Annotated in this window: 50 protein-coding genes and 1 tRNA gene (2 of these 51 cut by a window edge); 12 read left to right on the top strand and 39 right to left on the bottom strand. The window is 63.9% G+C overall.

Annotated elements, in window-relative coordinates; genetic code table 11:
• A protein-coding gene (locus OYT13_RS08895) for a microcin C ABC transporter permease YejB (RefSeq protein ID WP_017234711.1) crosses the window boundary here: on the bottom strand, positions 1 to 781 show its 5' portion. 275 nt of this gene lie to the left of the window's left edge; only the first 781 of its 1,056 coding nucleotides appear in the window; the start codon lies at positions 779 to 781; the stop codon falls past the left edge of the window.
• 41 nt (positions 782 to 822) lie between these two features.
• Positions 823 to 2,847 (bottom strand): extracellular solute-binding protein, encoded by a 2,025-nt coding sequence (locus tag OYT13_RS08890; RefSeq protein WP_369751595.1) that lies wholly within the window; start codon positions 2,845 to 2,847, stop codon positions 823 to 825.
• 224 nt (positions 2,848 to 3,071) lie between these two features.
• Between OYT13_RS08890 and OYT13_RS08885 the strand changes: the two genes are divergently transcribed.
• Positions 3,072 to 3,920, top strand: coding sequence for an aspartyl/asparaginyl beta-hydroxylase domain-containing protein (locus OYT13_RS08885; protein WP_254440954.1), 849 nt, complete (start codon positions 3,072 to 3,074; stop codon positions 3,918 to 3,920).
• 60 nt (positions 3,921 to 3,980) lie between these two features.
• On the opposite strand, the gene OYT13_RS08880 is transcribed toward OYT13_RS08885, so the two are convergent.
• The 8 genes from OYT13_RS08880 to cysS all read right to left on the bottom strand — a co-directional run bounded on the left by OYT13_RS08880 (position 3,981) and on the right by cysS (position 12,896).
• Positions 3,981 to 5,213 carry an MFS transporter gene (locus tag OYT13_RS08880; RefSeq protein WP_150563017.1) on the bottom strand — a complete coding sequence of 411 codons (1,233 nt, stop codon included), beginning with the start codon at positions 5,211 to 5,213 and terminating at the stop codon, positions 3,981 to 3,983.
• Positions 5,214 to 5,346: 133 nt separating this feature from the next.
• Entirely contained in the window at positions 5,347 to 5,688 is a 342-nt protein-coding gene (locus OYT13_RS08875; protein WP_017234707.1) for an FKBP-type peptidyl-prolyl cis-trans isomerase, read from the bottom strand.
• 121 nt (positions 5,689 to 5,809) lie between these two features.
• A tRNA-Ser gene (locus OYT13_RS08870) sits at positions 5,810 to 5,903 on the bottom strand.
• Positions 5,904 to 6,126: 223 nt separating this feature from the next.
• Positions 6,127 to 7,377 carry an aspartate kinase gene (locus tag OYT13_RS08865; protein WP_268567604.1) on the bottom strand — a complete coding sequence of 417 codons (1,251 nt, stop codon included), beginning with the start codon at positions 7,375 to 7,377 and terminating at the stop codon, positions 6,127 to 6,129.
• A gap of 197 nt (positions 7,378 to 7,574) precedes the next feature.
• Positions 7,575 to 9,089, bottom strand: coding sequence for a tRNA lysidine(34) synthetase TilS (gene tilS / locus OYT13_RS08860; RefSeq protein ID WP_268567603.1), 1,515 nt, complete (start codon positions 9,087 to 9,089; stop codon positions 7,575 to 7,577).
• 49 nt (positions 9,090 to 9,138) lie between these two features.
• Complete coding sequence (locus OYT13_RS08855; protein ID WP_017234704.1) at positions 9,139 to 10,107, bottom strand: acetyl-CoA carboxylase carboxyltransferase subunit alpha; 969 nt, start codon at positions 10,105 to 10,107, stop codon at positions 9,139 to 9,141.
• A gap of 155 nt (positions 10,108 to 10,262) precedes the next feature.
• Positions 10,263 to 11,138 carry a DNA-3-methyladenine glycosylase family protein gene (locus tag OYT13_RS08850; RefSeq protein WP_026132099.1) on the bottom strand — a complete coding sequence of 292 codons (876 nt, stop codon included), beginning with the start codon at positions 11,136 to 11,138 and terminating at the stop codon, positions 10,263 to 10,265.
• A gap of 354 nt (positions 11,139 to 11,492) precedes the next feature.
• The gene (gene cysS / locus OYT13_RS08845) at positions 11,493 to 12,896 is read right to left on the bottom strand and encodes a cysteine--tRNA ligase (RefSeq protein ID WP_017234702.1); all 1,404 of its coding nucleotides are present in this window, start codon (positions 12,894 to 12,896) and stop codon (positions 11,493 to 11,495) included.
• Between the two features lie 270 nt (positions 12,897 to 13,166).
• On the opposite strand from cysS, the gene OYT13_RS08840 reads away from it, so the two are divergent.
• The 4 genes from OYT13_RS08840 (at position 13,167) to OYT13_RS08825 (ending at position 15,943) form a co-directional block, all read left to right on the top strand.
• Positions 13,167 to 13,871 (top strand): tetratricopeptide repeat protein, encoded by a 705-nt coding sequence (locus tag OYT13_RS08840; RefSeq protein WP_261938756.1) that lies wholly within the window; start codon positions 13,167 to 13,169, stop codon positions 13,869 to 13,871.
• Positions 13,872 to 13,942: 71 nt separating this feature from the next.
• A complete protein-coding gene (locus OYT13_RS08835; protein WP_026132098.1) occupies positions 13,943 to 14,521 on the top strand; it encodes a peptidylprolyl isomerase in 579 nt (192 codons plus the stop codon).
• 44 nt (positions 14,522 to 14,565) lie between these two features.
• The gene (locus OYT13_RS08830; RefSeq protein ID WP_017234700.1) at positions 14,566 to 15,060 is read left to right on the top strand and encodes a peptidylprolyl isomerase; all 495 of its coding nucleotides are present in this window, start codon (positions 14,566 to 14,568) and stop codon (positions 15,058 to 15,060) included.
• A gap of 64 nt (positions 15,061 to 15,124) precedes the next feature.
• Positions 15,125 to 15,943: a UDP-2,3-diacylglucosamine diphosphatase gene (locus OYT13_RS08825; RefSeq protein WP_017234699.1), complete on the top strand. Its 819-nt coding sequence runs from the start codon at positions 15,125 to 15,127 to the stop codon at positions 15,941 to 15,943.
• Between the two features lie 83 nt (positions 15,944 to 16,026).
• Here the strand turns inward: OYT13_RS08825 and cysE are convergent, their stop codons facing one another.
• Both cysE and OYT13_RS08815 read right to left on the bottom strand, forming a co-directional pair.
• Positions 16,027 to 16,806 (bottom strand): serine O-acetyltransferase, encoded by a 780-nt coding sequence (gene cysE / locus OYT13_RS08820; RefSeq protein WP_268567602.1) that lies wholly within the window; start codon positions 16,804 to 16,806, stop codon positions 16,027 to 16,029.
• A 147-nt stretch (positions 16,807 to 16,953) separates the two neighbouring features.
• Positions 16,954 to 17,772 carry an RNA methyltransferase gene (locus OYT13_RS08815; protein WP_268567601.1) on the bottom strand — a complete coding sequence of 273 codons (819 nt, stop codon included), beginning with the start codon at positions 17,770 to 17,772 and terminating at the stop codon, positions 16,954 to 16,956.
• A gap of 432 nt (positions 17,773 to 18,204) precedes the next feature.
• On the opposite strand from OYT13_RS08815, the gene OYT13_RS08810 reads away from it, so the two are divergent.
• Positions 18,205 to 19,071, top strand: a complete 867-nt coding sequence (locus OYT13_RS08810; RefSeq protein ID WP_017234696.1) for an inositol monophosphatase family protein — start codon at positions 18,205 to 18,207, stop codon at positions 19,069 to 19,071.
• Between the two features lie 131 nt (positions 19,072 to 19,202).
• On the opposite strand, the gene gltX is transcribed toward OYT13_RS08810, so the two are convergent.
• Complete coding sequence (gene gltX / locus OYT13_RS08805; protein WP_150563115.1) at positions 19,203 to 20,597, bottom strand: glutamate--tRNA ligase; 1,395 nt, start codon at positions 20,595 to 20,597, stop codon at positions 19,203 to 19,205.
• Between the two features lie 220 nt (positions 20,598 to 20,817).
• On the opposite strand from gltX, the gene OYT13_RS08800 reads away from it, so the two are divergent.
• Both OYT13_RS08800 and OYT13_RS08795 read left to right on the top strand, forming a co-directional pair.
• The gene (locus OYT13_RS08800) at positions 20,818 to 21,594 is read left to right on the top strand and encodes an AraC family transcriptional regulator (RefSeq protein WP_017234694.1); all 777 of its coding nucleotides are present in this window, start codon (positions 20,818 to 20,820) and stop codon (positions 21,592 to 21,594) included.
• 228 nt (positions 21,595 to 21,822) lie between these two features.
• Complete coding sequence (locus OYT13_RS08795; protein WP_268567600.1) at positions 21,823 to 23,487, top strand: phosphoethanolamine transferase; 1,665 nt, start codon at positions 21,823 to 21,825, stop codon at positions 23,485 to 23,487.
• Between the two features lie 66 nt (positions 23,488 to 23,553).
• On the opposite strand, the gene OYT13_RS08790 is transcribed toward OYT13_RS08795, so the two are convergent.
• The 26 genes from OYT13_RS08790 to OYT13_RS08665 form a co-directional block, all read right to left on the bottom strand.
• Entirely contained in the window at positions 23,554 to 24,987 is a 1,434-nt protein-coding gene (locus OYT13_RS08790; RefSeq protein ID WP_026132096.1) for an NAD-dependent succinate-semialdehyde dehydrogenase, read from the bottom strand.
• A gap of 236 nt (positions 24,988 to 25,223) precedes the next feature.
• Positions 25,224 to 26,294, bottom strand: coding sequence for a histidinol-phosphate transaminase (gene hisC / locus OYT13_RS08785; RefSeq protein ID WP_268567599.1), 1,071 nt, complete (start codon positions 26,292 to 26,294; stop codon positions 25,224 to 25,226).
• A 14-nt stretch (positions 26,295 to 26,308) separates the two neighbouring features.
• Positions 26,309 to 27,496 carry an O-succinylhomoserine sulfhydrylase gene (locus OYT13_RS08780; protein WP_130025622.1) on the bottom strand — a complete coding sequence of 396 codons (1,188 nt, stop codon included), beginning with the start codon at positions 27,494 to 27,496 and terminating at the stop codon, positions 26,309 to 26,311.
• A 225-nt stretch (positions 27,497 to 27,721) separates the two neighbouring features.
• Positions 27,722 to 29,242, bottom strand: coding sequence for an amidophosphoribosyltransferase (purF, locus tag OYT13_RS08775; protein ID WP_017234689.1), 1,521 nt, complete (start codon positions 29,240 to 29,242; stop codon positions 27,722 to 27,724).
• Between the two features lie 55 nt (positions 29,243 to 29,297).
• Positions 29,298 to 30,179, bottom strand: coding sequence for a CvpA family protein (locus OYT13_RS08770; RefSeq protein WP_261938759.1), 882 nt, complete (start codon positions 30,177 to 30,179; stop codon positions 29,298 to 29,300).
• A 1-nt stretch (position 30,180) separates the two neighbouring features.
• The gene (locus OYT13_RS08765) at positions 30,181 to 31,206 is read right to left on the bottom strand and encodes an SPOR domain-containing protein (RefSeq protein ID WP_268567598.1); all 1,026 of its coding nucleotides are present in this window, start codon (positions 31,204 to 31,206) and stop codon (positions 30,181 to 30,183) included.
• Between the two features lie 45 nt (positions 31,207 to 31,251).
• Positions 31,252 to 32,550 carry a bifunctional tetrahydrofolate synthase/dihydrofolate synthase gene (gene folC, locus OYT13_RS08760; RefSeq protein ID WP_268567597.1) on the bottom strand — a complete coding sequence of 433 codons (1,299 nt, stop codon included), beginning with the start codon at positions 32,548 to 32,550 and terminating at the stop codon, positions 31,252 to 31,254.
• A gap of 189 nt (positions 32,551 to 32,739) precedes the next feature.
• Positions 32,740 to 33,615 carry an acetyl-CoA carboxylase, carboxyltransferase subunit beta gene (gene accD, locus OYT13_RS08755; protein ID WP_017234685.1) on the bottom strand — a complete coding sequence of 292 codons (876 nt, stop codon included), beginning with the start codon at positions 33,613 to 33,615 and terminating at the stop codon, positions 32,740 to 32,742.
• Between the two features lie 129 nt (positions 33,616 to 33,744).
• Positions 33,745 to 34,569 (bottom strand): tryptophan synthase subunit alpha, encoded by an 825-nt coding sequence (gene trpA / locus OYT13_RS08750; RefSeq protein ID WP_017234684.1) that lies wholly within the window; start codon positions 34,567 to 34,569, stop codon positions 33,745 to 33,747.
• On the bottom strand, positions 34,523 to 35,395 hold the full coding sequence (locus OYT13_RS08745) for a DNA-methyltransferase (protein ID WP_051060234.1): 873 nt from the start codon (positions 35,393 to 35,395) through the stop codon (positions 34,523 to 34,525). The genes trpA and OYT13_RS08745 overlap by 47 nt, the downstream gene beginning before the upstream one ends.
• Before the next feature lie 171 nt (positions 35,396 to 35,566).
• Positions 35,567 to 36,769 carry a tryptophan synthase subunit beta gene (gene trpB / locus OYT13_RS08740; RefSeq protein WP_017234682.1) on the bottom strand — a complete coding sequence of 401 codons (1,203 nt, stop codon included), beginning with the start codon at positions 36,767 to 36,769 and terminating at the stop codon, positions 35,567 to 35,569.
• Between the two features lie 57 nt (positions 36,770 to 36,826).
• A complete protein-coding gene (locus OYT13_RS08735; RefSeq protein WP_039830481.1) occupies positions 36,827 to 37,483 on the bottom strand; it encodes a phosphoribosylanthranilate isomerase in 657 nt (218 codons plus the stop codon).
• Entirely contained in the window at positions 37,480 to 38,280 is an 801-nt protein-coding gene (gene truA / locus OYT13_RS08730; protein WP_017234680.1) for a tRNA pseudouridine(38-40) synthase TruA, read from the bottom strand. The genes OYT13_RS08735 and truA overlap by 4 nt, the downstream gene beginning before the upstream one ends.
• Before the next feature lie 97 nt (positions 38,281 to 38,377).
• A complete protein-coding gene (locus OYT13_RS08725; protein ID WP_268567596.1) occupies positions 38,378 to 41,422 on the bottom strand; it encodes a FimV/HubP family polar landmark protein in 3,045 nt (1,014 codons plus the stop codon).
• Positions 41,423 to 41,547: 125 nt separating this feature from the next.
• Positions 41,548 to 42,678 carry an aspartate-semialdehyde dehydrogenase gene (gene asd / locus OYT13_RS08720; RefSeq protein ID WP_083902239.1) on the bottom strand — a complete coding sequence of 377 codons (1,131 nt, stop codon included), beginning with the start codon at positions 42,676 to 42,678 and terminating at the stop codon, positions 41,548 to 41,550.
• A 60-nt stretch (positions 42,679 to 42,738) separates the two neighbouring features.
• Positions 42,739 to 43,806 (bottom strand): 3-isopropylmalate dehydrogenase, encoded by a 1,068-nt coding sequence (leuB, locus tag OYT13_RS08715; RefSeq protein WP_017233063.1) that lies wholly within the window; start codon positions 43,804 to 43,806, stop codon positions 42,739 to 42,741.
• Between the two features lie 24 nt (positions 43,807 to 43,830).
• Positions 43,831 to 44,481, bottom strand: a complete 651-nt coding sequence (gene leuD, locus OYT13_RS08710; protein ID WP_026131785.1) for a 3-isopropylmalate dehydratase small subunit — start codon at positions 44,479 to 44,481, stop codon at positions 43,831 to 43,833.
• A 121-nt stretch (positions 44,482 to 44,602) separates the two neighbouring features.
• Complete coding sequence (locus OYT13_RS08705) at positions 44,603 to 44,731, bottom strand: entericidin A/B family lipoprotein (RefSeq protein WP_017233060.1); 129 nt, start codon at positions 44,729 to 44,731, stop codon at positions 44,603 to 44,605.
• 55 nt (positions 44,732 to 44,786) lie between these two features.
• Positions 44,787 to 46,196, bottom strand: coding sequence for a 3-isopropylmalate dehydratase large subunit (leuC, locus tag OYT13_RS08700; protein WP_150563034.1), 1,410 nt, complete (start codon positions 46,194 to 46,196; stop codon positions 44,787 to 44,789).
• Positions 46,197 to 46,477: 281 nt separating this feature from the next.
• Complete coding sequence (gene gltA / locus OYT13_RS08695) at positions 46,478 to 47,779, bottom strand: citrate synthase (RefSeq protein WP_026131784.1); 1,302 nt, start codon at positions 47,777 to 47,779, stop codon at positions 46,478 to 46,480.
• A gap of 29 nt (positions 47,780 to 47,808) precedes the next feature.
• Complete coding sequence (locus OYT13_RS08690; RefSeq protein WP_150563035.1) at positions 47,809 to 48,081, bottom strand: FAD assembly factor SdhE; 273 nt, start codon at positions 48,079 to 48,081, stop codon at positions 47,809 to 47,811.
• Positions 48,082 to 48,091: 10 nt separating this feature from the next.
• Positions 48,092 to 48,796, bottom strand: a complete 705-nt coding sequence (locus OYT13_RS08685) for a succinate dehydrogenase iron-sulfur subunit (protein WP_026131782.1) — start codon at positions 48,794 to 48,796, stop codon at positions 48,092 to 48,094.
• 12 nt (positions 48,797 to 48,808) lie between these two features.
• A complete protein-coding gene (gene sdhA / locus OYT13_RS08680; RefSeq protein ID WP_017233055.1) occupies positions 48,809 to 50,584 on the bottom strand; it encodes a succinate dehydrogenase flavoprotein subunit in 1,776 nt (591 codons plus the stop codon).
• 3 nt (positions 50,585 to 50,587) lie between these two features.
• Complete coding sequence (gene sdhD / locus OYT13_RS08675; RefSeq protein WP_017233054.1) at positions 50,588 to 50,953, bottom strand: succinate dehydrogenase, hydrophobic membrane anchor protein; 366 nt, start codon at positions 50,951 to 50,953, stop codon at positions 50,588 to 50,590.
• A 1-nt stretch (position 50,954) separates the two neighbouring features.
• Positions 50,955 to 51,368, bottom strand: coding sequence for a succinate dehydrogenase, cytochrome b556 subunit (gene sdhC, locus OYT13_RS08670; protein ID WP_026131781.1), 414 nt, complete (start codon positions 51,366 to 51,368; stop codon positions 50,955 to 50,957).
• 190 nt (positions 51,369 to 51,558) lie between these two features.
• On the bottom strand, positions 51,559 to 52,401 hold the full coding sequence (locus tag OYT13_RS08665; protein ID WP_017233052.1) for a UTRA domain-containing protein: 843 nt from the start codon (positions 52,399 to 52,401) through the stop codon (positions 51,559 to 51,561).
• 340 nt (positions 52,402 to 52,741) lie between these two features.
• Here OYT13_RS08665 and OYT13_RS08660 point away from each other — a divergent pair, with 340 nt between their 5' ends.
• From OYT13_RS08660 to acnA, 4 genes are all read left to right on the top strand, one after another.
• On the top strand, positions 52,742 to 53,725 hold the full coding sequence (locus OYT13_RS08660; protein ID WP_026131780.1) for a malate dehydrogenase: 984 nt from the start codon (positions 52,742 to 52,744) through the stop codon (positions 53,723 to 53,725).
• A gap of 346 nt (positions 53,726 to 54,071) precedes the next feature.
• Positions 54,072 to 54,254 carry a hypothetical protein gene (locus OYT13_RS08655; protein ID WP_261938762.1) on the top strand — a complete coding sequence of 61 codons (183 nt, stop codon included), beginning with the start codon at positions 54,072 to 54,074 and terminating at the stop codon, positions 54,252 to 54,254.
• A 43-nt stretch (positions 54,255 to 54,297) separates the two neighbouring features.
• Positions 54,298 to 54,795, top strand: a complete 498-nt coding sequence (locus OYT13_RS08650; protein WP_017233049.1) for a hypothetical protein — start codon at positions 54,298 to 54,300, stop codon at positions 54,793 to 54,795.
• 210 nt (positions 54,796 to 55,005) lie between these two features.
• On the top strand, positions 55,006 to 57,671 hold the 5' portion of the coding sequence (gene acnA, locus OYT13_RS08645; RefSeq protein ID WP_261938763.1) for an aconitate hydratase AcnA. It continues 43 nt past the right edge of the window; only the first 2,666 of its 2,709 coding nucleotides appear in the window; its start codon is at positions 55,006 to 55,008; the stop codon falls past the right edge of the window.

Below are 57,671 nucleotides of genomic sequence, written 5' to 3'. Positions count from 1 at the left end.
TGAACAGCACCTTGCGCTCGGAGAGTCCCTTGGCGCGCGCGGTGAGCACGTACTGGCGGCGAATTTCGTCGAGGAACGCGTTCTTCGTGAGCATCGTGACGACCGCGAAACTCCCCACGACCGACGCCGTCACCGGCAGCGTGATGTGCCACAGGTAGTCGGTGATCTTCGCCGGCCACGATAAATCGCTCCAATTATCGGAGACGAGTTCGCGCAACGGGAACAACTGCCAGAACGTGCCGCCGCCGAAGAGCACCAGCAGCAACACCCCGAGCACGAAGCCCGGGATCGCGTAGCCGACGAGCACCACCAGACTCGTGAGCGTGTCGAATCGGGAACCGTTACGCACCGCCTTGGCGATACCCAACGGCACCGATATCAGGTATGTGAGGAAAAACGTCCACAGGCCCAGGGAGATCGATACGGGCAACTTCGAGACGATCAGCGACCACACGCTCTGGTGATGGAAGTAACTCTGGCCGAGATCGAATTTCGCGAAGCGCTTGAGCATGAGCCAGTAACGCTGCGCCGGCGTCTTGTCGAACCCGTACAACGCCTTGATCTGGGCCAGTTGTTGCGGGTCGATGCCGCGCCGTCCGCGATAGTCGCTCGCGGCGCCGCCACCGCTCGCTTCCCCGCCGCCACCGCGTCCCTTGAGTTCGAGCATGACCTGCTCGACCGGACCACCGGGCACAAATTGGATGACCACGAAGGTCAGCGTGATCACACCGAGCAGCGTCGGGATCATGATCAGCAGGCGTTTGAGAATGTAGGACCACATGGTTGGGGGCAGCTCCTGTCGGTTCCTGACTCGGTGACGTGCTATCGGGACGCGGCGGACGCCGGAGATGGCGCAGCGGACATCGACGCCCCGGGCGTCGCCGCCTGCGCCTGCGTCTGCCCCACACGCGAATCCCACCACGTCGACACGAGCCAGCCTTCGGCGGTGTAGTACTTCGGCAACCTGTCCGGGAAGTGCAGATACTGCTTGTAGGCCATGCGGTGCGTCGACGAGAACCAGTGCGGCACGATGTAGTAGCCATGCATCAGCACGCGGTCGAGCGCGCGCGCCGCGGCCACGAGGTCGTCGTAGGTATGCGCACGCACGAGATCGGCCATGAGCGCATCGACGGCCGGATCTTTCAGACCGATGGCGTTATCGGAGCCTTCCACGTCGGCCGAGTGGCTGCCAAAGCGGTCGAGCAATTCGGTGCCGGGAATCTGCGAGTCGGGATAGCGCAGCGAAATCATGTCGAAGTCGAACGCCTCCAGACGCTTCTGATACAACGCGAAGTCGCTCGTGCGAAAGTTCAGCGTAATACCCAGCTTGGCGAGGTTGCGTGCGTAAGCCGAGGCGACCGGCCCCATCGCACCGCCATCATCTAGAAACTCGAAGACGAACGGCTCGCCTTTCGCGTTACGCAGTGCACCGTCGCGATAGGTCCAGCCAGCCTGCGCCAACAGCTCGCGCGCCTGGCGCAGGTTCTCACGCAGACTGGCGGGCGGGGTCGTCGTCGGCTGCACGACCATTGGCCCGAACACGGCCGGATCGAGCGATTTGCGCAGCGGTTCGAGCAGCTTGCGCTCCGCCTCGCTCGGCAGGCCGCGTGCGGCGAGATCGCTGTTGGTGAAATAGCTGTCGATGCGCTGATACTGGTTGTAGAACAGCTGACGGTTAAGCCACTGATAATCGAGCGCAAGATCCAGCGCCCGGCGCACGCGCACATCGCGAAATTTGTCGCGTCGCAGGTTCAGGATGAAGCCTTGCATGCCCGCCGTGTTGTGATGCGCGAACTCACGCTTGATCAGTTCGCCATCGCGAAAGCGCTTCCCCACATAGCTGCGCACCCAGCTTCTCGCACGGTATTCGGTAATGGCGTCGAACTCGCCCGCCTTGAAGCCTTCGAGCCGCACGATGTCGTCGGAGTACAGCTTGTAGACGATGCGCTCGAAGTTATAGGTGCCGCGTCGCACGGGCAACGCGTTGCCCCAGTACTCAGGGTTGCGCCGGAAGGTGATGCGCCTTCCGCCGTCATACGACTCGATGAGATACGGACCACTGGCGATGGGCGTCTCGAACGTCAGCGCGTCGAAGGCCTTGCGCTTGCCGTTCGCGCCGGCCCCCCACTTGGGCGAAAACACCGGCACCGTTGCCACGAGCAGCGGCAGGTCGGGACTCACGCGACGGAAGTCGAAGCGCACACGACGCGCGTCGAGCACGCTCACACTTTTCACGTCCGCGAACATCACCTTGAAGCCCGGCGAGGCCTGCGGGCTCATCAGCGTATCGAACGAATACTTGACGTCTTGCGCCGTCACCGCGTCGCCGTTGTTGAAGCGTGCGGCCGGATTGAGGTGGAACGTGACTGACGCGCCATCGGGGGCCACCGCGATGTCGTCGGCGAGCAGGCCGTAGACGGTGGCAGGTTCGTCGGCGCTGCCAATGCCGAGCGTCTCGAACATGAGGCCGAGCACGCCCGGGGCCGACGTGCCGCGCAGCGTGAATGGATTGAACTTGTCGAAGCTGGTGCGGCGGTCGGGGTTCGCCAGCGTCAGCGTGCCGCCACGCGGCGCATCGGGATTGACGTAGTCGAAGTGTGTGAACCCTTGCGGATACTTCGGTTCGCCGTATTGGGCAATGGCGTACTTCGCCTGCGCCGACGGCGCCAGCAACAGGGCGACGGCGAGCGCCGGAACGAGGGTGGGAACGACGGTCAGCACGCGGACCAGAGAAGTCACGAAGCGACTGAGCGAGCCGCGTGTTGTGTATGGGTGCCGTGAAGTGGGCGCTTTCATGCGTCTCCTGTGTTGGTCGGCCAGCACCAGCCTGCCGGGGCCCGGACGCATCCAGCCCCCTCCCCTTCGCCCCGCCACCGTGTTTGGCGACATGGCATAACGGCGCGTAACATCTCGTCATGGCGCATCCCTGTGCCGCCACGCACAATTCCCGCACGAGGCTTGGCGACATGGCCGGACCGCGCGACAATTGTACCCAAAAGCCCGGCGGTTACCGCACTGAAAGACACAATCTCGCCGGCCCGGTTCCCCTGTTTCCGCCCTGGAGGCCGACGTTGAGTGCTACACGATCGCCCGCGCAGAACCCCAACCGTACCCTGCCTCGCTGGCTCGCCCGATTTTTCTTTCAATGCGTGGAAGCGGCGCAACGTCGTATTGCGCGTGGGTCATTGGTCGGCGACCGACCCATTTTCGACAACGCGCAGTTCCCGTGGGTCGAAGCCCTCGAAGCGCAGGCGCCGGCCATCGCCGCGGAACTCGACGCCGTCCTCGCCACGCCCGGGCGTTTGCCGGCGTTTCACGAAATCTCGCCCGACGTCGCCACCATCACGCAGGATCATCAGTGGCAGACCTTCGTGTTTCTCGGCTACGGCATGCGCGCCGAGCGCAATCTCGCGCGCTGCCCGGCCACCGCGGCCGCCCTCGACGGCATTCCCGGGTTGCGCACCGCGTTCTTCTCGATCCTCGCGCCGGGCAAGCAGATCCCGCTGCATCGAGGTCCTTACAACGGGGTGCTGCGCCTGCATCTTGCACTGAAGGTGCCGCGCGAGCGGGAGCACTGCTGGATCGAAGTCGACGCTCAGCGTTACGCCTGGCAAGCGAACCGCGCCGTGATCTTCGACGACGCCTATCCCCATCAGGTGCACAACGATACGCCCGAGACACGCGTGGTGCTGTTCGTCGACTTCGAGCGCCCATGCAAAGTCCCGGTATCGTGGCTCAACAAGTTGCTGCTGGCCTTCGCGCCGCTCACGCCGGAGTTGCAGCAGGCGAAGGCAAATCACGAACAGTGGGAGCGCGATTATTACGCGGCGCCCGCGCCGGCCGCCAACCCGGCAACGCCCCCTGAGAATGCGGACTCGCCGACCACGAAGGCCGTGGCCGACGACCACGCACACGGCTGACGCGACGCATAAAAAAACGCCAGCGACGTTTTCGCTGGCGTTTCAGTGGGGTAGCCGGACCTACGAAGGCCGGCCGGGCTGCGCGAGCGCGTCCTGCGCGGGCGGTGGGACGAAGTTCGCCGCAAGCACCGCGACCAGCGCCGCCGCCATCATCGCGCCGATGCCGAGCGCGGCATCGCCGAAGTGGAGGTACGCCACCTTCATCGTCTCGATCACGGCCACGGCCACAACGATGGTGATCATGCTGAGCATGCCGGCCACCGTCGCACGATTGGGACTCTCGACAGCGAACAACGACTGCCGATACACCACCCCGTAACACAGGCCCATGCCGAACGCATGCAACGACGTGCCAACGAGAAGGGCCGGATAGCCCGGCGCTAGAATCGCCGTACCGATGAGCGACACCGCCGCGCCAATCAGCATCGCCGCCACGCCCGTCGCCAGCAATCGGCCATTCGACCAGCGCCCGACCTGACGCGCGAGCAACACATTGCCGAGAATCAGCGCCGCGAAGACCGGCACTTGCAGCAACGCGTATTGCATCTGCGACAAACCGGCGCGCTCGATCAGGAACACCGGGCCGAGGGCGATCCATGTCAGCAGCGGCGTGATGGCAAGCCCCGTGAGCACGGCACCGCGCCAGAACCGCGCGCTCGAGAGCGGCAGCTTGTAGCCCGTCCAGAGCTGCTTCGCGTTCAGCGCCGTGCGATCATGGCGCGACAGTTCCGGCATGGTGCGATACAGCCCCACGAACGAAAACACCGCCACGATGGCGATGAGCCAGAAGATGCTGCGCCATGGCCAGTACGACACCACGGCCGCACCCGCGAGCGGACCGAACAACGGCGAGAGCAGCGAAACGTTCGCCATGAGCGCCATGACACGCACCGCCGTCTTCTCGTCGAACGCTTCGTGCACGGTCGGATAGCCCACCGTCAGCACGAAGCAGCACCCCATGCCCTGGAGGAAGCGCAGCGCAATGAACTGCGGCATCGTCTGCACGTAGTGCGTGGCCAGACAGGCGACGATGAACATCACGAGACCGCCGAGCAGCACGCGACGGCGTCCGAAGCGATCGGCGAGCGGTCCGAGCAGCCATTGCAGGCTGGCGTTGCCGAGCATGGCCGCAGTGAGCGCCAGCGTGGTCATGTCCGCCGACGCCCCGAATTCGCGCGTGACCATCGGCATGCCGGGCATGATCATGTCATTCGAGATATAGACGGCAAACTCGAAGAGCACGAGCGAGAACGGAAACCAGAATCGGGAAACAGACAGGGTGGGGTGAGACACCTAAAGAAGGCTCCTTTGTTCAGCCATCGCGCATGGCGAAGGCCCACGTAAAAAGACAACACCCCCGGTACCTGCGAGGCACCGGGGGTGTCGTTTGCATCGATGATGCCGCTTGGTGACGGCTTTCGATCGCTCAGACGTCCAGAAGTTCGACCTCGAAGACCAGCGTGGCGTTGGGCGGAATCACACCGCCGGCGCCGCGTGCGCCATAGCCCAGTTCGGGCGGAATGACCAGCTTGCGCTTGCCGCCGACCTTCATGCCGGCAACGCCTTCATCCCAGCCGCGAATGACCATGCCACCGCCGAGCACGAAGGCGAACGGGTCGTTGCGGTCCTTGCTGGAATCGAATTTCTTGCCATCGGTCAGCCAGCCCGTGTAGTGCACGGTGACGGTCTGACCCGGCGTGGCTTCGGCGCCATCGCCCACTTGCAGATCGTCGTATTGCAGGCCGGAATCGGTAGTGATGATCGACATCGTTGTCCTCGCTCGAAACAGAAAGAGTATCGACGCGCGAGGTATCGCCAACGCGCGAACTCGGGAAAGAAAAAACCCCCGGCTCTCCGCGAAGAGCCGGGGGTGTTCCGCCAAGGCGACTTGGCGGAGACGGAGGGATTCGAACCCTCGATCCAGGTTTTGGCCCAGATGCTCCCTTAGCAGGGGAGTGCCTTCGACCTCTCGGCCACGTCTCCCAAACTTGCCGTCACATCAGGGAGGTGATGTAACGAAGGCGTGATATTACCTACTGTTCGCGATGTCGTCAAACATTATGCGCATCGAAAACCAACAAAATTTGCGCATGTGTCATGCCTTCGACACGCTTGGGGAACATTCCCCGCACTGCCGCGCGAAAATCGCGCGTCGCGCCGCATGCCTCTTGCGCGCATGCGGCACACCGGGTGCCGTCAACGACGCTCAGGCCTGGTCGAGTTCGAACGCCTTGTGCAGCGCGCGCACGGCCAGTTCCATGTACTTCTCGTCGATCAGCACGGAGATCTTGATTTCGGACGTCGAGATCAACTGAATGTTGATGCCCTCTTCCGACAGCGTGCGGAACGCCTTGCTGGCGATACCGACGTGCGAGCGCATGCCCACGCCCACGATCGACACCTTCGAGACCTTCGGGTCGCCCACGACTTCGGCGGCACCGATGTGGCCCTGCACGTCCTTTTGCAGCAGCGTCATGGCACGCTGGTAGTCGCCGCGCGGCACGGTGAACGTGAAGTCGGTCTTCCCCTCGATGCTCAGGTTCTGGATGATCATGTCGACATCGATGTTCGCGTCGGCGATCGGACCAAGGATCTGGTAGGCGATGCCCGGACGATCCGGCACGCCGCGCACAGTGATCTTGGCCTCGTCGCGCTGGAATGCGATACCCGAGATGATGGCCTTTTCCATTTGTTCGTCTTCCTCAAAAGTAATCAGCGTGCCCGAGCGCGCTTCTTCGTCGAGCGCGATCATCGGGTCGGTCAAGCTCGAGAGCACGCGCGTCTTGACCTGGTACTTGCCGGCAAATTCCACCGAACGGATCTGCAGCACCTTCGAGCCGAGACTGGCCATTTCCAGCATCTCTTCGAAGGTGACCTTGTCGAGGCGACGCGCGTCGTCGACCACGCGCGGGTCGGTCGTGTACACGCCATCGACGTCGGTGTAGATCAGGCACTCATCGGCCTTGAGCGCAGCGGCCACCGCCACCGCCGAGGTGTCCGAGCCACCGCGACCCAGCGTGGTCACGTTGCCGTTCGGATCGATCCCCTGGAAACCCGTGATGACGACCACGCGGCCGGCATTGAGATCGGCCATCACGCGCGCGTCGTCGATCTCCGAAATACGAGCTTTGGTGAAGGCGCTGTCGGTCTTGATCGGTACTTGCCAGCCGGCATAGCTCACGGCATCGACGCCCGCTTCCTTGAGCGCCATCGCCAGCAGGCCAACGCTCACTTGCTCGCCCGTGGCGGCAATGGCGTCGAGTTCGCGCGGATCGGGATGGGCCGAAATCTCCTTGGCCAACCCCAGCAGACGATTGGTCTCGCCAGACATGGCCGACGGCACCACCACCATCTTGTAACCGGCCTTGTGCCACTTGGCCACGCGCTTGGCGACATTCTTGATGCGCTCCACCGAGCCCATCGACGTGCCGCCGTATTTGTGTACGATCAGAGCCATAACATTGCTAACACATTGATTTGAAACCGTTTATGAATCACGCACGGAGACCCGCCGAAGGGTATCGGTAGCGTTTCGATTCGCGGAACTTTTGATTATCGCACGAATGTATCGCGCCTGAGCCAGTCTGGCGCAGATTGCACTGCCCAGGACGCAGCGCGCCGCATTCGACAGCAGATTGTGCTGTTTTCGGTCGCTTACGCTTCGTCGCGCCACATCATCCGCCAGCGCGCACCGCGATACTCACCGGTTTGTGCCGCCCCGTCGATCCCCAGGCGCGGCACGAACACGATGTCGCGTCCCTGCCAGACGATCGGCACATGACGCAACCACGCCGCGACGCCGCGGCTTTGATACCAGTGCTTCAGCGAACGCGAATGACCGTGCGCGTGTTCGCGCCATCGCTCCCCACCCGCGCGCGCCCTCGCCACGAGCGGCCGCGCGCGTAGCAAGCGCTCGTCGATGGATGCCTCGCCCCCCTCGTCCGCCTCGCCCTCGGCGACCGGCACGAACACAATGCTTCCCTGCCATTGCGGCAACGACCATTCGCGCTCGCCCGACCATCGCAATACGACATCGGAGGCCCCTTCGTCGTGGTGGGCCACGTCGTACGCCGCGGTCCATTGCAAGGCGTCGCGATACAGACGCAAGACCGCGCCGCCATGCGGCAATTCGAGCGATGCGTCGTCGTGCGCGTCGCGAATCTGTCGCACCCATTCGTCCAGCCGCGCTTCGGGCGGCATCGCCAATCCGCGACGCGCCGCCCAATACCGCAGAAGGTTCGCCAGTCGTGGCGTGTCCAGCGCCTGCAATCGACTGCGCTGCAAACACTCGTCGCCAGACGCCTGGATCACGCAGGCCATGTCGAAATCCGTCTGCGCGAGCTGATCAAGCAGCGATTGCGCTTGCGCGGCATGACGCGCAAACCGCGCCAATGTTTCCCGATACGCAGGCACGTGGGCCGCGATGGCGGGCATGACATCGTGACGCAGTGCGTTGCGCAAGTAGTGGCGATCGTCGTTCGACGGATCCTCGACCCACGACAGCGAGCGCGCCCTTGCATACGCCAGCAACGTCTCACGCGAGACGTCGAGCAACGGCCGCAGCAGCCGTGCACGACTCGGCTCGCCTGCCGCGACCGGCAACACCCCCTCCACGCCCATTGCCGCCACGCCGGGCAACCCCGCACCGCGCAGCATCTGCAACAGCACGGTCTCGGCCTGATCGTTCGCGTGGTGAGCGCTCAACAGCCAGCCCACACCATGTGCGTCGCAGCACGCCGCCAGCGCTTGATAGCGCGCCGCACGCGCCGCGCCCTCGATGCCCTGCCGGGCGTCGCGCTGCACACTCACCCGTTGCGCCTCGAACCCAAAACCGCGCAGACGCGCCTCGCGCTCGCACGCGGCGAGCCACGCGTCGGCGTGCGTGGACAGTCCGTGATGGATGTGGATGGCCAGCGGTGGTGCGATCGCCTCGCCCGCGTCTCGACGCGCCTGAACCCAATGCGCCAGCGCATCGAGCAGCACCATCGAGTCGAGTCCGCCGCTCAGCGCGACGGCCAGAGGCGGGGTGCCGTGGGAGGGAGGGGCTGACGCGAGGTGCGGCGTCGCGTGCGTCGCCAGGGCGAGGCGCAGCGCGACGTCCACATGGACAACTGCCGCGTCGCTTCGGGCAGAAGCGCACGCGGCAGCGGAAGCATCGTGATGAGGCATGGGATCAGGTGTCATCGCCACCACGGGCGACGACGCCGTGGCAGCCGCGTTACTTCGCGACCGCTTCCTTGTACTTGCCATAGCTCATCAGGCGCTCGAAGCGGCGCTCGAGCAGTTCCTTGTGGCTGTTGCCCTGGAACTGGCGCAGCGAATCGGCCAGCGCACGCTTGAGCATGCCGGCCATACCGAGCGGGTCGCGATGCGCGCCGCCCAGCGGTTCGTTGATGATCTTGTCGATCAGGCCCAGCGCCTTGAGGCGGTGCGCCGTCAGACCCAGCGCCTCGGCCGCCTCGGGCGCCTTGGCCGCGCTCTTCCACAGGATCGACGCGCAACCTTCCGGCGAAATCACCGAATACGTCGAGAACTGCAGCATCATGACCGTGTCGGCCACCGCCACGGCGAGTGCGCCGCCCGAGCCGCCCTCACCGATGATCGTGGTGATGATCGGCGTCTTGAGTTCGGCCATGACGAACAGGTTGTGACCGATGGCTTCGGACTGGCCGCGCTCTTCGGCGTCGATGCCCGGGTAGGCGCCCGGCGTGTCGACGAACGTGAAGATCGGCAGACCGAATTTCTCGGCGAGCTTCATCAGGCGCATGGCCTTGCGATAGCCCTCGGGACGCGGCATGCCGAAGTTGCGCAGCGCACGCTCCTTCGTGTCACGCCCCTTCTGATGACCGATCACCATGCAGGCCTGGCCGTTGAAACGCGCCATGCCCCCCACGATGGCCAGATCGTCCGAGAACGAGCGATCGCCATGCAATTCATGGAAATCGGTAAAGATGTCGCGAACGTAGTCGAGCGTGTAGGGCCGCTGCGGATGACGCGAAATTTGCGAAACCTGCCACGGCGACAGGTTCGTATAGATGTCCTTGGTGAGCTGCTGGCTCTTCTTCGAGAGGCGCTCGATCTCTTCGGAAATGTCGACGGCTGAATCGTCTTGCACGAAGCGCAGCTCTTCAATCTTCGCTTCGAGTTCGGCGATGGGCTGTTCAAAATCCAAAAAGGTGTTCTTCATCAGGCTTCCCCCGGAAATGCGGCAGCGTATTGTACCGCCGGCAACGTCTACCCGGTCGAGATAGACAACTTTCATTGCCACTCAATCCATAATAGACGTCAATAATGACTGGATGCGATGGGATGGACGCGGATTATACGTCTTTGACTGAACTTTCAGTATTCGACGGGCACCGGTTCGAGGCTTCTCCACATATACCAGGTGGCGACGGAGCGCCACGGCTCCCAATTGGCGGCCACTTCACGCGCTTCGCTGCGTGTGACGGGCTCCCCGCTGAAATAATTGACGCTGATGGCGTTGATCAGCCCGACATCGTCGAGCGGCAGGACGTCGGGGCGCAACAGGTTGAACATCAGGAACATTTCGGCGGTCCAGCGACCGATGCCGCGAATGCCGGTCAACTCCGCAATGACCGCCTCGTCGTCCATGCTGGCCCAGGCGTCGACGTGTAGCGCGCCGGATTTGAAGTGCGTTGCCAGGTCGAGAATGTACTCGGCCTTGCGGCGCGACAGCCCGCAACCGGCGAGCGCATCGTGCCCTACCTTGATGAACTGCGCTGGCGTGAGCTTCGGACAGGTGGCCTGCACGCGATCCCACACGGCCTGCGCGGCCTTCACCGAAATCTGCTGACCGACGATCGAGCGCGCCAGCGTAACGAACGGCTCGCCGCGCCCGGTCAGATGGGCCGGACCAAATTGAGGGATCAACTTCTTGAGAATACGGTCGCGCTTCATGAGGTCGGCGCAGGCCTGATCCCAGTAGAGCGGGCGCGTCGCCCCCGCCGCGACCGGTAGCGGCACCACGCCTGTCACGACCTGCTCGACGATGTCGTGGTCGATGCGCTCGATCTCGGGCGTCACGATACGCGTCTCGCCATCGCGCTTGGCGATGACCCGGCGCGCGTCGTCGGGCGTCGACGGCACGGTCTTCACCGGCGCCTTGCGCGCGACCTTCGTTCCAGCCTTCGGTGCGGCCTTTTTTGCGACCTTGTCGGTGACCGGCGTTGCAGACTTTTCCGCGCTTTTTTGCACGCGCTTTTGTACGCGCTTTTCTACGCCCTTCTCTGCGACTTTTCTGGCGACCTTTTGCGCAACCTGCTTTGCGGTTTTTTGCGCCGGCGGCGGCGCGGCCTTGCGGGCGGCGCCGGCCTGCGTTGGCTTCGCCGCCGCGTTACCCGTCGCGGTCTTGCGACCCGACTTGACGTTCGTCGTCGCGCGCTTTCCAGCCGCCTTGGCCGGCGCACGGCGTTCGCCATCGTCGGTCGGCGCGACCGATCTGGTGGCCTTCACGGCCCCCTTCGCGCCCTTCGCTGCGGCAGTTTTGGTCGCCACCTTAGCGGCCACGGAGTTACGAGTCACCATGAAATTTGCCTCGATGCGTCGCGCTCAGGCACGACGCCATTCGGTGGCGCCTCCGGGACGGTCTTCCAGCACGATCCCTTCGGCCAGCAGTTCGGCGCGAATACGATCGGCCTCGGCGAAATTGCGTTCGCGCTTGGCTTGTGCACGGGCTTCGATGCGCGCCTCGACCGACGTGCGCAAGGCGTCGTCGTCGCCGGCCGAGTCGCTCCCCGCCGCCCCTTGCAGGAACGATTGCGGATCGCGGCCAAGCAGGCCAAGCGTAGCGGCGAGCCCCTGCAACTGACGCACGAGCACCGGATCGCGCTGCTTGTTGATTTCTCCAGCGAGATCGAACAGCACGGCGATCGCCACGGCCGTATTGAAGTCGTCGTTCATCGCCGCGGCGAAACGCTGCGCGAACGGCTCGTTCCAGTCGAGTGGCGCGCCGTCGCCCGTCGCATCCTTAAGCGCTGTATACAGTCGCGTCAGACCGCCACGCGCGTCGTCGAGATGCGCATCGCTGTAATTGAGCGGGCTGCGGTATTGCGCGCGCAGAATGAAAAAGCGCACGACTTCCGCGTCGAACTTCGCGAGCACTTCGCGAATCGTGAAGAAGTTGCCAAGCGACTTGGACATCTTCTCGTTGTCCACACGCACGAAACCGTTGTGCATCCAGTAGTTCACGAACGTTTCGCCCGTCGCGCCCTCGCTCTGGGCGATTTCGTTCTCGTGGTGCGGGAACTGCAGATCCGCCCCGCCGCCGTGAAGGTCGAAGTGATTGCCGAGCAACTGGCAGCTCATCGCCGAGCACTCGATGTGCCAGCCCGGACGGCCCGCGCCCCACGGCGAGGCCCACTTCGACTCGTCGGGCTCGGTCTCCTTGGCGCGCTTCCACAGCACGAAATCGAGCGGATCCTGCTTCGCGGCATTGGCGGCAACCCGCTCGCCAGCGCGCAGATCTTCGATGGACTTGCCCGAGAGTTGTCCGTAGCTGGCGAACTTGCGCACGGCATAATTCACGTCGCCGTCGTCGGCCTGATAGGCGTAACCGTTGCGTTGCAGCGTGCCGATCATGTCGACCATCTGTGGAATGAAGTCGGTGGCACGCGGCTCGTGATCGGGACGCTGCACACCAAGCGCATCGGCATCTTCGTGCATGGCGGCAATGAAGCGCGTCGTCAATTCGCGCATCGTTTCACCGTTCTCGACAGCACGCTTGATGATCTTGTCGTCGATATCGGTAATGTTGCGCACGTAGGTCACGCGGTAGCCGAGCGTTCGCAGCCAACGTTGCACCATATCGAACACCACCATGACGCGCGCATGGCCGATGTGACAGTAGTCGTACACCGTCATCCCGCAAACATACATGCGGACTTCGCCGGGAACGAGAGATACGAACGGCTGTTTGTCTCGCGCGAGCGAGTTGTAGACACGCAGTGAATCCATAGATAAGCGCTTGACCGGGCGGCACCAGCGCCGGGCGCTGCGACGATGTCTCCGGCGCCATCACACACGACGTGACGGGGGCGACATCGCGAGGCGGGCTGCGCGCCGTGCGGTAGAAAAAACGAACCTGCGAACCGTATCCACCGCCATAACAATAAATGGCGCGGGCCGGGCGCAGGTGTTTTGTTAGAATGCGGCCGAGTATAGCATCTCTTGCGCACCTCTCAGGTATCCCAAGCACCCACTATGACGCAACGAAGCCGGTCACTTTTGTCTCCCGCAACGCGCCTGCTCCGCGCACACCGCCCGGTCGCCGCTGCCGCTCGCAGCGCCCGCGCGCTGGCGCTTGCCGGCGTTACCCTCGGCCTCGCGGGCACGTTGTTCTCGCTCCCCGCCGGGGCACAGGCCATCATCGATCCGCCGCCGCCCGCACCGCTGCAAACACCGCAGCAGGCCAGCGAGTCGGCCATCGACAAACTGGTCGCCGCAGGCAAGTTCAACGACGCGCTCGCGAAAGCCGACGAACACCTCAAGCAATATCCGCGCGACGCGCAGGTGCGCTTCACACGCGGGCGCGTGCTCATGGAAATGGGCCGCAACGCCGAAGCCATCGACGCCTTCACCGCGCTCACGCAAGACTTCCCGGAACTGCCCGAGCCGTTCAACAACCTCGCGGCGCTCTACGCGCAGGTCGGTGAGTACGACAAGGCACGCGCGGCCCTCGAGAGCGCGATTCGCAACAACCCGAGTTTCGCCGTGGCGTATGCGAATCTCGGCGACATCTACGCCAAGCTCGCGCAGCAGGCGTATCAGAAATCGCTCAAGCTCGCACCGACCGCGCGCGTGTCGAACCGCGAAAAAATCCTGTCCAACATGCTCGCCCCGCAGCGCGCCGCGCCCGTGAGCCAGACCCCGTCAGCGCCCAAGTCTGGCGACGACGCCGCGCTCAAGAGCGTCGGCAAGTCGGGCAACTAAACCCCGCCCCCGTCGTCCCAAGAATCGATCCCTCATTGCCTACGGAGACATGCATGAATTTTCCGAATCGCCTGCGTCGCGCGCTGCTCGGCGGCGCACTCGCTGCGGCCGCCCTGTCGGGGACGAGCCTGAGTGCGTTCGCGCAGGACGTCCAGCCGCAAGTGTTGTTCAAAACGTCGGCCGGCAACTTCGTCGTCGAACTCAACCCGAAGGCCGCGCCGAAAACGGTCGAGAACTTCCTTCAGTACGTCAACAGCGGTTTCTATAACGGCACGATCTTCCATCGCGTGATTGGCAACTTCATGATCCAGGGCGGCGGTTTCACGCCGGAGATGAATGAAAAGCCCACTCGCGCGCCGATCCCCATCGAATCGCAGAACGGCCTGAAGAACGTGACCGGCGCCATCGCGATGGCCCGGACGTCGAACCCGAACTCCGCGACCGCGCAATTCTTCATCAATGTGAAGGATAATGCGTCACTGGACTACCCCAACCCGGACGGCTACGGCTACGCGGTCTTCGGCAAGGTGGTATCCGGCATGGATACCGTCGAGAAAATCAAGGGCGTTGCCACGACCCGCAAGGGCATGTACCAAGACGTGCCGGCCACGCCCGTCGTGATCGAATCGGCCAGCGTCGTCAAGCGCTGACATTCTCCGGCCCAACGGGACCATTTCATCTGAAGGAAAGCATCATGGTTGAACTGCACACGAATCACGGCGTCATTCGCATCGAACTCGACGCCGACAAGGCGCCGAAGTCGGTCGAGAACTTCCTGAACTACGTCAAGAACGGCTTCTATGACAACACGGTGTTCCACCGCGTGATCAATGGCTTCATGATCCAGGGCGGCGGCTTCGAGCCGGGCATGAAGCAAAAGCCCACCGAGGCGCCGATCGAGAACGAAGCCAACAACGGCCTGAAGAATGTCAAGTACACGCTGGCCATGGCCCGCACGAACGATCCGCATTCGGCCACGGCGCAGTTCTTCATCAACGTCAGCGATAACGACTTTCTGAACCACAGCGCACCGACGCCGCAAGGCTGGGGCTACGCCGTGTTCGGCAAGGTCGTCGAAGGCCAGGACATCGTCGATCAGATCAAGGGCGTGAAGACCGGCTCGAAGGGCTTCCACCAGGACGTGCCGGTGGACGACGTCGTCATCGAGAAGGCCGTGATCGTCGCGTAAGCGCGTCCACCGCCAACGCAGCCTCTCGATGCCAGCATCGACTGCGCGGTGCTCGCCATGCCCTGTGACACCACGGGGCGACGGGCCCGCGCTTTTCATTTCCGATCTTCACCTCTCGCCGGCGCTGCCGCGCACGGTGCAAGTCTTCGAGGACTTCCTGCGCGGCCCCGCGCGTGAAGCGTCCGTCCTGTTCATTCTCGGCGACCTGTTCGAATACTGGATCGGCGACGACATGCTCGACGTCGCCACGCTGACCGACACCCGCACCGAAGCCTCCACGCGCCCCCCCGAACCCCTCGGCGCGTTCGCACGTCGCATGACGGCCGCCATGGCGGAACTGTCCGCGAGCGGCGTGCCGATTGCCGTGATGCGCGGCAATCGGGACTTCCTCCTCGGCAAGCGCTTCGCACGCGCGGCCGGTGCGATCCTGCTCGACGATCCGTGCGTGTTCTCGTTTCTCGGGCAGGCGCTGGTACTCAGTCACGGCGATCAGTTGTGCACCGACGACGTGGGCTATCAGCGCTTTCGACGCGTCGCCCATTCGCCGCTCGGCAAGGCGCTCTTCCTGACGCTGCCGCTGCGCTTGCGCATGGCCATCGCGAATCGCATCCGGCGGCGCAGTGCCGCCAAGGGTGCGCATCGCATGGCCTACGCCGATGCCAACGCGCAAGCCATCGCCGCCCTGCTCGACGCCGCCGGTGAGCGCACGCTTGTGCATGGGCATACGCATCGTCCGGCACGCCATGCCGACGGCCGCCGCGTGCGCTGGGTGTTGCCCGACTGGGAGTTCGATGTGGCGACGCCGCGTGGCGGCTATCTGCAATGGGACAGCCACGGCTTACGGGCGATCGATCTTGCGGACTCCGCCCCCGGCAACCGCTAAGGCGTTGCCCCCCAAAGCAAGGCGGCCCGTGCGGATGACGGGCCGTTTTCGCAAGCACAAGCGCGACCTCGCGCCATGGCGCGTTACATGTCCTGGATTTCCTTGCCCAGCTTGCGCAGCTCCGCGGTATCGATCTTGCTCGCGCCCAACGCTTCGAGATGCGCGCCAAGCTGGTTGAGCGCCGCCACCATCACATCGATCTTGTGCGCCTGATCGGTCGCGTTCTCGATCAGTCCGTGAATGGCAAGCGAGACGGGATCGTCGGCGTTCGGCGTAATGCCATAAGTGGAGAATTCCGGCTTGCGCTCGTGGTCGTTCGGCTTGGCTTGCGTGTCCTCGCGAGGCGCGTCGGGGCGAATGATGCGCGCGGGATTGCCCACCGCCGTGCCGCCGGCGGGCACCGCCTTCACCACCACCGCGTTCGAGCCGATCTTCGCGCCCTCGCCCACGGTGAAACCGCCGAGCACTTTGGCGCCCGCGCCCACGATCACGCCGGGTGCCAGCGTCGGGTGGCGCTTCGCGCCGCGCGCAAGCGACGTGCCGCCGAGAGTGACGCCCTGGTAAATCGTGCAGTCATCGCCAATGACGGCCGTCTCGCCGATCACCACACCCATGCCGTGATCGATGAAGACGCGGCGGCCAAGCGTCGCCCCCGGGTGGATTTCGATGCCGGTGAGGAAGCGCGCATATTGCGACACGTAGCGGCCAAGCCATTTGAAGCCGGAGGTCCAGCATCCGTGGGCAACGCGATGCAGCATCACGGCATGCAGGCCCGGGTAGCACGTGAAAACTTCCCAGTTGCTGCGGGCAGCCGGGTCTTTCTGTCGAATGGCGGCGATATCTTCGCGAAGACGGGTGAACATGAGTCTGAATTCGATCCTGTGGTGGGTGTCCGGCCGTTCTGGCGCGGATCATCGCGGCGTTACCGGGGCCCGCGCCCTTCGTGAAGGTCGCGCACGGCGGGCACACTGGGTACGGTGGGTGCAAAAAGCGCGGCGAGCGGTGGCGGGTCACCGCCGGTGCTTGCGCTCCAGAATGTGCTTCGCGATGCCGCGCAGGATGTTCACCTCCTCACGCTCCAGATGGCTCTTTGCGAAAAGTCTGCGCAGGCGCGTCATGAGCTTCTTCGGATTCTCGGGGTCGAGAAAATCGAGTTCGACGAGCGCACGCTCCAGATGCACGAGCATGCCTTCGACGTCATCGCGTGTCGCCAGCGACGCATGCGCGGTGGCATCGAGTTCCGAGGGCAACACGGCCACCGTCGCGGCATGCGATCCTTCGCCGCGCTCGCGCGCCAGACAGCCCATGCGCACTTCGTAAGCGATGAGTTGCACCGCCTGCGAGAGATTGAGCGAGCTGTACACCGGGTTGGCGGGGATATGGACAAGCGCATTGCAGCGCTCGACATCGTCATTCGACAAACCCGTGCGCTCACTACCGAACACGAACGCCACCGCCTCGCCCTGCCCCGCGTGCTGCACTGCGATTGCGGCGCTCTCGCGCGGCTCGGCATTGGGCGGCCCGTATTCACGCGAACGCGCCGACAAGGCGACGGCCCAGCTCACGCCCTGCAAGGCCGAATCGAGATCGGGCACGACCCACGCATTTGCCAGCACGTCGTCGGCGCCGCTCGCGAGCGCCACGGCTTCCGGATCGCGCAGCACGTCGGCCCCCGCGCGCGGTGCGGCCAGGACCAACCGGCCAAACCCCATCGTCTTGATTGCACGGGCGGCCGACCCGACGTTGCCGGGATGGCTCGTCTCGTTGAGCACGAAACGCACTTGATCGAACAACGACGACGCGGGATGGGCAACAGCAGACTGTGACATGAGGCAGTGATGAGGAGTGGAAACAGAGGCATGCGAAAACACGACGCGCCGTCACCGGGATCGGAACCGGTCCACGCTTGTCGTTCGGCTCGGCCGGCCGTTCAACGGCAAACGTTGCTATTTTGCCCTGAATCGCGAACGCTGCGGGCGGTCATGATGGCCCCGATCGCCGGACCTCGCCGGTACTGCCATGAAACCGCCGAACCCCGAAAAAGGGTCAGAAGCGGGCGCGAAACCCGAAGACGTCTCAGCGCAAGCGCCGCGTTTTTGCTAAAATGCGCGTTTTCGTCCTTGCAAACGAGCCGCCACCCGGTGCGCGGCGCTTGCGGGGCATCGCTCTTGCTCAATTTGTTCGCTTTGTCTGCCATGCCTGACGGCCGGCCCAGAGGGGGTCGCGCGTACCGACGGCAATGGCCTTAACAGGAATCTGTCATGCAGCATCCCATGCTCAATATCGCGGTGAAGGCCGCGCGCCGCGCCGGCAACATCATCAGCCGCGCCTCTCTCGACATCGACACTGTCAAGGTCACCAAAAAGCAGCACAACGACTTCGTGACGGAAGTGGACAAAGCGGCTGAGCAAGCGATCATCGAAACCCTTCTGCAAGCCTATCCGGACCACGCCATCCTCGCCGAAGAATCGGGTGAGGAACATGGCAAGTCGGGTTCCGAATACCAGTGGATCATCGATCCGCTCGACGGCACCACCAACTTCATTCACGGCCTGCAATACTACTGCACGTCGGTCGCGCTCGCCCACAAGGGTATCGTCTCGCAAGCCGTGATCTACGATCCGACCCGCAACGAACTGTTTACCGCATCGCGTGGCCGTGGCGCCTTTCTCGACGGCAAGCGCATTCGCGTGTCGCGCCGCGATCGTCTGGCCGATGGCCTGATCGGCACCGGCTTCCCGTTCCGCGACCTGCAAGGCGTTGAGAACTATCTGAAGATGTTCGGCACGATGACCGAGCATTGCGCGGGCATCCGCCGTCCGGGCGCGGCGGCACTCGATCTGGCCAACGTCGCGGCCGGCCGCATGGACGGCTTCTTCGAGCAGGGCCTGAACGCGTGGGACATGGCGGCCGGCAGCCTGCTGATTACCGAAGCTGGCGGTCTGGTCGGCAACTACACCGGCGAATCGGACTTCCTGTTCGAAGGCGAAGTCCTCGCGGGCAACCCGAAGATCTACGCGCAGATGGTCAAGCTGCTCGAAGGCTATTCGCGCGCCAAGCGTCCGGTGTCGCCGGCCAGGGCCAGCGCCGCCAGCGCGGTTGCCTCGGAAGGCAACCTGCCGTCGTAAGGCGTGCGCAGGGGCGCTGGATGTGATGGCGCCCCCCTCGCAAAAAACCCCGGCGATGCTCGCGCATCCCGGGGTTTTGTGTTTCCGGCGCCGCCGCTGGCGGCCCGGAAAGCGCTCGCACGCTGTGCTCCTCAGGCGCCCAGACGCGCCAGCACCGTATCGCGGCCAAGCAGTTCGAGCACCGCGTCGATGGCCGGCGTGTGCGTCGTGCCAACCACGAGCAGACGCACCGGCATCGCGAGCTGCGGCATCTTCATGCCATGCTGGGCGAGCGTGGCCTTGAATGCCGGCGAGATGGCCGCCTTCGTCCACTCGGGCAACGCCGCCAGCGCCACGCCAAGATCCTTCACGGCCGCGCGCGCGGTATCCGTCATGTGCTGGGCCAGATCGTCGTTCGACGGTGCCGGCTTGCGATAGAACATTTCGGCGCTCGCCGCGATGTCCTTGATCGTGTTCGCCCGGTCCTTGAACAGCCCGACCACACCTGCGAGCGACGGACCGCCTTCGATCGACACGCCCGCCTTCTGCAGGAACGGCTCGGTCAGCCCGGCCAGGCGCTCGTTATCCGCCTGCTTGAGGTACTGGTTGTTCATCCACAGCAGCTTTTCGGGATTGTGCTGTGCGGGCGACTTGCCCAGATGATCGAGGTCGAACCACGTCACGAACTGCTCGCGCGAGAACACTTCGGCATCGCCGTGCGCCCAGCCCAGCCGTGCCAGATAGTTCACCACCGCCTCGGGCAGGAACCCTTCCTCGCGATACTGGACCACGCTCATGGCGCCGTTGCGCTTGGACATCTTTTCGCCCTGGTCGTTAAGCACCGTGGGCAGATGGGCGTAGATCGGCGGCTGCTTGCCGAGTGCTTCGAAGATGTTGATCTGACGCGGCGTGTTGTTCACATGGTCGTCGCCACGAATCACGTGCGTAATGTCCATGTCGATGTCATCGACAACCACACAGAAGTTGTAGGTCGGCGTGCCGTCCGGACGCGCGATCACAAGGTCGTCGAGCTCGTCGTTCGAGATTTCGATGCGGCCCTTGACGGCGTCTTCCCACACCACGCTGCCGGCGAGCGGGTTCTTGAAGCGCAACACCGGCTGCACACCGGCCGGCGGCTCGGGCAGCACCTTGCCCGGCTCCGGACGCCAGCGACCGTCGTAACGTGGCTTCTCACCGCGCTCGCGCTGCTGCTCGCGCAGCTCGTCGAGGGCTTCCATGCTCATGTAGCACGGATAGACGTGACCGGCGGCCTTCAGTTGCTCGAGCACTTCGCGATAGCGGTCCATGCGCTGCATCTGGTAGAACGGACCTTCGTCGTAATCGAGGCCGAGCCATTCCATGCCTTCGAGAATGACCTGCACGGCTTCCGGGGTCGAACGCTCGAGATCGGTGTCTTCAATGCGCAACACGAACGCGCCGTGATTGTGACGCGCGAAGGCCCACGGATAAAGAGCGGAACGGATGTTGCCCAGATGGATGAAACCGGTCGGGCTAGGCGCAAAGCGGGTGCGGACAGTGGTCATGATTTGGCGTGGGTGCATCGCGTCGGCGACAAACAAAAACGCCCGCGGCGGAGGGTCTCGCGCAGGCGGGTCGCCAACATTCGGAAGCTGGCATTATATCAGCCACGTGCGCGCACTCACCGAGAACGTGAGGTCGCCCCCCCTTGTGCGCCTTACTTCGTCGATCGGTGATAACGTCGGATACTTCGCCATTCGATCACGGTCGTATTCTTCTTCTCCTGCCATGTCCATCCCGATCCTCGCGCTCCGCGAATACTGCCCGACCGATCGCACCGACACGCATGACTTTCATCAGGTCGTGATCGGACTGTCCGGGCGCATGTCGATGTCGCTGGACGGCAATGCAACGCAATACGGGCGTGTGGGCACGCGCAACGGCGTGGTGATTCCAGCCGGCGTGCGGCATGAGTACCGGGGCGACGGCCCCAACCGACAAGTCGTGCTGGATGTGCCGTCGCGTCTGGCGACGGCGACAGGCTCGCAGCGCGCGTTTGCGCACGAGGCTTTTTTCACGCTCGACGCGAACCTGCTGGCAATGGCCCGGCGCGTGAGCGCGCGCATGGACGGCGAGTGTCCCCTGAGCGCGAACGACCCTGTCGTGCGTGCTTGGCTGGGCGCCCTCACGGCGCGGCTGGCGTCGTCCCGCCCCGCACAGCGCCCCGTTCGGCTGGACCTGGCGTGCATCGACGCCCGACTGCGCACTGCGCTGGCAACGCCACCAGGTACGGGAACGCTGGCACGGGAAGCCGGCATGAGCGTGCGTCATTTTCACGATGCCTTTGTCGCGATCACCGGCGAGACGCCTCACCAGCATCTGATGCGCCTGCGGCTCGCACGTGCGGCCACATTGCTGAGCACCGGCGACGCAACGCTCGCCGACATCGCCCTGGAGGTCGGCTTCAACGACCAAAGCGCCCTGTCCCACGCGTTTCGCCAGCACTACGGCCAGCCCCCCGCCGCGTGGCGGCGCCAGCGCCTCGCCCGCGGCGCTTCAGGCTAAGTCGATCGCTCGGCTGCAGGCACATTGGTCGGAATGCGCCGAATAACGAATAGAATTCGCCCAAAAATATTCGCATTCACGACACCAATCTCCCAATTTCTGGTCGAATTGCGGCGCTGACCGGTGCCAGGCGCCCCGCCGCATGCCAACCGGGACTGGCCCGGCGCCGGTCAAGCGGCCATCGACAGGCACGCAACGACGTGCGCGACGCATTGGGAGACACGCACCTTGAAACCACTTCTCTACCGCCTGCTCATCGGACTGGCCGGCCTGGCCCTGTTCTGGGCGTTCGGCATGCTCAGCGCCAAAGAGTACGGCAAGAGCGCGGCGCTCATGGCATCCGCCCTACCCGGGCTCACGGGCTTGTGCCTGATGCTGCGCACGCGCCCGGCATGGCTGAGCGCGACGACGCTGGGCATCGTTGCCGTCTTCTTTCTCGACGCAGCCACCAAAGGGTTTCTGCGCGACTACTTCGGTCTGCGCCCGAACCATCTGCTGGTCCTGCAAGCGGTGTTCAACACGAACCCTTCGGAAGCCAGCGAGTTCTTCCGCCACCACTGGCGCGATCTCGCCGAGGCAAGCGGGGTCTTCGCAGTGCTAATGTCGGTGGTGGTCATGCTCGAGCGCCGCCTGTCGCGGGCGGAGGCCGCGAACGCTCCGCCGCCAATGCGGCGCCGCAGCCAAATCGCCGTGACCAGCCTGCTCCTGGGCTTTTTCGCGCTGCATCTGAATCCGACGATGGCCAAGGAAAACCCGCTGCTCTACTGGCCGATCCGCTATCTCGACTACCAGCGACAACTCGCGCATGCCGACACGCTTCAACGCGAACTCGACCGCAACATGGCCCAGCGCAACGACTGGCGCGTGCAGTATCGGGGGCCCGCGCGCAAGACCGTTGTGTGGGTGATCGGCGAGAGCCTGAACCGCAACAACATGTCGCTCTACGGCTATGCGCGCAACACCACGCCGATGCTCGACGCATTGCGGTGCGAACTCACCGTCTTCCGTGACGTGGTGTCGTCCGAGCCCGCGACCATGGCCTCCCTCATCAAGATGCTCACTCCCGCAAGCCTCGCCGATCCCGACGCCTGGACGCATCAGCCCGATCTCGTCATGCTCGCCAAGGAAGCGGGATATCGCACCTACTGGATCTCGAATCAGGCGCCCAACGACGGCTGGCTGGGACTCGTCGCCAATCGCGCCGACGAGCGGGTCTTCATCAACAAGGGCTTGGGGCGCGGCGAGAACAATTACGACGGCAACCTGTTGCCGGAGGTCGAAGCCGCACTCGCGAGCGACGCCCCCCGCAAGCTTATCGTCGTGCATCTGCTCGGCGCGCATCCGACCTACGATATGCGTTACCCGGAGGCCTTTGCACGCTTCGACAACACGGACGATGCCGTCGTGCGCCAACTCGCGACGCAAGGTCGGTCGCTCTGGGTGCGTCGCTTGCGCAACGAATATGACAACGCCATCGCCTACAACGATTACGTGGTCGCCAGTCTGATCCGCAAGACTATGGCGGCCACGGCGACGTCCGACGCCAGCCTGCTGTTCAGCTCAGACCACGCCCAGGAGGTTGGTCACACCCGCAATCACACCGGACAGTCTGTCGCCGATGCCTCCGGCTACGAGATCCCGATGCTCGTCTGGACGCGAGGCAGGATCGATGCGAAGCGGCGCGCAACGCTGGAATCCCGGCCCTATCAAACCGATCAGCTCGACCACACCATGCTCGGCCTGCTCGACATCGACACGACTTACTACAATGCGTCGCACGACGTGATGAGCGACGCGTTTGCCCCGGCAGCGCGCAGCATCAACGCACGCCCGTATCGAGCATCCATGGATATGGCGTCGGCCGACGGGGCAACAAAAAAGCCGATGCGATAGCTCGCATCGGCTTGCGACCCGACCGTTATCTGCTGACTTGTCGCAGATAACCCGGGCCAGCCCGCGTCAGGCCTCCAGCCGCGACACGAACTTCGGCTGCAGGTACGCTTCGAGCGCTTCCGGGCCGCCTTCCGAACCGTAGCCGCTGTCCTTCACACCGCCGAACGGCACTTCCGGCAGGGCCAGCCCCGAATGGTTGATCGTCAGCATACCGGTCTCGACGCGCGCCGACAGGCGATGCGCCGTGCCCTGCGACGTCGTGTACGCATATGCTGCCAGGCCGTACGGCAGACGGTTCGCCTCGGCAATGGCTTCCTCTTCCGTATCGAACGGATTGACGATCGCGACGGGGCCGAACGGCTCTTCGTGCATGATCTTCGCGCTCAACGGCACGTTGCACAGCACCGTCGGCGCGTAGAAGTGACCGCCTTCAGCCGCACGCTTACCGCCGGTTTTGAGCTGAGCGCCTTGGGCCACCGCATCGTCGACGATCGCGCTGATCGCCTCGAAACGCTTGCCATTGACCAGCGGCCCCATCGTCGTTTCCGGATCCAGCCCGTTACCCACGCGCACCGCTTCGGCGGCCTTCACGAAGGCGTCGACGAACTGATCGTACACGCCGCGCTGCACGAGGAAACGAGTCGGTGCGATACACACCTGACCGGCGTTGCGGAACTTGCCGGCAGCAAGATTCCGCACGGCGGCAGCGATATCGGCATCGTTGAAAATCAGCACCGGCGCATGCCCGCCGAGTTCCATCGTCACACGCTTCATGTGCAGACCGGCCATCGCCGCCAGTTGCTTGCCCACCGGCGTGGAACCCGTGAACGACACTTTGCGGATCGTCGGATGCGGGATCAAATACGACGAAATTTCGGCAGGCACGCCATACACCAGGTTCAGAACACCGTCGGGCAGTCCGGCGTCGGCGAAGGCGCGAATCAGCCCGGCCGGCGAGGCGGGCGTTTCTTCCGGTGCCTTGACGATCACCGAGCAACCGGCGGCCAGCGCAGCCGAGACCTTGCGCACCACCTGATTGACCGGGAAGTTCCACGGCGTGAATGCCGCCACCGGACCGACCGGCGTCGGGATCACCATCTGGTAGACATTCGGCACACGGGCCGGCACCAGACGGCCGTAGGCGCGCTTGCCCTCTTCCGCGAAGAATTCGATGATGTCGGCCGCCGAGAGCAGTTCGCCCTTGGCTTCGCCGATCGGCTTGCCCTGCTCCATCGTCATCTGACGTGCGATGTCGCCGACGCGCTCGCGCAGCAGACCGGCGGCCTTGCGCATGAGCTTGGCGCGCTCGAACGGTGCGATTTCGCGCCACTTGGCAAAGCCCGCTTCCGCCGCCGCGAGGGCGGCGTCGAGATCCGGCTGGGTCGCTCGCGCGACAGTTCCGATGGTTTCGCCAGTGGCCGGGTTTTCGATCGGCAGCGTGAGACCTTCCGCGCCTCCCTTCCACTGCCCGTTAATGAAAAGCTCTACGTTGTGCGACATGCTGAAGTCTCCGGTTGGCAACACGCCCAACAGCATAACGCAGGCGGCGGATTCCTGTTGCCCTGCCAGCGCGCTCAGGCCGGTGCGTTTCCCGGCGCCCCCGGAGACATCTCATCACATGAAACAAAAGGGCCGACAGTGCTGGCAACGTTCCACGTTGCCGCACTGCCGGCCCTCAGGGGGAATGATCGTCCCCCCGCGTCGTCTTGCGCGACGTCGAGACGTCCCAAGCCTCGTCAGCCCGCCAGAATTTCCTTCAACGCGTCCGTGAACGCAACGCACTCCGCTTCCGTGCCGACCGTGATGCGAAGGAACTGCGCCACGCGCGCCTGCTTGAAGTGGCGCACGATGATCGAGCGCTCCCGCAGCGCCGACGCCAGTTGGGCTGCGTCGTGCAACGGGTGACGCGCGAACACGAAGTTCGCCGTCGACGGCAGCACCTCGAAACCCAGCGCCGACAAGCGCGTCACGAGGGCCTCACGGCTTGCGATTACCGCCCGACGCGTTGCGTCGAAATATGCCTCGTCTTCAAGGGCGGCCACGCCGGCTGCCTGCGCGAGACGGTCGAGCGGGTACGAGTTGAAGCTGTTCTTGACGCGCTCGAGCGCTTCGATCAGATCCGGATGCCCGATGGCGAAGCCCAGACGCAGCCCCGCCAGCGAGCGCGACTTCGAGAGGGTCTGAACCACGAGCAGGTTCGGATACTTCGCGATCAATTTCGCTGCGCTCTCGCCGCCGAAGTCAATGTAGGCCTCGTCGATGATGACCACCGAATCCGGATTTCCCGCCAGCAAACGCTCGATCTCGCCACCGGCCAGCAGGCGACCTGTCGGCGCGTTCGGATTCGGGAAGATGATGCCACCGTTGGGCCTGAGGTAGTCGTCGACGCGAATCTCGAACGTGTCCGTCAGCGGCACGTTCTCGAACGCCACGCCGTACAGCCCGCAGTACACCGGGTAGAAGCTGTAGGTGATGTCCGGAAACAGAATCGGCTTGTCGTGCTTCAACAATCCCTGAAACACGTTCGCCAGCACTTCGTCGGACCCATTGCCCACATGCACGTTGGCCACTTCCAGACCGAACCGCGTGGCGATGGCCTGCTTGAAGCGGCGGGCGTCGGGGTCCGGGTACCGCTTGAGCGCGTCCGCATCGCCGCCGAGCGCCTCGAGAATCGCGGCGAGCACGCGCGGCGACGGACCGTACGGGTTCTCATTGGTATTGAGTTTGATGAGACGCTGCATCTGCGGCTGCTCACCGGGCACATAGGGCGTCAGATCGGCAACGCCCGCGCTCCAGAATCGACTCATGACGGCCACTCCGCTCAGCTCACGAAACCGCGAGCCAAATCGGCCCGAATGTCGGCCGGCGACTCCAGACCGACCGCCAGGCGGATCAGGCCTTCGGTGATGCCCGCCGCGGCGCGCGCTTGCGGCGTGATGCGACCGTGCGTCGTGCTCGCGGGATGCGTAATCGTCGTTCGCGTATCGCCGAGGTTGCCGGTGATCGAGCACACCCGCGTGTTGTCGATCACGCGCCAAGCGTTCTCACGCTGCTCGGCCGGGGTTGCCCCCTTGAGTTCGAACGCGACGATCGCGCCGCCTGCCTTCTGCTGGCGCTGCGCGAGTTCGTATTGCGGGTGTGACGGCAGTCCCGGGTAATACACACGGGCGACCTGCGGCTGCTGCTCCAGCCACTGCGCGATCGCCAGCGCGTTCTCCGATTGCTTCTCGACACGCAGCGACAGCGTCTCCAAGCCCTTGAGCAACACCCAGGCGTTGAACGCGGACAGCGTCGGACCGGCGCTGCGCACGTACGTAAACACCTTGCCCATGATGAATTCCTTCGTGCCGACAATCGCCCCGCCCAGCACGCGGCCCTGACCGTCGAGGAACTTTGTCGCGGAATGCACGACGACGTCTGCGCCGTACTCGATGGGCCGTTGCAACGCCGGCGTACAGAAGCAATTGTCGACGACGAACAAGGCACCCGCTTCCTTCGCAATCTGGCCGATGGCGGTAATGTCGGCAATATCGGTGAGCGGGTTGGACGGCGTCTCGAGGAAGAACATCTTCGTGTTCGGACGGATCGCGGCACGCCAGGCGTCGAGATCGGTCGGGTCGACGAACGTCGTCTCGACACCGAAGCGATTGAAGATCGTGGAGAAGACGTTGAGCGTGGAGCCGAAGATGCTTTGCGAACTGACGAGGTGGTCGCCGCCCGAGAGCGCCGACATCACGACCGAGACGATGGCACTCATGCCCGACGCGGTCGCCATGCACGCCTCACCGCCTTCGAGCGCGGCCAGACGGTCCTGAAACATCGACACGGTCGGATTGGTAAAGCGCGAGTAGGTGAAGCCCTCCTCCGAATGCGCGAAGCGTTCGGCGGCCTCGGCCGCGCTCTTGAATACAAAGCTCGAGGTCAGGTAAAGCGCCTCGGAATGCTCACCAAATTCGGAGCGCTGCGTGCCAGCGCGCACCGCCAGGGTATCGAAGTCGAAGGAGTCCATCGTGTGTCTCGTCATTAGGTTGGCCCGCCCGCCGGCCGAAAAAAGAAAAGCCCGTTTCGCTGTTCAGCAAAACGGGCTCGAAATCCATCTGTCTAGGCCTCGCTTTAGCTGTTTCGGGGAAGTTCCCCCACGTCCGCAAGCTGAATTCAAATCGACGTGAAAACGAGTGTAGCACGTTGCCGACGGGGAGGGAAAATCCCCGCCGCCCGCTGCGCCAGGGTCGGCTCAGAGGCCGAGCTGCGCCCCGCGCGGCTCGTTGTCGTCGCCGTCACCGGACTCCACCACCGGGGCCTTCGGCGCCTTGCGCTGCTGCTCCAGACGCGTCAGATACTCCGGCGTGACGTCACCGGTGATGTAGTTGCCGTCGAAGCACGAGGCGTCGAAGTCGGCCAGCGCCGGGTTGATGTCACGCACGGCCGCCTTCATGTCTTCGACGTCCTGATAGATCAGGGCGTCGGCGCCGATGATGCGCGCCACTTCCTGATCGCTGCGGTCATGTGCCACCAGCTCGCTACGCGTGGGCATGTCGATGCCGTACACGTTCGGGAACTTCACGGGCGGCGCGGCCGACGCGAAGATCACCTTGCGCGCGCCGGCGTCACGTGCCATCTGCACGATTTCCTGACTGGTCGTGCCGCGCACGATCGAATCGTCGACGATCAGCACGTTCTTGTCCTTGAACTCGACCCGCATGGCGTTGAGCTTCTGGCGCACCGACTTCTTGCGCATCGCCTGACCGGGCATGATGAAGGTACGGCCGACGTAGCGGTTCTTGAAGAAGCCTTCGCGATAATTCAGGCCCAGTCGCTTGGCGACCTGCATCGCGGCCGGACGACTGGAGTCCGGAATCGGCATGACGACGTCGATGTCCTGATAGTCGATCTCGCGCCGGATCTTCTCGGCGAGGTAGTCGCCCATGCGCAGGCGCGCATCGTAGACCGGCACGCCGTCGAGCACGGAATCCGGACGCGCCAGATACACGAGTTCGAAAATGCACGGATGCAACGAGGCGGCGACGGCGCACAACTGCGACGTCAGCTCACCGTCGTTGCTGATGAAGACCGCCTCGCCCGGCTTGACGTCGCGATCGAACACGAAGCCCATGCCCTCAAGCGCCACGGACTCCGACGCCACCATCCACTCCGTGCCGTTCGGGCCATCGAAGCGTCCGATGCAAAGGGGCCGAATGCCGTGCGGGTCGCGGAAGGCGAGCAGACCGAAACCGGAGATGATGGACACGATGGCGTACGAGCCGCGCAAACGACCATGCACCTTGCCCACCGCCTCGAACAGCGACCCGACGCTCAGGCCGCTGCGCGAGCTTTCCTGCAGCTCGTGCGCGAGCACGTTGAGCAGCACTTCGGAATCGGACGTGGTGTTGATGTGGCGGCGGTCGACACGGAACATCTCGTCCTTGAGCTGTTCCCAGTTCGTCAGGTTGCCGTTGTGGGCAAGCACGATGCCGTAGGGTGCATTCACGTAGAACGGCTGGGCTTGTGCGGCGCTCGACGAGCCGGCCGTCGGGTAGCGCACCTGGCCAATACCGACGTTGCCCGGCAAGTCGCGCATGTTGCGCGTGCGGAACACGTCGCGCACCATGCCGTTGCCCTTGTGCATGTAGAAGGACTGGCCATCCGTCGTCGCGATACCGGCGGCATCCTGGCCGCGGTGCTGCAGCAGCAGCAAACTATCGTAGATGAACTGGTTGACCGGGGATTTGGAAACTACACCGACGATGCCACACATGGCATGAATCCTTCAAAAAACATCGAAATCTGCAACTAACGGACCGTATTATCCGTCATTCGGAAACCTTGTGCAGGCCGGTCGACGGCGTGGCCGATCCGCCCGCCCCGCCTGCCCCGCCGCTGCGCATGCCCCACCCCTGCGATTGACCGAGCGCGCCTTGGCCGCTCAGGCCATCGCCCGTCAGCCCCGTGCCGAGGCTACCGCCGCTACCGCCGCGAAGGGCGCCACCGCCCATTGGGGCGGACGTCCCCGAGGTCTCCGCAGCGCCGGAAGTCCCCTCGGCGCGCTCACCGTCCGAATGGCGCGGCGAACCATGCCCGCCCTGCCCGCCCGTATCCGGCGTGCCACGATACGGCGCCAACTGCGGCAACGGAATCGGCGTTCCCAGCGGATTGACGCTCGGCACCGCCGCCTCGGGATTGTGCAGATAGTGCTGCACCGGTTCGGGCAGATACGGCATGAGCCGCGACAACCCCGCCTCGACCCACGGACGCACCAGCGACTGCTGCCACACCGGTTGTTGCGGCAATGACGTTAACTTGGCGGCGACCATCAACAACATCAAGAGCAACATGCCGCGCACGATGCCGAACATCATGCCCAATCCGCGATCGGCAGGACGCAACCCGATCAGATCGGTCATGCGCCCGACGAGCGCGCTGACGATACCGGCGCCAAAAACCACCGCGACCAGCACCAGCAGGAAGCCAAGGGCGCCTTGCGTCATCTCGCCGCCGGGCAGATCGGCGGGCAACCAATGCGCTAGCGCCGGGCCGAAGGCGCGCGCCACGAAGAACGCCACGACCCAGCCCACCAGATTGAACAACTCGCGCACCAGACCGCGCAACATGCCCAGCAGCATCGAGCCGAGCAGGATGGCAATGGCCCCGTAATCCACCACGGTCAGCAGACCGCCATGCACCGGATCGCTCAACTCAGCCTGCCTCGGCGACCTGCGCCGTCAGTCCGGCGTCGCGAATCTTCTTGCCCGCCGCTTCCGCACTCGCGCGATCGGCGAACGGTCCTGCGCGCAGCAGGTAAAGTTCACGGCCCCCCACCTTGCTCTTCACCATGTAGCTCGGCACATTCACGAGCTTGAGCTTGACGAGCCAGGCCTGCGCCCGGTCTTGCGTCGAAAATGCGCCAATGCGCACCTGGTACTTGCCGCTCGATGCCGCCGGCTTCTGCGCACTGTCGTGGCTATCCGCCGATTTGGCGGGTTTGGCCGTCGTGTTGTTCTGGGCGAACTGTGCAATGGGATCGGCGACGTTGTTGTTCGGCTGCGCCTTGGCTTGCGCCTTGGCCGTGTCGTGCGACTCCGGCTTCACGGCCGGCTTCACGTCCGCGTGCTGCTCGGGTTTCTTGACTTCCGGCTTGCTCTCCGGCTTCGCTTGCGCCACCGCCGGTTCCGGCACTGTGCTCGGCGCGGGGGTCATCGCGGCGGCAGGCGGCACGGCCGTCGGTGCCGGGGCGGGCGTCGAGACCGCCGGCTTGGCGGCGTTCGCGCCGGCCAGTGCATTGCTGTCGAGCGCGACTTCGCCCTTGTCGAGCGACGCGTCGGTCGGCAGCGTGGCTGCCTTCGGCTTCACGCGCACGGGCGGCGAGTTGGTGTCCTTTCCGGGAATCTGGATCGCGATGTCGTCAGCCGACGGTTTCGGCTCGGGGGCCAGCACCATCGGCAGAATGATGACGGCGGCGAGCACCAGCGCCAATGCCCCCACCAGACGGCGGCGCGCGCGTTGCTTCTCGGGCAGCAGCGGATCGAGTTGCTCGTGCTCGCTGTATTCGCCCGCTCCCGCCGCACGGGCGCCGGTTCGGCCGCTCCGGCGGCTACCGCGCTTGGGGGGAACGGCTTCGGCGTCTTTCTTGCGGAAGGAAAACAATCCCATAGGCCCTTGGCTCTGGTCGTAACTCGCGTCGTTGGACGGATGATGATCGCGCATCGGGGGCGAACCGCGCATGACATTTCTCGTAAGCAATTGTCACGGCCAACGTCCCGTCATGCCTTAATGGCGCTGTAATTTGCGGTGCGACATGACGCCGGACACCGTAAAGAACGATCCAAAAACCACAATTCTATCATTCTCCCCGCACTGCTCGAGCGCGGCGGCATAGGCTTTCTCGGGAGAGTCAAAGGTCTCGACCGAATGATCGGCATCCGGCGCGAACCCCACCGCCCGCAGACTCGCTTCCAGCTTCTGTGGACTCGCGGCACGTTCGGTCGGCAGCGCGCACAGGCGCCAGTGATCCACTTTGTCGACGAGATGCCGCAGCACCCCCTCGATATCCTTGTCGGCCATCGCCCCGAACACGGCGTATGTGTAAGGAAAGTAGCCCATGCCGTCGAGATTGTGGCCAAGCGCGGCAGCGGCGTGCGGGTTGTGCGCCACATCGAGCACCACGGCCGGACGCCCGGGGAGCACCTGGAACCGCCCCGGCAACTCGACCGACGAGAGCCCCAGCCGAATGTCCTGCGCCGACACCGGGAGCGTGTCGCGCATCGATTCGAGCGCGGCCAGCGCCGCCGACGCGTTGAGCAACTGGTTCGCGCCCCGCAAGGCTGGATACGCAAGCGACGGGCGGCGCATCTGGCGTCCGCCATAGCTCCACTGCTGCTTGTCGCCCTGATAGTTGAAATCGCGACCGAACAGCCACAGGTCCGCGCCAATGCGCTCCGCCTCGGCCAGCAACGAGGCCGGCGGCACGGGATCGCCACAGATCGCCGGCTTTCCCGTGCGGAAGATGCCCGCCTTCTCGATGGCAATCGCCTCGCGGGTGTCGCCGAGATACTGGGCGTGATCGATGTCGATGCTGGTCACGACGGCACAATCGGGGTCGATGATGTTCACCGCATCGAGACGCCCGCCCAGGCCGACTTCCAGAATCGCGGCATCGAGCCCGGCGGTGGCGAACAAGTGCATGATCGCCAGCGTGGTGAACTCGAAATACGTGAGCGAGACCGGCGTTTCGAAGCTCGTGCGTGCGGCCTCGACCGCCTCGAAATGCTTCAGCAGCGTCGCGTCGTCGACGTTCTCGCCATTCAGGCGGGCGCGTTCGTTGAACGAGATCAGATGCGGCGACGTGTGACAGCCCACGCGATAACCCGCCGAGAGCAGAATGGCTTCGATGATCGCGCAGGTCGATCCCTTGCCGTTGGTACCGCCCACCGTGAAGACGGGGCACGGGAATTGCAGTCCGAGCGCCTCTTTCACGCGACCAATGCGCGTGAGGCCCATATCGATGCCCACAGGGTGAGCGGTTTCCAGATGGGCGAGCCAGGCGTCGAGAGTGGAGTAGGTCGGCATGGATGGTCGGGCAGAAAAACAAAAACGCGGACGTCACGTAACGTCCGCGCTTTCTATCCTGCTGAGTGATGCGTTCAAGCGCCGCATGAGCGGCACGGCGTGGCGTTGCGACATTCTACGCCGTTGCACCGCCCTTTGGGGCACCGCGGCAGTGCGCGCGACGCCATCGCGCCCGTGAATTTTCCGTGCTCAGGCGACGGCGTCCGCCGGCTGGCATTGCATCAGGGCGATCAGGCGAGCAATCTCCTCACGCATCTTGCGACGGTCGACGATCATGTCGATCGCGCCCTTCTGCAGCAGGAACTCCGAACGCTGGAAGCCTTCCGGCAGTTTTTCACGCACGGTCTGCTCGATCACACGCGGGCCGGCAAAGCCGATCAGCGCCTTGGGTTCGGCGATCACCACATCGCCGAGGAAGGCGAAGCTGGCCGACACACCACCCATCGTCGGATCGGTCAGTACGGAAATGAACGGCAGCTTGGCATTGGCCAGCTTGGTGAGCATGGCCGTGGTCTTGGCCATCTGCATGAGCGAGAGCAGGCTTTCCTGCATGCGCGCACCGCCCGAAGCGGTCACGCAGACGAACGGCACCCCCTGCTCCAGCGCGTTCTGCGCGCCACGCACGAAGCGCTCGCCGACCACCGACCCCATCGAGCCGCCCATGAAGGCGAACTCGAAGCAGGCGACCACGACCGGCAGCGTATGGATCGCGCCGCCCATGACCACCATTGCGTCGGTCTCGCCGGTGTCGTCCATCGCTTCCTTGATGCGGTCCGGGTACTTGCGGCTGTCCTTGAACTTCAGCGCGTCGACCGGCACGATCTCCTGGCCCAGTTCGTAACGGCCTTCCGGATCGAGCAGCGCGTCGAGACGTGCACGGGCACCGATACGCATGTGGTGATCGCACTTCGGGCAAACGTGCAGATTCGCTTCCACGTCGTTGCGATACAGCACCGCCTCACACGACGGGCACTTGATCCACAGCCCTTCCGGGATGCTCTTGTTGCGCTGCGTCGGATCGGTTTGCTTGATCTTCGGGGGCAGCAGCTTATCGAGCCAGCTCATAGTTTCTCCTTGGCAAACGCCCGCACCAGGCGGGGCGGGCGTTTCTGGCGACCGTGCAACACGGCCGTGTCAATTCAGCGTTTCACCGGGCGGTTCGACGAATCGACCCCGCGAACAAACGCCGCAAATCTACGCCGATTTGGCGCCCTCGTCGAGCGCCTGGCGAATACCGCCGATGAATTCAGCGAGCGATTTTACCGCGTTATGGCCTTCCAGATCACGCGGCGTGTTTTCCAGGCGCTGAACGATGGCGCTGCCGATGACCACGGCGTCGGCTACGCTCGCGATGGCGCGCGCCGTCGCGGCGTCGCGAATACCGAAGCCCACCCCCACGGGCAGGGGTGCAACGGCCTTGATTTCAGGAATCTTCGCGGCCACGCTTTCCAGATCCAGGCTCGCCGCCCCCGTCACGCCCTTGAGCGAGACGTAATAGAGATAACCGCTGGCCTGACGCGCCACAGCGGCAATCCGCGCTTCGGTCGAGGTCGGTGCGAGCAGGAAGATCGGATCGATGCCATGCGCACGCACGGCCCCGGCGTAGGTCTCGGCTTCCTCCGGCGGATAGTCGACGACCAGCACGCCGTCGACACCGGCCTTGGCGGCCCGCTCGGCGAAGGTGTCGAGACCCATCGCCTCGATCGGATTGGCATAGCCCATGAGCACGACCGGCGTGCGGTCGTTGGTCTGACGGAACACCGCCACGTAGCCGAGCACCTCCGCCAGGCTCACGCCGCGGGCCAGCGCACGCTCGGAGGCGCGTTGAATCACCGGGCCGTCGGCCATCGGGTCGGAGAACGGCACGCCGAGTTCGATGACGTCGGCGCCGTTGTCGGCCAGCGCATGCATCAGCTTCACCGTCCAGCCCGGTTCGGGATCGCCGGCGGTGATGAACGGGATGAGGCCCTTTTTACCCTGCGCTTGCAAGGCTTGGAACGTCGCTTGAATGCGGGACATGATCGGAAAGTCTCTGAAGTCTTTGGTGGGCGAGCGCGTGGTAATGCGCGTTCAGCTCGAAGCCGACGAAACGCCGGCCGTGCAACGCGCATGCCACGGCCGTCGTGCCGCTGCCCATGAACGGGTCGAGCACGAGACCGCCGGGCGGGCAACTGGCCAGCACCATGCGCTCGATGATATGCAGCGGTTTCTGCGTCGGATGATCGACGCGTTCGGGGTCTTGCCGGTGCAATCGCGAGATCGACCACAGATCCTTGGGGTTGTAACCCAGTTCCAGCCACTTGCTGCCCTCGAAGATACGGCGCGAGCGCGCCTTCTTCGTCGCGGCGTCGTACGGCACCCGCACCGCATCGAGGTCGAAGTAGTAATCCTTCGAGACCGCGAAAAAGCCGACGTTGTCGTGTACCGACGAGAACCGCCGGGTGCTGCCGCCCATGCTGGGCACGCGGCGATCCCAAATGATCTCGTTGATCATCAGCATGCGCCGCTTCAGGAACACGAACAGCTCGGGGGCGTACTGCCACGTACAGAACAGGTACAGCGAGCCGCGCGGCGCGAGCTTCGGTATCGCCGCTTCGAGCCAGCCATATGTCCAGTCGAGGAAATCCTCGCCGGAGCGCTTGTCGGAGTCGTTGCCGTAATCCTTGCCGAGCCCGTAAGGCGGGTCGGCCAGGATCAGATCGACGCTGCCGTCGTCCAGCTCGTGCAAGTGCTCCAGGAAGTCGGCATGACGCAAGGTGATGTCGCCCGGCGCCCAACGCGCACGCAGCTCGCCGGCCGCTTCCCTGGCCTCGAGACGCGCGGCGGCAGCTTCGGTGGCGTCCATGGGGCGCTCGGCCCCGAGGACGTCAAGTGGCGCCTTGCGATCAGTCAGATCGGTCATGCTGGTTCGGGTGTCCTTGATGGATCTTGGAATCTGAGGATTTTAGGATCTGCCATCGATGGCGTCTCGCGACGCCGCCGATCTCGCTTATGTCGCTTATGTCGCCTATGTCGCCTATGCCCCGCCCGACGCCGGCCTGGGCAGCGCCATCACGGTGTGCATGTCCTTGTCGCCGCGCCCCGAGAGATTGACCAGCACGATCTGATCGCTCGGCAGCGTCGGCGCCAGCTTGCACGCATAAGCCAGCGCGTGGCTCGACTCCAGCGCCGGAATGATGCCTTCGATCCGGCAGCAGTCATGAAACGCGCGCAGCGCCTCGGTATCGGTCACGCCCACGTACTCGGCACGCTTGATGTCATGCAGCCACGCGTGCTCCGGGCCCACCCCCGGGTAGTCCAGGCCTGCCGAGATCGAATGCGTTTCGGTGATTTGACCGTTGGCGTCCTGCAGCAGATAGGTGCGGTTGCCATGGAGCACGCCGGGCGTGCCACCGATGATCGACGCCGCATGACGGCCGGTCTCGATGCCGTCGCCCGCCGCTTCCACGCCCACCAGCTTGACGTCCGGCACATCGATATACGGGTAGAAAATACCCATGGCGTTCGAGCCGCCACCGACGCAGGCGAGCACATAATCCGGCTGACGGCCGGCCAGCTCGGGCATCTGCACCTTGCACTCCTCGCCGATCACACTCTGGAAATCGCGCACGAGCATCGGATACGGATGCGGCCCGGCCACGGTGCCGATGATGTAAAACGTGCTCTCGACGTTGGTCACCCAGTCGCGCATGGCTTCGTTGAGCGCGTCCTTGAGGGTCTTCGAGCCCGACTCCACCGGCACGACGGTCGCGCCCAACAGTTGCATGCGATAGACGTTGGCCGCCTGACGCTTGACGTCTTCCGAGCCCATGTAGACCACACACTCCATGCCGAAGCGCGCGGCAATGGTCGCCGTTGCCACGCCATGCTGACCGGCGCCGGTCTCCGCAATCACGCGGCGTTTGCCCATGCGACGCGCGAGCAGCGCCTGCCCGATCACGTTGTTCACCTTGTGCGCGCCGGTGTGATTCAGGTCTTCGCGCTTGAGGTACACCTGTGCGCCGCCCAGTTCCTGGCTCCAGCGCTTGGCGTGATAGATCGGCGACGGGCGCCCGACGTAGTGCTTCAGTTCGTAATGAAATTCTTCGAGGAAGGCCGGATCGTGCTGATACTTCGCATAGGCCTCGCGCAACTCGTCGAGCGCGTGAATCAGCGTCTCGGCCACAAAGACACCGCCGTACGGACCGAAATGGCCGCGGGCGTCAGGGAAATCGTACATGGTTGTCACTCTTCGCAGTACCGGCGCGCGGCTCAGGCGGGCGTTCCGGCGGGTTGCTCATTCGGCGTCGGCGGCACGCACTGCGTGCACGAACGCCGTCATGCGGGCGTGATCCTTCACGCCACGCGACGCCTCTACACCGCTCGACACGTCGACGGCGTAAGGCGTCACCCGGCCGATGGCTTCAGCAACGTTGTGTGCGTTCAAGCCACCACTCAAAACGGCCCGACGCGCGATGTCTTTTGGAATAAGTGACCAATCGAAAACCTTTCCCCCACCGCCGTAGCCTTCGACCAGGGCATCGAGCAAGATGCCTTGCGCAGCGGTGTATGCATTGGCGAATTGTAGCAAATCGCCACTGTCTTTCGTCTCCGGGCCGATACGCATGGCGCGCATGTAAGGACGATTGCCCGCCGCGGCGGCCAACACCGCGCATTGCGCCGGCGTTTCGTCGCCATGGAACTGCAGCGTGGTCAGCGGCACAGCCTCGACCGTCCGGGCAATCTCGTCGGCCGTCGCGTTCACGAACAGGCCGACCAGACTCACATACGGCGGCACCCGGCGGGCCAGCTCGGCCGCACGCGCCAGATCCACGTAGCGCGGGCTCGGCGGGTAAAAGACGAGACCGATGGCGTCGGCGCCCAGCGCCACCGCGTGATCGATGTCGGCCGGCTGCGACAGGCCGCAGATCTTGATTCGGGTACGGGATTTCATGAACTTGCCCACGGCATCGGGAACGGCCACGCCGCCCAGTTGGGCTCGGGGACCGCGAAACGCTCAGGATACCCCACCCGCGCCAGATACAGCCCGTCCGGCATGAACGTCGGTGCCGCCTGACGACGGTCGAGACTCGCGAGCACATCCGTCATCCAGCTCGCCGGCTGGCGGCCTCGGCCCACGGCGACCAGACAGCCCATGATATTTCGCACCATGTGATGCAGGAACGCGCTCGCCCGGAAGCGGAACACAAAGAAGTGCCCATGCTGCTCGATGTCGATGGCATACAGATGTTTCACCGGCGTCTTGGCCTGACACTCGGACGAGCGGAACGCCGAGAAGTCGTGCTCGCCGACCAGCACTCGACTCGCGGCGCGCATGGCGTCGATATCGAGCGGCGTGTGCAGCCAGCCGCATCGGCCCTCGAGCAACGGTGAGCGCACGGGATGCACGTACAGCACATAGAAATACGTGCGCTCGAAGGCGGTAAATCGGGCGTGGAAATCGTCCGGCATGGCCTGCGCCCATTGCACCGCAACCGTCTTGGGCAGAAACGCGTTGACGCCGCGCACCCACGAGAACATGGCGCGGTCCAGGTCGGTGTCGAAATGTGCCACCTGACCGATGCCGTGCACACCGGTATCGGTGCGGCCCGCGACGGTCGTGGGCAGCGCAACGCCGCCGAAGTCCCGCAACGCGGCTTCGAGCGTCTGTTGCACGGTGTTGCCATGCGGCTGCGATTGCCAGCCGGAGAACGCCGTGCCGTCGTAATGGATGCCCAGTGCGATTCGCATATGAAAAAGAAAAATGGGCGCTCAACCTACGAGCGCCCCAAACTACGGTCAATCTGTGGTGGCTTCGTCAGCCTGTCGTGGCGTCAACTTCTCGGCGTCACTTGCCAAGCTCGGCGAGCCGTGTGCGGGCGACGGACTGCTGCGCGGCGTCGCCACCGGCAATCACCTCTTCGAGCAGTTCGCGTGCGCCTTCGTCGTCACCGATGGTCTGATACGCAGTGGCCAGCTCCAGCTTCGTATGGAATTCATCCGGCACGCCCGGCTCGACGGACGCAGCGGCGACGGGTGACGCCGGCACGGCGGGCACCGGCGCAACCGTTTGCGGCACTTGCGGCGCCGCAGGTTCGGCCGCATACGGCGTTTCCGGGGCCGGTGCATGCAGCACCTCGTGCTCGATCAGGGCTTCCGTTCCGATGTCGGTTGCCAGCGTCGGCGCGCTCACGAACGCCGGGCTCGCCTGCGCGTCGTCGCCCTTCAGATCGAGGCTGAAGTCCGATAGATCGAACGACAACGGCTTGAGCGAGGGTGCCTCGTGCGCGGTGTCCGTATAGCTGCGCGACGCGACCGGCGAGTGGCTGGCCTGCTGCATCGCGGCGTCGAAGTCGGCATCGCTCAGTTCGCCGTCCGGCTCGTCGAACGCCTCCTCGTCCGCGCTCGCATGCGAGCGCAGCGGATCGTCCATCGGCGCCATCTTGAACTGCACCGAACCCATCCCCTTCGAGAGCGACGGCAAGGCATCGCTCGAAATCGTGCCCACATGCGCCGCCTGTCCCGGGATCGCCAGATCCAGATCGCCCAGCATGCCGGCTACGCTGCCGTCGAGCGAAGCGTCGGCGGGCTCGGCCGGCGCGGAAATGTTTGACTCAGGCGCAGGCACCGACGTAGCGGCAGCACCGCCGACAGCGGCGGCGGCACCCAGCGCTTCCAGCGCCGACAACGTGGCAGCCGCCGAGTCGCCATGGGCGGCGGGCGCCTCGTGGGCGTCCCCGGCAGCCTTGCCAGCTTCCTCGGCAAACGCAGCACCCCAATCGATTTCCGGCTCGCTGGCGGCTTCGGCCGGCGTTTCCTGCGCAGGGGCCGCCGCATCGCCCACGAGCGGCTCAGCCACCGCTTCAGACGACGCCACGGAGGCCGACGCCACCGGCAATACATCGTGACCTTCGCCGGTTTCGTCGACGGACTCGTCGTTCAAGGGCACTGGCTCAGCGTTCCACGCATCGGGTCCACCGGCGTCGTCCACCGCGGACTCGTGCTGAATCGCGTGAACGGCGGCAACGCCTTCGTCCGACGCCGACCAGGCATCGTCGGCCGCTGGCTGCCGCGCTTCGGCTTGCGCTTGATTGGCCGCGTACAGTGCCGCGGCGCCTGCGGCACCCGCAGCCGCCACCACACCCGCCGTGGCCATGCCGTCCGACGCCGACGCAGCACCCGGTGCACCGTCATGCGGCTCATCGTGGCCCTCGTGGCCCACGTGGTCTTCGGGCATATCACGCCCGTCGTCATACGGCCCGGGCTGCCCCACCGATGCCGCCGCGCGACGGCGACGCAACAGTGCCCACAGACCGAGCAGCACCACCAGCGCGCCAGCGCCCGGCAGCACATAAGGATTCTGGCTCACGACACGCCAATTCATCGCGCCATTCGGCGCCGACTTCGCTGGCGCAACCGCGGCGCTGGCTGCCGCCGTCGCGGCGACATCGCTTGCGGGTACTGCCACCGCAGCCGCCGCCTCCGATGCCGCCGTGCCCGCCGATGCGGCGGAGGCAGCCACCGCGGCCTCGGCCACGGCAGCCTCAGAAGCGACGCCCTTCGCAGCCGCACTGTCAGCGCGCGCAGCGGCGTCGGTTTCGTTCGTGCCATTGCCGTTGGCGGTATTCGGTGCCGTCTTGGCCGCTGCCGCCGCGGCCGTCGTCGTGCTGGCGGCCGGTTTCGCCGTCTTTTCCTGCGCAGTCGCCCCGGAAGCGGTGGCGGCCTGCTGCTCCAGGTTGGCGACGGCCTGATTCTTCATCGCCAACAACTTCTGGAGATCTGCAACGTTCTTCTGCAACTCGTTCACCCTGCCCTGAGCCTCCGCCTGCGCCTTGCCCTGGGCGATTTGTGCTTCTTCGCTGCCGCCGGTTCGACCGGCCGTGCCGCCCGCCCCTCCCTTACCGGGTCGCGACAGCTTCAATTCATCGCGTGTCGCGGGCGTGGCAGCTTCCGGTGCCTTGCCCGCTTCGATCGCGCCCTGTGCACTGCGGCCACCGGCCGGTGCTGCCTGCTGCGCCGTCGATTCGGCCAGCCGCGCGCGATACGCGTCGAACTGTTCCCGTGCAGCCGACACGAACTTGCGTGCTTGCGCGGGTGGAATACCTTGCACCTGTGCGTCGGACGGACGCGTGAGCGTCGCCCCCTGACGCAGCCGATTCGGATCGTCGCCGATGAACGCCGAGCGGTTTGCCTCGAACAGCGCGCTCATCATTTGCGCCAGCGTCACCCCGCCTTCGCCGCCCGTGAATTCACGGGCAATCGACGACAGCGATTCGCCATGCCCCACCTTGCGCTCACCCCCAACGCCGACGGTAGACGCCTTGCCCGGCTGGGCAGATGTCGCGGACGCGGAGGTGGACAAGGGGGACGGGGGCGACGCCGCGGGCGGGGTCTGACTCGCCGCCGCTGCGGGCACGACGGCCTGGGCCTGGGCCGCGCTCGCTTCCGGGATGGCGGACAGCGTCACGGCATTGGACTGACGGCCGGTGCGCCACTCGAGCACCAGCAACAGGTCGAGGAACGACGTGCTGACCGGCTCGGCCGAATCGACATGCACGAGATACGTGCCGCTGTAACCGGGCGCGCGTCCGGCCGTCGGCGAGACCGACACGGAAAGCTTCTCGAGCGTGGGGTCGTAGCGCAGACCGGCCTGCTTGAAGGCGTCGCGCGGCGCGAGCTTCACCGACAATCCGTCGGCTTCCGCCTGCGACACGTTGCCCAGCACGATGACAGCACGCAATGGCTGGCCCGGGCCCGAGCGCACCTGCTGCGGGCCGAACTCCGCCGCACCGGCGTTGAGCAGCCCGAGGCTCCACAAGACGGCCGCTGCCGCGCTCAGGCGGAACGAATTACGGGACGAGTTTGCACGCTTGCCGATCGAGTATTTCCGCACTGTGTCTTGTCAGGCCTGTCAGTCGTTTGTCACTGGCCGCCCCGGCTACAAGGGGTGCCTCCCAAAGCGCGGACGGCGGCCTCGCGGGCCGCCGTTCTTCACGCCTTACCGATGCGCTGCGACGCTCAAGCGTCGAGCAGGATGCGCAGCATGCGGCGCAGCGGTTCCGCCGCGCCCCACAACAGTTGATCGCCGACCGTGAATGCCGACAGGTACTCCGGCCCCATCGACATCTTGCGCAGGCGACCGACCGGAATCGTCATCGTGCCGGTCACCGCCGCAGGCGTCAAATCGGTCATCGACGCTTCACGCGTGTTCGGCACCACCTTCACCCAGTCATTCGCCTGGCCGATGATGTCCGTCAGCTCGTCTAACGGCACATCTTTCGTCAACTTGATGGTCAGCGCCTGGCTGTGGCAACGCATCGCACCGATGCGCACGCACAGACCGTCCACCGGAATGGCGCGGGTGTTCGGGAAACCGTCGCCCAGCCCCAGGATCTTGTTGGTCTCGGCGCCGCCCTTCCACTCTTCCTTCGACTGACCGTTGCCCAGATCCTTGTCGATCCAGGGAATCAGGTTGCCGCCCAGCGGCACGCCGAATTGCTTGGTCTCGTCGGCCGTGAGCGCGTGCTGCTTCGCGAGCACCTTGCGGTCGATCTCGAGAATGGCCGAGTGCGGATCGTCCAGCAGCGCCTTGACTTCGGCGTTGATGCTACCGAACTGCGTGAGCAACTCGCGCATGTGCTGTGCGCCGCCGCCCGATGCCGCTTGATACGTCATCGACGTGAGCCAGTCGACCAGACCATGCTGGAACAGACCGCCCAGCCCCATCAGCATGCAGCTCACCGTGCAGTTGCCGCCGACGAAGTTCTTGGTGCCCTTGCTGAGCGAGTGCTTGATCACGTCGAGGTTGACCGGATCGAGAACGATGATCGCATCGTCCTTCATGCGCAGCGTCGAGGCCGCGTCGATCCAATAGCCGCTCCAGCCCGCCGCGCGCAGCTTCGGGAAGATCTCGGTCGTGTAATCACCGCCCTGGCAGGTAATGATGATGTCGCACTTTTTCAGCTCGTTGACATCATTGGCGTCTTTCAGCGAAGTCTCGTTCTTCGCCATCGACGGGGCTTTTCCGCCCGCGTTGCTGGTGCTGAAAAACACCGGCTCGATCAAGGCGAAGTCGTTCTCCTGTTGCATGCGCTGCATCAGAACCGAACCGACCATGCCCCGCCAACCTACCAGACCTACGGTTTTCATTTATCCACTCTCTTATCGTTGCAATTGCGCCGAGGGGCGTCTCTCGACGCCCCGTCAACGTTATAGCGCGGCAACCACTGCCGCGCCCATCTCGCGCGTACCGACCTTGGTCGCGCCTTCCTGCCAGATGTCGGGCGTGCGCAGACCTTGCGCCAGCACCTTCTTCACCGCATTCTCCACACGATCGGCCTGTTCCGCACGGCCCAGCGTGTAACGCAGCATCATGGCCGCCGACAGGATCGTGGCCAACGGATTGGCGACACCCTTGCCGGCGATATCGGGCGCCGAACCGTGCGACGGCTCGTACAGCCCCTTGTTATTCGCATCCAGCGACGCCGACGGCAGCATGCCGATCGACCCCGTGAGCATCGCGGCCTCATCCGACAGAATATCGCCGAACATGTTGCCGGTCACCACCACGTCGAAGTTCTTCGGCGCCTTGACCAGTTGCATCGCGGCGTTGTCGACGTACATGTGCGAGAGTTCGACCTCCGGATACTGCTTGGCGACCTCGATCATGGTGTCGCGCCACAGTTGCGACGTCTCGAGCACATTGGCCTTGTCCACCGAACACAAGCGCTTGTCGCGCTTGGCTGCGGCCTGAAATGCGACGTGCGCGATGCGCTCCACTTCCGGCACGCTATACCGCATGGTATCAAAACCTTCGCGCGCGCCTTCGAAAGCGCCATCGGGCGACTGGCGGAAGCCCTTCGGCTGGCCGAAGTAGATGTCGCCGTTCAGCTCACGAATGATCAGGATATCGAGCCCTGCCACGATTTCCGGCTTCAGGCTCGATGCATCGGCCAGTTCCTTGTACAGGATGGCCGGACGGAAGTTGGCGAACAGCTGCAGATGCTTGCGCAGCCCCAGAATCGCCTGCTCGGGACGCAGTGCGCGCTCGAGCGAATCGTATTTCCAGTCGCCCACGGCGCCGAACAGAATGGCATCCGCTTCCTTGGCGAGCTTGAGCGTGGCGTCCGGCAGCGGATGACCCGCCGCCTCATAGCCGGCGCCGCCCACGGGCGCTTCTTCCAGTTCAAACGTCTCGCCAAGTGCGTTCAGCACATTGACGGCTTCCGTCACGATTTCCGGACCAATGCCGTCACCCGGCAACACTGCAATTTTCATGCGATCTCCTTGTGTGCGCGGGCCTCAGCCCGGCAGGCGCGTTGCGAGCCACGGCTGCTTGGCGAGCCGCTCGGCCTCGTAGGCGCGAATCTTGTCGGCGTGACGCAGCGTCAGGCCAATGTCGTCGAAACCGTTCAACATGCAGTACTTGCGGAACGGCGCGATGTCGAACTCGTAAGCGCGACCGTCGGGCGTCATCACCGCTTGCTTGTCCAGATCGATGGTCACCTGAAAGCCGTTGAACGCGGCGGTCTCGTTGAACAGGTGATCGACCTGCATCTCCGACAACGCGATCGGCAACAGCCCGTTCTTGTAGCAGTTGTTGAAGAAGATGTCGGCGAAGCTCGGCGCGATGACCGCGCGGAAGCCGAATTGCTGCAACGCCCACGGGGCGTGCTCACGCGAGCTGCCGCAGCCGAAGTTCTTGCGTGCGAGCAGCACCGTGGCGCCCTGATAACGCGGCTGATTGAGCACGAAGTTCGGGTTGAGCGGACGCGCGCTGCAATCCTGGCCCGGCTGGCCGACATCGAGATAACGCCACTCGTCGAACAGGTTCGGACCAAAGCCCGTGCGCTTGATCGACTTCAGGAATTGCTTGGGGATGATCGCGTCGGTATCGACGTTTTCGCGATCCAGCGGCGCCACCAACCCCGTATGGACGGTAAATTTTTCCATCACGAACCACCTGATCAAAACAGTTCGGCTGCGGCCGCGCCCGGAGAGCCCTGGCCGTCAAAACCGGAAATTTCGTAGGTGCGCACGCGCGGCGATTGCCCGCGCGATACGCACCGTCGCATCACTTCTTCGCGGCGTTTTCGAGGGCCGAGCCAGCGGCTTGCGTATCCTTGCCGAGGCCCGCCATCGTGTTGCAGCCTGCCACGCCCAGCACCAGCATCGCACCGATCAGCATCCACAGTTTCTTCATGGTTTTTTCTCTGTCAAAGACGATGTCAAACGACGGTTATATCGATGCGAGCGCGTCAGACCAGACGACGCACGTCGACGAAATGGCCTTCGATGGCGGCGGCCGCGGCCATCGCCGGACTCACGAGGTGCGTACGCCCGCCCGCGCCCTGACGGCCTTCGAAGTTACGATTCGAGGTCGAGGCGCAACGCTCGCCCGGCTCCAGACGGTCGGCATTCATCGCCAGACACATCGAGCAGCCCGGCTCGCGCCATTCGAAGCCGGCGGCCTTGAAGACCTGATCCAGCCCTTCCTGCTCGGCCTGATGCTTCACCAGCCCCGACCCGGGCACGACCATCGCCAGCCGCACGTTCGGCGCCACACGGCGACCGAGCGTCTTCACAACGTATGCCGCCGCGCGGATATCTTCGATACGCGAGTTGGTGCACGAGCCAATGAACACCTTGTCGACGTTGACACTGGCCATCGGCGTGTTCGGCGTCAGCGCCATGTATTCGAGCGCGCGCTCCATGGCACTGCGCTTGACCGGGTCTTTTTCCTTCTCGGGATCCGGCACACGGTCTTCGATACTCACGACCATCTCCGGCGACGTGCCCCAGCTCACTTGCGGGCGCAACGTGTTCGCGTCGATCTCGACCACGTGGTCGAACGCGGCGCCTGGATCGGTGTGGAACGTACGCCAGTAGGCTTCGGCCTGCTGGAATTCCACGCCCGAGGGTGCGAACGGACGGCCCTTCACGTACTGGATCGTCGTGTCGTCCACCGCCACCAGACCGGCACGCGCACCGGCCTCGATGGCCATGTTGCACACGGTCATCCGGCCTTCCATCGTGAGCGAGCGGATCGCCGAGCCGGCGAATTCGATCGTGTAGCCCGTGCCGCCGGCCGTGCCGATCTTGCCGATGACGGCCAGCACGATGTCCTTGGCGGAACACCCGCGCGGCAGCGTGCCTTCGACCTTCACGAGCATGTTCTTGCTCTTCTTCATGAGGAGCGTCTGCGTGGCGAGCGTGTGCTCGACTTCAGACGTGCCGATGCCGAACGCCAGTGCACCGAACGCGCCGTGCGTGGACGTGTGCGAATCGCCGCAGACCACCGTCATGCCGGGCAGCGTGGCGCCCTGCTCCGGGCCGATCACGTGCACGATGCCCTGACGCAGGTCGTTCATCTTGAATTGGGTGATGCCGAAGCTGTCGCAGTTGTTGTCGAGCGTGTCGACCTGCAGACGCGAAATCGGATCGGCGATACCTTGCGTGCGGTCGGTGGTCGGCACATTGTGATCCGACACCGCGAGGTTGGCAGACAGTCGCCAGACCGGACGCTGCGCGAGTTTTAGCCCCTCAAACGCCTGCGGACTGGTCACCTCGTGCAACAGATGACGGTCGATGTAGAGCAACGTAGTGCCATCGTCCTCGGTATGCACGACATGTGCATCCCACAATTTGTCATACAGCGTCTTGGCCATGATAAAAACGCGGGGCTAAATATCGTTGTAGGAACAAACGTCGTTCCGTGAACTTTTGATTATGCCATAGCGCTTTCGCGCCGGCGGAATACGAAATCCCCGGGAAACCGGGCGGTAAACGCACGATCAACCGGGGATTTGTGCGAATCACGGCAGCTTGTGCCGTGGCTTCGAATATAGCGCAACGAGGGCTCGTTGCGGCGCCGCACCGCCTTGCCGTTTCGGCAAGGTTGCGGTGCCGGCACGGCAAGGAGGCGCCGTGCCGAACGCCTCCGACAGGCTTAGCGCTTGTCGATGGTCGCGACTTCGCGCGGCGTGTGGCCGATGAACAGCTGACGCGGACGACCAATCTTCTGGTCCGGCTCACCGATCATTTCGTTCCACTGCGCGATCCAGCCCACGGTACGGGCCAGTGCGAAGATGCAGGTGAACATCGACGTCGGGATGCCCAGCGCGCGCTGAACGATACCCGAATAGAAGTCGACGTTCGGATACAGCTTGCGCGACACGAAGTATTCGTCTTCCAGGGCGATTTTCTCGAGCTGCATGGCCAGCTTGAACAGCGGGTCGTCGTGCAGGCCCAGTTCGTTGAGCACTTCGTAGCACGTCTCGCGCATGAGCTTGGCGCGCGGGTCGTAGTTCTTGTACACGCGGTGACCGAAGCCCATGAGCTTCACGCCCGAGTTCTTGTCCTTCACCTGCTTGATGAATTCGGGGATCTTGTCCGGCGAACCGATCTGCTCGAGCATGTTCAGCGCGGCTTCGTTCGCACCGCCGTGCGCCGGGCCCCACAGACACGCGATACCGGCAGCGATACAGGCGAACGGGTTGGCACCCGACGAACCGGCCAGACGCACGGTCGACGTGGAGGCGTTCTGCTCGTGATCGGCGTGCAGGATCAGGATGCGGTCGAGGGCGCGCACCAGCACGTCGTTGACCTCGTACTCTTCGCACGGGTTCGCGAACATCATGCGCATGAAGTTCGCGCTGTACGACAAGTCGTTGCGCGGATACACGAACGGCTGGCCGATGCTGTACTTGTACGCCATCGCGACGAGCGTCGGCAGCTTGGCCATCAGGCGGATGGCCGAGACTTCGCGGTGCGTCGGATTGTTGATGTCCAGCGAGTCGTGATAGAACGCCGACAAGGCGCCGACCGAACCGGTCAGCACAGCCATCGGGTGCGCGTCACGACGGAAACCGCGGAAGAAGAAGTTCATCTGCTCGTGAACCATCGTGTGACGGGTCACGGTCTTGACGAATTCGTCCTTCTGCTGGGCGTTCGGCAGTTCGCCCTTGAGCAGCAGATAGGAGGTCTCGAGGAAGTCGCAGTGGGTGGCCAACTGCTCGATCGGGTAGCCGCGATACAGCAGCTCGCCCTTGTCGCCATCGATGTACGTGATGGCGGAATTGCACGACGCCGTCGACATGAAGCCCGGGTCATACGTAAACTTGCCGGTCTGGCCGTACAGCTTGCGGATATCGATTACATCCGGGCCCATCGTTCCCTGATAGATCGGCAGTTCGACGCTGGGCGAACCGTCAGAGAAAGATAGGGTGGCTTTAACATCAGACGGAGTCATATCGCTTCCTCAAAAAAATACTTAAACCCCTACACGGCACGCAAAAGCGCCAGCAGGCGCTGCACGTCCGGCCCGTCCAGATCCGCGTCGGGCTCTTTACGCGCTAGCAGCAGATCCATCAAATCGTTGTCGCTCAAATCGAGCAACCTGGTGAGGGCGCCCACATCCTCGTCGGTCATCGAGGCTTCGTACTTCGCGAAGAAGCGTTCGAGAATGAGGTCGTTTTCCAGCAAACCGCGGCGTGCCCGCCAACGCAGGCGGGCACGTTTGACCGGATCGGACTGGTGATTGGTATCCGGCATGATCGCTAGGTCAGACGGCGCGACGCACCATCAGCTCCTTGATCTTGCCGATGGCCTTCGTCGGGTTCAAACCCTTCGGGCACACATCCACGCAGTTCATGATCGTGTGGCAGCGGAACAGGCGGTACGGATCTTCCAGGTTGTCCAGACGCTCGCCGGTGGCCGTGTCGCGGCTATCCGCAATAAAGCGGTACGCCTGCAGAAGACCGGCCGGACCGACGAACTTGTCCGGGTTCCACCAGAAGCTCGGGCACGACGTGGAGCACGACGCGCACAGAATGCATTCGTACAGACCATCGAGCTCATCGCGCTGTTCGGGCGACTGCAGACGCTCTTTCTCCGGTGCCGGCTCAGGGTTGATCAGGTACGGCTTGATCGAGTGGTACTGGTTGAAGAAGTGCGTCATGTCGACGATCAGATCGCGAATGACGGGCAGCCCCGGCAGCGGCTTCAGCACGATCTTGTTCGGCAGATCGTTCATGTTGGTCAGGCAGGCCAGACCGTTCTTGCCGTTGATGTTCATCGCATCCGAACCGCACACGCCTTCGCGGCACGAGCGGCGGAACGCGATGCCTTCATCGAGCTTCTTGAGCTTGACCAGGGCGTCGAGCAGCATGCGCTCATGACCGTCGAGTTCGACCTCGTAGGTCTGCATGTACGGTGCGGCATCCTTGTCCGGATCGTAGCGGTAGACTTCAAAAATACGTTTCATGATCTTGCGAATCCCTTAGAACGTCCGCGCCTTGGGCGGAACCGAGTCGACGGTCAGCGGCTTCAACTGCACCGGCTTGTAATCCAGACGGTTGCCTTCGCTGAAGAACAGCGAGTGGCGCATCCAGTTGGCGTCGTCACGCTCCGGATAATCGCTGTGCGCGTGCGCGCCACGGCTTTCCTTGCGGGCTTCGGCTGCGATCATGGTGGCCTTGGCCACTTCGATCAGGTTGTCCACTTCCAGCGCTTCCATGCGCGCCGTGTTGAACACCTTCGACTTGTCCTTCAGGTGAACGTGCGACACGCGCTCGGCCACTTGCTTGATCTCGTCCACGCCTTCCTTGAGCAGGTCGGACGTACGGAACACGCCGGCGTGCTTCTGCATCGTCGCGCGGATGTCGTTGGCGATGTCCTGTGCGTACTCGCCCGTGCTGGAGGCTTCCAGACGGCCCAGACGCGCCATGGCGTTGTCGCCGGCATCGGCGGGCAGCGGCTTGTGCTCGCCGTGGTTCTTCACGAAGTCGACGATGTGGTTACCGGCCGCGCGGCCGAACACCACGAGGTCGAGCAGCGAGTTCGTGCCCAGACGGTTGGCACCGTGGACAGACACGCAGGAGCACTCGCCCACGGCGTAGAAGCCGTTGACCGGGGTCGATTCGCCGTTCTGCTGCACGACAACCTGGCCGTTGTAGTTCGTCGGAATGCCACCCATCTGGTAGTGGATGGTCGGCACGACGGGGATCGGTTCCTTGATCGCGTCGACGTTAGCGAACTTCAGGGCGATTTCGCGAATCGACGGCAGGCGCTTCATGATCGTCTCGGCACCGATGTGCGAGAGGTCGAGCAGCACGTAGTCGCCGTTCGGGCCGCAGCCACGGCCTTCCTTGATTTCCTGGTCCATCGAGCGCGACACGAAGTCACGCGGCGCCAGATCCTTCAGCGTCGGGGCATAGCGCTCCATGAAGCGCTCGCCGTTCGAGTTGCGCAGAATACCGCCCTCACCGCGCACGCCTTCGGTAATCAGCACGCCCGCACCGGCCACGCCAGTCGGGTGGAATTGCCAGAATTCCATGTCTTCGAGCGGAATGCCCGCACGCGCGGCCATGCCAAGACCATCACCGGTGTTGATGAACGCGTTGGTCGAGGCGGCGTACACACGGCCGGCACCGCCGGTCGCGAACAGCGTGCACTTGGCTTCGAGCAGGTAGACTTCGCCGGTTTCGAGTTCGAGCGCCGACACACCGAGCACGTCGCCGTCTTCATTGCGAATCAGGTCGAGCGCCATCCACTCCACGAAGAAGTGCGTCTTGGCGGCCACGTTCTGTTGATACAGCGTGTGCAGCAGCGCGTGACCGGTACGGTCGGCGGCCGCGCAAGCGCGCTGGACCGGCTTCTCGCCGTAATTGGCCGTGTGACCGCCGAACGGGCGCTGGTAGATCGTGCCGTCCGCGTTACGGTCGAACGGCATGCCGAAGTGTTCCAGTTCGTAGACGGCGTTCGGCGCCTGACGGCACATGAACTCGATCGCATCCTGGTCGCCGAGCCAGTCGGAGCCCTTGATGGTGTCGTAGAAGTGGTAGTGCCAGTTATCTTCGCTCATGTTGCCGAGCGAGGCGCCAATGCCGCCCTGAGCGGCCACGGTATGCGAACGGGTGGGGAACACCTTGGACAGCACGGCGACCGACAGACCGGCCTTGGCCAGTTGCAGCGACGCGCGCATGCCCGAACCACCTGCGCCCACGATGACAACGTCAAAGCGGCGGCGCGGCAGCGAATTTTTAATTGCAGCCATTCTTTACACTCTCCACAGAATCTGCGCGGCATAGCCAGCACACGCCAGCAGCCAGACGATCGTCAACGTGTACAGCGCCAGTCGCACACCGACCGGCTTGACGTAGTCCATCCAGATGTCGCGCACACCGACCCACGCGTGATAGAACACCGCGAGCAGCGTGACGAACGTCGCCAGCTTCATCCACTGATGCGAGAAGATGCTTGCCCAGCCTTCGTAGGAGAAATCCTTGGCGGTGAAGAACCACACCAGCAGGATCACGGTGTACACGGCCATGATGACCGCGGTCAGACGCTGCGCCATCCAGTCGCGCAGGCCGTAGTGGGCGCCGACGACCAGGCGCTTCGAACCGATATTGTTCTGTGCCATCTTAGAACGCTCCGAACAGCTTGAGGGCGACGGCCAGCGTCAGCACCAGCGACACGACCAGCACGACCACGGCCGAATTCTTGCCGCCTTCCTTGCTCACGGCGTCGTGATTGAAGTCCATGCGCAGATGGCGCACGCCGGCGCAGAAGTGCTGCAGGAAGCCCCACGACAGTGCCAGGATGACAAGTTTGACAAACCAGTTGGAGGCGATGCTTCGCAGAACGTCGAAGCTGAGTTCCGACGTGAGGCTCTGTTCGAACAAATAAAGCGCGAACGGCAACAGAAGGAACAAGATCACACCGCTAATACGGTGCAGAATGGACACGATCCCAGCCAGCGGGAGACGGTACGAGACAATCTGTCCAATACCGATATTCCTGTAGACTGGCCGCTCTTTTTTTACCACTTCAGCCATGCTAGACCCCATGTAGTTACATCAGCCCCAGATTTTAGCGCCGATTCTAGTGCGTTGCACCATACCGGTTCCAATGCTCCGGAAATTCCTGCCGGCAGCACGCACTCCGCCGCCTCTCATGCTCGACTTTCAGGCACTCACCGGCCACGACGCCGGCTCGCCCCTGGGAAGTCACCACCCTCTCAATGCGTCAACTCAATTCGTTCTGGTAATGATGTTCCGTCGTCACGTACCAGCCCCGGCGCACTTCCACCGGCTTGTCCCCATAAGTGTAGGAAACGCGCTCGACGCTCAACAGCGGGAACCCCTTCGGCACCTTGAGCAGATCGGCGGTCATGTCGTCCGCGGCCACGGCGCGAACTTTTTCCACGGCGCGAATCATGCGTGTGCCGAATTCATCTTCGAACAGGCCGTACATCGGCCCCTTGTATTCATTCAGCCTTTCCGCCGTCAAGCCGCGGAAAAGTGCGCCCGGCAACCAGATTTCGTCGAGCACCGTGGGACGGTCCGAGAAATCCATCATGCGGCGGATCAGAATGACGCCATCGCCTGCGCGCAAATCGAGCTGGCGCGCGATTTCCGCCGGTGCACGCATACGGCGGCACTCGATCAGGCGGCTGGGCGGGTGATGGGGTTCGCCCGAATCGGGCGCGAGTCGCAGAAACCGGAACTGCACCCGGTCCTCGTGATGGGTCGCGACGAACGTGCCGCGCCCCTGACGGCGCACAAGCAGGTTTTCTGCAGCCAGCTCGTCGATGGCTTTGCGCACCGTTCCCTGGCTCACCTTGAAACGGGCGGCCAGCTCGACTTCGCTGGGAATGATTTCGCCGGGCTTCCATTCGCCGGCTTGCAGACCCTGGGTAATGAGCCCCTTGATCTGCTGGTACAGCGGGCTGAAGGTCGGCGACGCCCCTGCCGAAGCCGCACTCTGCGGGGCCTGGGAGGCCGGTGCGGCGTCACGCGCGCTGTCCGGTCGCTGCGGAGCATCGACAGGCGTCGTGGGGTTGGATGTGTCGCGAACATTCGCATTCATGGCGGCGATTTGACCACAAATCAAGACCTTCGTCTATCGAATAACAGCAATAATCCTATGTCTTATATAAGACATAAGATACAGTTGACATTCGTTGTGGTGACTCCTACACTGGCGCGGGCTAACAGGGGCCTGCAGACGCAGCACAGCTATCTTATAAGAGAGTTCGTCGCTTCGCACTTATTCACGGCAGTCGACCCCGCAGCCCGCAAGCTTCCGTAGGTCAAGGAATTTTAGGGGCTTTGTGTGACGCGGCGCTGTCAGCCTGGCGAAAATGCCACCCGGACGGCGAGCTTACTCCGAGCTTCGCAGGAATTTGTACACGTCTGGAGAGATTCTCATGGCAAAACCCGCAATGCGTGTCGCCGTCACCGGCGCCGCTGGCCAAATCGGCTACTCCCTGCTGTTCCGCATCGCCAATGGCGACATGCTCGGCAAGGATCAGCCCGTCATCCTGCAACTGCTCGACCTCCCGCAAGCTCAAGCCGCCGTCAAGGGCGTTGTGATGGAGCTGGAAGATTGCGCATTCCCGCTGCTCGCCGGCGTGGTTGTGACCGACGACCCCAAGGTCGCCTTCAAGGATGCCGACGTCGCCCTGCTGGTGGGTGCCCGTCCGCGCTCGAAGGGCATGGAGCGCAAGGATCTGCTCGAAGCCAATGGCGCAATCTTCACGGTGCAGGGCAAGGCCCTGGATGAAGTCGCCAAGCGTGACGTCAAGGTGCTGGTCGTCGGCAACCCGGCCAACACCAACGCCTATATCGCCATGAAGTCGGCACCGAACCTGCCGAAGGAAAACTTCACCGCGATGCTGCGCCTGGACCACAATCGCGCCCTCTCGCAACTCGCCGCCAAGACCGGCAAGCCGGTCGCGAGCATCGAGAAGCTGGCCGTGTGGGGCAACCACTCGCCGACGATGTACGCCGACTACCGCTTCGCCACGATCGACGGCCAGAGCGTCAAGTCGATGATCAACGACGACGTGTGGAACAACGACGTGTTCCTGCCCACGGTCGGCAAGCGCGGCGCCGCCATCATCGAAGCCCGTGGCCTGTCGTCGGCCGCTTCGGCAGCCAACGCGGCCATCGACCACATCCATGACTGGGTGCTGGGCTCGAACGGCAAGTGGGTCACGATGGGTATCCCGTCGGACGGCTCGTACGGCATTCCGCAAGACGTGATCTACGGCGTGCCGGTGATCTGCGAAAACGGCAAGTACAAGCGCGTGGAAGGCCTCGAGATCGACGCCTATTCGCGCGAAAAGATGAACTTCACGCTCAACGAACTCGAAGAAGAGCGCGCTGGCGTGGCACATCTGCTGGGCTAATCCCCCAGGGACTCGACCCCGGACGCCGTCATAAGCGTCGTCGGGGGCCGAAACTGCGCCGGCGGCTTACCCCCACTGCCGGCGCAACTCCCGCGATCGACGGAACGGCTTTAACGTCCGCAGCCCAGTGACGACATTTTGCGCAACGGTCCGCGCCATCTATCGCGCTATGACCCCGGCACGACGTCACGCAACACCGAGCGATTTCTTGGCCAAGCCAATGCCACGCCTGACTGCCGCACCCCGCGCGCCACACCGGACGACCGGTGAGCGCGCAATGCCCGCAGCGAGCGCGCCGCATGATTCCCGGCGTTGGCTTCGCCAAGCATCCCGCCCGACACCCGTCATGTCCTCGCTCGACAACGGCTTCACGCGCGAGCGCCGTCCGGCGCCGCACCCTCTCGAATTCCGCACTGCAACACCCCGTTCAACGACGCCGGTCCCTACCGCCGACGCCGATGGCGCGTGGCAGGAAGGAATTGAAAAAATTTGTATGGTGACGCCGACCAACGCAAACTTCGTACGATAATCTGCGTTTTTGTCGCACCTTACCTATTGTTTGGAGATTCACCATGAAGAAGCTTTGCCTGACCGTGTTGGTCGCCCTTTGCTCTGCCGCCATCGTGCCCGCCGCGTTTGCCACTGAACCGGCCAGCAAGACGACGGCCAAGAAGGCCGCACCGAAGAAGAAGCTCAAGCACGCGCCGGCCAAGAAGAAGGCGACCGTTGCCGCTGCGCCGGTGCAACCGGTGGACGGTTCGGAACTGTGGAGCTGCAAGGAAAACGAGAAGCTCTTTATCAAGGGCGACATGAAGCGCGACCAGGTGCTCACCATGTTCTGGGAAGGTCGCAACTACAAGCTGCCGCGTCAGCAGACGACGACCGGTGCAGACCGTTTCTACGACGCCGCCAGCGGTTTGGATCTGGTGGTGATTCCGGCCAAGGCCATGCTGTTCACGCACCGTGATGGCGGCAGCCGACTGGCCGACGAGTGTTTGACGCGCGAAATGGCGGAGCACGACAAGCTCGCCCCGACGCAATCGGTTCAACTGATCAATGTGACCAACTGAGCCACGCTCGGTTGACATCGATCGCTCGAGGCGCCGGCCGCTTTCCTGTTGCCGCCTCGGCATGACATGCAGTCCCCGGCGTACCGGTTACGCCGGTCGCTCGCCGTACCGGCATCGACACGGGCGCCCACGCCGGCGCCCCTGCGATGCCGGGTTTCATCGAATGGCATTACCACCGCTTCGTTTTTCTGTATCACTCAAGGAAAGATCATGGCCCACAACCTCCACAAAACGCTTAAAGAGTTCAAGCTCGGCGGCGACAAGAAAGGCAAGTTCTACTCGCTGCCCCAACTGGGTAAAGCCCTGGGTGTGAACGTCGAACGCCTGCCGGTGTCGATCCGCATCGTGCTCGAGTCGGTGCTGCGCAATTGCGACGGCAAGAAGGTCACCGAGGCGCACGTCCAGCAACTGGCCAACTGGAAGCCGAATGCCGAGCGCGTCGACGAAATCCCGTTCGTCGTGGCACGCGTTGTGCTGCAGGATTTCACGGGTGTACCGCTGCTGGCCGACCTGGCCGCGATGCGTAACGTTGCCGAGCGCCAGGGCAAGAACCCGAAGCGCATCGAGCCGCTCGTGCCCGTGGATCTGGTGGTTGACCACTCGGTCACGATCGATCACTTCCGCGAGAAGAAGGCGCTCGACCTGAACATGAAGCTGGAATTCCAGCGCAACAACGAACGCTATCAGTTCATGAAGTGGGGGATGCAGGCGTTCGACACATTCGGCGTCGTGCAACCGGGCTATGGCATCGTGCACCAGGTGAACCTGGAGTACCTCGCCCGTGGCGTGCACAAGAAGGACCACGTGTTCTACCCGGACACCCTGGTCGGTACCGACAGCCACACGACCATGATCAACGGTATCGGCGTGGTGGGCTGGGGCGTGGGCGGCATCGAAGCCGAAGCCGGCATGCTGGGTCAACCGGTGTACTTCCTCACGCCTGACGTTGTCGGTGTGGAGCTGACGGGCCGTCTGCGCGAAGGCGTGACCGCCACCGATCTGGTGCTGACGATCACGGAAATGCTGCGCCGCGAGAAGGTCGTCGGCAAGTTCGTCGAATTCTTCGGCGAAGGCACGACGAGCCTGGCGCTGCCGGACCGCGCCACCATCGCCAATATGGCACCGGAATATGGCGCCACGATGGGCTTCTTCCCGGTCGACGAAAAGACGATCGACTACTTCAAGGGCACGGGTCGCACGAAGTCGGAAATCGACGCCTTCGAATCGTACTTCAAGGCCCAGAAGCTGTTCGGCGTTCCGAAGAAGAACGACATCGACTACACGAAGACGCTGTCGCTGGATCTGGGCACGGTGGCACCGTCGCTGGCCGGTCCGAAGCGTCCGCAGGACCGCATCGAAATCGGCAACGTGAAGTCGACGTTCAAGGACCTGTTCACGAAGCCGGTCGCCGAGAACGGTTTCAACAAGACCGAAGCGCAGTTCGATACAACTTACAAGACCGCTGGCGGCATCGACGTGAACAACGGCGACGTGCTGATCGCGGCGATCACGTCATGCACGAACACGTCGAACCCGAGCGTGCTGCTCGCGGCCGGCCTGCTGGCCAAGAAGGCGGTGGAAGCCGGCCTGAAGGTCGCACCGCACATCAAGACGTCGCTCGCCCCGGGAAGCCGCGTGGTGACCGAGTACCTCGAAGCGGCCGGCCTGCTGCCGTACCTCGAGAAGTTGGGTTTTGGCGTGACGGCCTACGGCTGCACGACCTGTATCGGTAACGCTGGCGATCTGACGGCCGAGCTGAACGACGTGATCGTGAAGAACGACATGGTTGCCGCCGCCGTACTGTCGGGCAACCGTAACTTCGAAGCGCGCATTCACCCGAACATCCGCGCCAACTTCCTGGCGTCGCCGCCGCTGGTCGTGGCCTACGCCATCGCCGGCAACGTCACGCGCGACCTGATGACCGAGCCGGTCGGCAAGGGCCGTGGCGGAAAGGAGATCTTCCTGGGCGACATTTGGCCGACCAGCGAAGAAGTCCAGAAGCTGATGAAGTTCGCGATGAACGCGAAGACCTTCAAGGCGAACTACGACACGGTGAAGGATCCGAGCCCGCTGTGGGCCAAGGTCAAGGGTTCGAAGGGCCAGGTCTACGATTGGCCGGGTTCGACGTACATCGCCGAGCCGCCGTTCTTCGAAGGCTTCACGATGGAGCCGAACGCCGACATCAAGCCGATCCATGGCGCGCGCGCGCTGGGCGTGTTCGGCGACTCGGTCACGACCGACCACATCAGCCCGGCCGGCTCCATCAAGGAAAGCTCGCCGGCAGGCAAGTGGCTGCTCGAAAACGGCGTGCTCAAGGCCGATTTCAACAGCTATGGCTCGCGTCGCGGTAACCATGAAGTGATGATGCGCGGCACGTTCGCCAACGTCCGTATCAAGAACCTGATGATCCCGGTGCAGGCCGACGGCTCGCGCGTGGAAGGCGGCCTGACGATTCACCAGCCGAGCGGCGAACAGTTGTCGATCTACGACGCTGCGATGAAGTATGTCGGCGAGAACACCCCGACGGTGGTGTTCGGTGGCGAAGAGTACGGTACGGGTTCGTCGCGTGACTGGGCGGCCAAGGGCACGCAACTGCTGGGCGTGAAGGCGGTCATCGCGCGCTCGTTCGAGCGTATCCACCGCTCGAACCTGGTCGGCATGGGCGTGCTGCCTCTGCAGTTCAAGGGGTCGGACAGCGCCCAGTCGCTGGGCATCACGGGCGAAGAAACGTACGACATCGAAGGTCTGTCGGCCGATATCAAGCCGCAACAGGACGTCACGCTGGTGATCCACCGCAAGAACGGCGACACGCAAAAGGTGCAAGTCCTGCTGCGTATCGACACGCCGATCGAAGTGGATTACTACAAGCACGGCGG

Source organism: Pandoraea sp. XJJ-1 (genome assembly GCF_026802345.1).
Lineage (GTDB): Bacteria > Pseudomonadota > Gammaproteobacteria > Burkholderiales > Burkholderiaceae > Pandoraea > Pandoraea cepalis.
Note: the sequence above shows the minus strand (reverse complement) of the source record. Positions and strands in the feature narration are given on the sequence as shown.

What these genes read in the sequence shown, in the direction of transcription:
- OYT13_RS08890 (WP_369751595.1), bottom strand. Translation starts at nt 2,847, where the DNA reads ATGCGTCCGGGCCCCGGCAGGCTGGTGCTGGCCGACCAACACAGGAGA.
- OYT13_RS08875 (WP_017234707.1), bottom strand. Translation starts at nt 5,688, where the DNA reads ATGTCGATCATCACTACCGATTCCGGCCTGCAATACGACGATCTGCAA.
- OYT13_RS08865 (WP_268567604.1), bottom strand. Translation starts at nt 7,377, where the DNA reads ATGGCTCTGATCGTACACAAATACGGCGGCACGTCGATGGGCTCGGTG.
- tilS (WP_268567603.1), bottom strand. Translation starts at nt 9,089, where the DNA reads ATGCCTCATCACGATGCTTCCGCTGCCGCGTGCGCTTCTGCCCGAAGC.
- OYT13_RS08855 (WP_017234704.1), bottom strand. Translation starts at nt 10,107, where the DNA reads ATGAAGAACACCTTTTTGGATTTTGAACAGCCCATCGCCGAACTCGAA.
- cysS (WP_017234702.1), bottom strand. Translation starts at nt 12,896, where the DNA reads ATGGATTCACTGCGTGTCTACAACTCGCTCGCGCGAGACAAACAGCCG.
- OYT13_RS08830 (WP_017234700.1), top strand. Translation starts at nt 14,566, where the DNA reads ATGGTTGAACTGCACACGAATCACGGCGTCATTCGCATCGAACTCGAC.
- cysE (WP_268567602.1), bottom strand. Translation starts at nt 16,806, where the DNA reads ATGTTCACCCGTCTTCGCGAAGATATCGCCGCCATTCGACAGAAAGAC.
- OYT13_RS08815 (WP_268567601.1), bottom strand. Translation starts at nt 17,772, where the DNA reads ATGTCACAGTCTGCTGTTGCCCATCCCGCGTCGTCGTTGTTCGATCAA.
- OYT13_RS08810 (WP_017234696.1), top strand. Translation starts at nt 18,205, where the DNA reads ATGCAGCATCCCATGCTCAATATCGCGGTGAAGGCCGCGCGCCGCGCC.
- OYT13_RS08800 (WP_017234694.1), top strand. Translation starts at nt 20,818, where the DNA reads ATGTCCATCCCGATCCTCGCGCTCCGCGAATACTGCCCGACCGATCGC.
- OYT13_RS08790 (WP_026132096.1), bottom strand. Translation starts at nt 24,987, where the DNA reads ATGTCGCACAACGTAGAGCTTTTCATTAACGGGCAGTGGAAGGGAGGC.
- hisC (WP_268567599.1), bottom strand. Translation starts at nt 26,294, where the DNA reads ATGAGTCGATTCTGGAGCGCGGGCGTTGCCGATCTGACGCCCTATGTG.
- OYT13_RS08780 (WP_130025622.1), bottom strand. Translation starts at nt 27,496, where the DNA reads ATGGACTCCTTCGACTTCGATACCCTGGCGGTGCGCGCTGGCACGCAG.
- purF (WP_017234689.1), bottom strand. Translation starts at nt 29,242, where the DNA reads ATGTGTGGCATCGTCGGTGTAGTTTCCAAATCCCCGGTCAACCAGTTC.
- OYT13_RS08765 (WP_268567598.1), bottom strand. Translation starts at nt 31,206, where the DNA reads ATGCGCGGTTCGCCCCCGATGCGCGATCATCATCCGTCCAACGACGCG.
- folC (WP_268567597.1), bottom strand. Translation starts at nt 32,550, where the DNA reads ATGCCGACCTACTCCACTCTCGACGCCTGGCTCGCCCATCTGGAAACC.
- accD (WP_017234685.1), bottom strand. Translation starts at nt 33,615, where the DNA reads ATGAGCTGGCTCGATAAGCTGCTGCCCCCGAAGATCAAGCAAACCGAT.
- trpA (WP_017234684.1), bottom strand. Translation starts at nt 34,569, where the DNA reads ATGTCCCGCATTCAAGCGACGTTCCAAGCCTTGCAAGCGCAGGGTAAA.
- OYT13_RS08745 (WP_051060234.1), bottom strand. Translation starts at nt 35,395, where the DNA reads ATGGACGCCACCGAAGCTGCCGCCGCGCGTCTCGAGGCCAGGGAAGCG.
- trpB (WP_017234682.1), bottom strand. Translation starts at nt 36,769, where the DNA reads ATGTACGATTTCCCTGACGCCCGCGGCCATTTCGGTCCGTACGGCGGT.
- OYT13_RS08735 (WP_039830481.1), bottom strand. Translation starts at nt 37,483, where the DNA reads ATGAAATCCCGTACCCGAATCAAGATCTGCGGCCTGTCGCAGCCGGCC.
- truA (WP_017234680.1), bottom strand. Translation starts at nt 38,280, where the DNA reads ATGCGAATCGCACTGGGCATCCATTACGACGGCACGGCGTTCTCCGGC.
- asd (WP_083902239.1), bottom strand. Translation starts at nt 42,678, where the DNA reads ATGAAAACCGTAGGTCTGGTAGGTTGGCGGGGCATGGTCGGTTCGGTT.
- leuB (WP_017233063.1), bottom strand. Translation starts at nt 43,806, where the DNA reads ATGAAAATTGCAGTGTTGCCGGGTGACGGCATTGGTCCGGAAATCGTG.
- leuD (WP_026131785.1), bottom strand. Translation starts at nt 44,481, where the DNA reads ATGGAAAAATTTACCGTCCATACGGGGTTGGTGGCGCCGCTGGATCGC.
- OYT13_RS08705 (WP_017233060.1), bottom strand. Translation starts at nt 44,731, where the DNA reads ATGAAGAAACTGTGGATGCTGATCGGTGCGATGCTGGTGCTGGGCGTG.
- leuC (WP_150563034.1), bottom strand. Translation starts at nt 46,196, where the DNA reads ATGGCCAAGACGCTGTATGACAAATTGTGGGATGCACATGTCGTGCAT.
- gltA (WP_026131784.1), bottom strand. Translation starts at nt 47,779, where the DNA reads ATGACTCCGTCTGATGTTAAAGCCACCCTATCTTTCTCTGACGGTTCG.
- OYT13_RS08690 (WP_150563035.1), bottom strand. Translation starts at nt 48,081, where the DNA reads ATGCCGGATACCAATCACCAGTCCGATCCGGTCAAACGTGCCCGCCTG.
- sdhA (WP_017233055.1), bottom strand. Translation starts at nt 50,584, where the DNA reads ATGGCTGCAATTAAAAATTCGCTGCCGCGCCGCCGCTTTGACGTTGTC.
- sdhD (WP_017233054.1), bottom strand. Translation starts at nt 50,953, where the DNA reads ATGGCACAGAACAATATCGGTTCGAAGCGCCTGGTCGTCGGCGCCCAC.
- sdhC (WP_026131781.1), bottom strand. Translation starts at nt 51,368, where the DNA reads ATGGCTGAAGTGGTAAAAAAAGAGCGGCCAGTCTACAGGAATATCGGT.
- OYT13_RS08665 (WP_017233052.1), bottom strand. Translation starts at nt 52,401, where the DNA reads ATGAATGCGAATGTTCGCGACACATCCAACCCCACGACGCCTGTCGAT.
- OYT13_RS08660 (WP_026131780.1), top strand. Translation starts at nt 52,742, where the DNA reads ATGGCAAAACCCGCAATGCGTGTCGCCGTCACCGGCGCCGCTGGCCAA.
- OYT13_RS08655 (WP_261938762.1), top strand. Translation starts at nt 54,072, where the DNA reads ATGTCCTCGCTCGACAACGGCTTCACGCGCGAGCGCCGTCCGGCGCCG.
- OYT13_RS08650 (WP_017233049.1), top strand. Translation starts at nt 54,298, where the DNA reads ATGAAGAAGCTTTGCCTGACCGTGTTGGTCGCCCTTTGCTCTGCCGCC.